This window comes from Streptomyces sp. NPDC088817 (genome assembly GCF_044750345.1).
Taxonomy (GTDB): domain Bacteria; phylum Actinomycetota; class Actinomycetes; order Streptomycetales; family Streptomycetaceae; genus Streptomyces.
Genome location: NZ_JBIVJN010000011.1, coordinates 170,510 through 228,180, shown reverse-complemented (window position 1 = coordinate 228,180; position 57,671 = coordinate 170,510). Strand labels below are relative to the sequence as shown.

Annotated in this window: 33 protein-coding genes, 1 tRNA gene and 3 pseudogenes (2 of these 37 running past the window's edge); 19 read left to right on the top strand and 18 right to left on the bottom strand. The window is 72.2% G+C overall.

Translation table 11 applies throughout. The annotated features are described in order from the left end of the window. From ACIP4X_RS21775 to ACIP4X_RS21760, 4 genes are all read right to left on the bottom strand, one after another. On the bottom strand, nt 1-962 hold the 5' portion of the coding sequence (locus ACIP4X_RS21775; RefSeq protein ID WP_401350053.1) for an ABC transporter ATP-binding protein. Its footprint begins 91 nt before the window's first position; 962 of the gene's 1,053 nt are visible here — the first part of the coding sequence; the start codon lies at nt 960-962; the stop codon falls past the left edge of the window. Beyond that, nucleotides 959-2,818 carry a dipeptide/oligopeptide/nickel ABC transporter permease/ATP-binding protein gene (locus tag ACIP4X_RS21770; RefSeq protein WP_401350050.1) on the bottom strand — a complete coding sequence of 620 codons (1,860 nt, stop codon included), beginning with the start codon at nt 2,816-2,818 and terminating at the stop codon, nt 959-961. Before ACIP4X_RS21770 ends, ACIP4X_RS21775 begins: the two co-directional genes overlap by 4 nt. An 88-nt stretch (nt 2,819-2,906) precedes the next feature. Further along, complete coding sequence (locus ACIP4X_RS21765) at nt 2,907-3,893, bottom strand: ABC transporter permease (RefSeq protein ID WP_358730605.1); 987 nt, start codon at nt 3,891-3,893, stop codon at nt 2,907-2,909. Between the two features lie 55 nt (nt 3,894-3,948). Then, entirely contained in the window at nt 3,949-5,550 is a 1,602-nt protein-coding gene (locus ACIP4X_RS21760; RefSeq protein ID WP_401350044.1) for an ABC transporter substrate-binding protein, read from the bottom strand. A gap of 158 nt (nt 5,551-5,708) precedes the next feature. Between ACIP4X_RS21760 and ACIP4X_RS21755 the strand changes: the two genes are divergently transcribed. The 11 genes from ACIP4X_RS21755 (at nt 5,709) to ACIP4X_RS21705 (ending at nt 39,548) form a co-directional block, all read left to right on the top strand. Beyond that, nucleotides 5,709-7,418, top strand: a complete 1,710-nt coding sequence (locus ACIP4X_RS21755; protein WP_401350041.1) for a DUF885 domain-containing protein — start codon at nt 5,709-5,711, stop codon at nt 7,416-7,418. Between the two features lie 300 nt (nt 7,419-7,718). Beyond that, nucleotides 7,719-8,081, top strand: coding sequence for a DUF5132 domain-containing protein (locus ACIP4X_RS21750; RefSeq protein WP_401350038.1), 363 nt, complete (start codon nt 7,719-7,721; stop codon nt 8,079-8,081). A gap of 278 nt (nt 8,082-8,359) precedes the next feature. Beyond that, entirely contained in the window at nt 8,360-10,519 is a 2,160-nt protein-coding gene (locus tag ACIP4X_RS21745; RefSeq protein WP_358730598.1) for an ABC transporter ATP-binding protein, read from the top strand. 122 nt (nt 10,520-10,641) lie between these two features. Then, nucleotides 10,642-34,581, top strand: a complete 23,940-nt coding sequence (locus tag ACIP4X_RS21740; protein ID WP_401350036.1) for a non-ribosomal peptide synthase/polyketide synthase — start codon at nt 10,642-10,644, stop codon at nt 34,579-34,581. Between the two features lie 2 nt (nt 34,582-34,583). Continuing rightward, nucleotides 34,584-34,799 carry an MbtH family protein gene (locus ACIP4X_RS21735; protein ID WP_358730595.1) on the top strand — a complete coding sequence of 72 codons (216 nt, stop codon included), beginning with the start codon at nt 34,584-34,586 and terminating at the stop codon, nt 34,797-34,799. A 6-nt stretch (nt 34,800-34,805) separates the two neighbouring features. Continuing rightward, nucleotides 34,806-36,041 (top strand): cytochrome P450, encoded by a 1,236-nt coding sequence (locus ACIP4X_RS21730; protein WP_358730593.1) that lies wholly within the window; start codon nt 34,806-34,808, stop codon nt 36,039-36,041. A gap of 34 nt (nt 36,042-36,075) precedes the next feature. Beyond that, complete coding sequence (locus ACIP4X_RS21725; protein ID WP_358730591.1) at nt 36,076-36,819, top strand: SRPBCC domain-containing protein; 744 nt, start codon at nt 36,076-36,078, stop codon at nt 36,817-36,819. After that, nucleotides 36,795-37,022: a hypothetical protein gene (locus ACIP4X_RS21720; protein ID WP_358730589.1), complete on the top strand. Its 228-nt coding sequence runs from the start codon at nt 36,795-36,797 to the stop codon at nt 37,020-37,022. The genes ACIP4X_RS21725 and ACIP4X_RS21720 overlap by 25 nt, the downstream gene beginning before the upstream one ends. After that, entirely contained in the window at nt 37,019-37,771 is a 753-nt protein-coding gene (locus ACIP4X_RS21715) for an alpha/beta fold hydrolase (RefSeq protein WP_391454658.1), read from the top strand. Before ACIP4X_RS21720 ends, ACIP4X_RS21715 begins: the two co-directional genes overlap by 4 nt. Nucleotides 37,772-37,966: 195 nt before the next feature. Further along, nucleotides 37,967-39,106, top strand: coding sequence for an alpha/beta fold hydrolase (locus ACIP4X_RS21710; protein ID WP_391454659.1), 1,140 nt, complete (start codon nt 37,967-37,969; stop codon nt 39,104-39,106). A gap of 211 nt (nt 39,107-39,317) precedes the next feature. After that, entirely contained in the window at nt 39,318-39,548 is a 231-nt protein-coding gene (locus tag ACIP4X_RS21705; protein WP_358730583.1) for a DUF5132 domain-containing protein, read from the top strand. A 99-nt stretch (nt 39,549-39,647) separates the two neighbouring features. On the opposite strand, the gene ACIP4X_RS21700 is transcribed toward ACIP4X_RS21705, so the two are convergent. Further along, nucleotides 39,648-40,364 carry a TetR/AcrR family transcriptional regulator gene (locus ACIP4X_RS21700; protein ID WP_358730581.1) on the bottom strand — a complete coding sequence of 239 codons (717 nt, stop codon included), beginning with the start codon at nt 40,362-40,364 and terminating at the stop codon, nt 39,648-39,650. 248 nt (nt 40,365-40,612) lie between these two features. Between ACIP4X_RS21700 and ACIP4X_RS21695 the strand changes: the two genes are divergently transcribed. Further along, entirely contained in the window at nt 40,613-41,287 is a 675-nt protein-coding gene (locus tag ACIP4X_RS21695) for a helix-turn-helix domain-containing protein (protein WP_391454660.1), read from the top strand. Here the strand turns inward: ACIP4X_RS21695 and ACIP4X_RS21690 are convergent. Together ACIP4X_RS21690 and ACIP4X_RS21685 are read right to left on the bottom strand one after the other, a co-directional pair. Beyond that, on the bottom strand, nt 41,205-42,524 hold the full coding sequence (locus ACIP4X_RS21690; protein ID WP_401350027.1) for a PP2C family protein-serine/threonine phosphatase: 1,320 nt from the start codon (nt 42,522-42,524) through the stop codon (nt 41,205-41,207). The genes ACIP4X_RS21695 and ACIP4X_RS21690 overlap by 83 nt on opposite strands. A gap of 358 nt (nt 42,525-42,882) precedes the next feature. After that, nucleotides 42,883-43,860, bottom strand: coding sequence for an L-threonylcarbamoyladenylate synthase (locus ACIP4X_RS21685; protein WP_358730576.1), 978 nt, complete (start codon nt 43,858-43,860; stop codon nt 42,883-42,885). Nucleotides 43,861-43,908: 48 nt separating this feature from the next. Between ACIP4X_RS21685 and ACIP4X_RS21680 the strand changes: the two genes are divergently transcribed. Continuing rightward, a complete protein-coding gene (locus ACIP4X_RS21680; RefSeq protein ID WP_391454662.1) occupies nt 43,909-44,256 on the top strand; it encodes an SDR family oxidoreductase in 348 nt (115 codons plus the stop codon). Nucleotides 44,257-44,330: 74 nt separating this feature from the next. Here the strand turns inward: ACIP4X_RS21680 and ACIP4X_RS21675 are convergent, their stop codons facing one another. From ACIP4X_RS21675 to ACIP4X_RS21660, 4 genes are all read right to left on the bottom strand, one after another. Further along, complete coding sequence (locus tag ACIP4X_RS21675; protein ID WP_391454663.1) at nt 44,331-44,690, bottom strand: hypothetical protein; 360 nt, start codon at nt 44,688-44,690, stop codon at nt 44,331-44,333. Between the two features lie 258 nt (nt 44,691-44,948). Continuing rightward, nucleotides 44,949-45,022, bottom strand: a tRNA-Pro gene (locus tag ACIP4X_RS21670). Between the two features lie 75 nt (nt 45,023-45,097). Further along, nucleotides 45,098-45,733, bottom strand: coding sequence for an SRPBCC family protein (locus ACIP4X_RS21665; RefSeq protein ID WP_358730571.1), 636 nt, complete (start codon nt 45,731-45,733; stop codon nt 45,098-45,100). Nucleotides 45,734-45,809: 76 nt separating this feature from the next. After that, a complete protein-coding gene (locus tag ACIP4X_RS21660; RefSeq protein ID WP_358730569.1) occupies nt 45,810-46,334 on the bottom strand; it encodes a MarR family transcriptional regulator in 525 nt (174 codons plus the stop codon). A 192-nt stretch (nt 46,335-46,526) separates the two neighbouring features. Between ACIP4X_RS21660 and ACIP4X_RS21655 the strand changes: the two genes are divergently transcribed. Then, the gene (locus tag ACIP4X_RS21655) at nt 46,527-46,964 is read left to right on the top strand and encodes an SH3 domain-containing protein (protein WP_391454664.1); all 438 of its coding nucleotides are present in this window, start codon (nt 46,527-46,529) and stop codon (nt 46,962-46,964) included. A 162-nt stretch (nt 46,965-47,126) separates the two neighbouring features. Further along, nucleotides 47,127-48,011 (top strand): DUF2690 domain-containing protein, encoded by an 885-nt coding sequence (locus ACIP4X_RS21650; protein WP_358730565.1) that lies wholly within the window; start codon nt 47,127-47,129, stop codon nt 48,009-48,011. A gap of 22 nt (nt 48,012-48,033) precedes the next feature. Here the strand turns inward: ACIP4X_RS21650 and ACIP4X_RS21645 are convergent. The 6 genes and pseudogenes from ACIP4X_RS21645 to ACIP4X_RS21620 all read right to left on the bottom strand — a co-directional run bounded on the left by ACIP4X_RS21645 (nt 48,034) and on the right by ACIP4X_RS21620 (nt 53,237). Continuing rightward, nucleotides 48,034-48,793: pseudogene (locus tag ACIP4X_RS21645) on the bottom strand (MFS transporter). Nucleotides 48,794-48,983: 190 nt separating this feature from the next. Then, nucleotides 48,984-49,934: a VOC family protein gene (locus ACIP4X_RS21640; protein ID WP_401350019.1), complete on the bottom strand. Its 951-nt coding sequence runs from the start codon at nt 49,932-49,934 to the stop codon at nt 48,984-48,986. Beyond that, a complete protein-coding gene (locus ACIP4X_RS21635; RefSeq protein ID WP_401350016.1) occupies nt 49,915-51,036 on the bottom strand; it encodes a 4-oxalomesaconate tautomerase in 1,122 nt (373 codons plus the stop codon). Before ACIP4X_RS21635 ends, ACIP4X_RS21640 begins: the two co-directional genes overlap by 20 nt. Continuing rightward, nucleotides 51,033-51,743 carry a 4-carboxy-4-hydroxy-2-oxoadipate aldolase/oxaloacetate decarboxylase gene (locus ACIP4X_RS21630; RefSeq protein WP_401350013.1) on the bottom strand — a complete coding sequence of 237 codons (711 nt, stop codon included), beginning with the start codon at nt 51,741-51,743 and terminating at the stop codon, nt 51,033-51,035. Before ACIP4X_RS21630 ends, ACIP4X_RS21635 begins: the two co-directional genes overlap by 4 nt. Beyond that, nucleotides 51,740-52,527: pseudogene (locus ACIP4X_RS21625) on the bottom strand (PIG-L deacetylase family protein). Before ACIP4X_RS21625 ends, ACIP4X_RS21630 begins: the two are co-directional and overlap by 4 nt. Nucleotides 52,528-52,586: 59 nt before the next feature. Continuing rightward, a complete protein-coding gene (locus ACIP4X_RS21620; protein ID WP_358730556.1) occupies nt 52,587-53,237 on the bottom strand; it encodes a GntR family transcriptional regulator in 651 nt (216 codons plus the stop codon). A gap of 221 nt (nt 53,238-53,458) precedes the next feature. Here ACIP4X_RS21620 and ACIP4X_RS21615 point away from each other — a divergent pair, with 221 nt between their 5' ends. Continuing rightward, a complete protein-coding gene (locus ACIP4X_RS21615; RefSeq protein WP_100570100.1) occupies nt 53,459-53,803 on the top strand; it encodes a cupin domain-containing protein in 345 nt (114 codons plus the stop codon). Between the two features lie 15 nt (nt 53,804-53,818). Here ACIP4X_RS21615 and ACIP4X_RS21610 read toward each other — a convergent pair whose 3' ends face one another. Then, the gene (locus ACIP4X_RS21610; RefSeq protein ID WP_358730554.1) at nt 53,819-54,853 is read right to left on the bottom strand and encodes a LacI family DNA-binding transcriptional regulator; all 1,035 of its coding nucleotides are present in this window, start codon (nt 54,851-54,853) and stop codon (nt 53,819-53,821) included. A 135-nt stretch (nt 54,854-54,988) separates the two neighbouring features. Here ACIP4X_RS21610 and ACIP4X_RS21605 point away from each other — a divergent pair, with 135 nt between their 5' ends. From ACIP4X_RS21605 to ACIP4X_RS21595, 3 genes and pseudogenes are all read left to right on the top strand, one after another. Beyond that, nucleotides 54,989-56,155, top strand: coding sequence for a phytanoyl-CoA dioxygenase family protein (locus tag ACIP4X_RS21605; RefSeq protein ID WP_391454669.1), 1,167 nt, complete (start codon nt 54,989-54,991; stop codon nt 56,153-56,155). Between the two features lie 8 nt (nt 56,156-56,163). Then, nucleotides 56,164-57,000 (top strand): annotated as a pseudogene (locus tag ACIP4X_RS21600) (SDR family oxidoreductase). 110 nt (nt 57,001-57,110) lie between these two features. Beyond that, nucleotides 57,111-57,671, top strand: the 5' portion of a protein-coding gene (locus ACIP4X_RS21595; RefSeq protein WP_391454670.1) for a Gfo/Idh/MocA family oxidoreductase. The gene runs 444 nt beyond the window's last position; the window shows 561 of its 1,005 coding nt (coding positions 1-561); its start codon is at nt 57,111-57,113; its stop codon lies off the right edge, out of view.

Here is a 57,671-nt window from a genome sequence, read left to right as displayed (position 1 = left end):
GCCGACGGGAAGTGGCACGCCGCGCGGTGGGGCCGGCCGGCCGCGTCCGGCTGCGGATCCCGCGTCACGCAGATGTCGCGTCCGGGACGCCGGCTCGGCCCGTCCGGGCAGCGGGGATGGAAGCGGCAGCCGGAAGGCGGCGCCGCGGGGTCGGGTACCTCACCGGCGAGGAGCGGCTCGGCCGGCCGGTCTGCGCCCCGCAGGTCCGGCACGGAGGCCAGCAGCGTCCGGGTGTAGGGATGCCGGGGGCTGCGGAGCAGGTCCTCGGTCGGGGCGACCTCGACGACCCGGCCGAGGTACATCACCGCGACGACGTCCGACACGGAGCGGACGGCGGCGAGGTCATGGCTGATGAACAGCATCGCGAAGCCCATGCGCCGCTGCAGATCGCGGAGCATGGTGAGGATCGCCGCGCGGACCGACACGTCGAGGGCGGAGGTGACCTCGTCGGCGATCAGGACGGCCGGATCGACGGCGAGCGCGCGAGCGACGGCCACGCGCTGGCGCTGCCCGCCCGAGAGCTGCGCCGGCACACGGTCGGCGCACGGGATGTCGAGACCGACCAGTTCGAGCAGTGCCGCGATGCGCTGTTCACGGTCGCGGCGGCCGAGACGGACGAAGGCGTCGACCGCCTCGGACAGCGTCTGGCGGACCGTCATACGTGGATCGAGTGCGGTGTCCGGGTCCTGGAACACCAGTTGCACCCGCTGCCCCAGCCGGCGCCGAGCGGCCAGGCCGCGCCCGCTGAACTGCCGCCCGCCGACGGTGATCTGCCCGGAGCAGGAGTCGGCCAGCCCGACGACGGCACGGGCCAGACTCGACTTCCCCGAGCCGGACTCGCCGACCAGGCCGACCGTCGTGCCGTCGGGAACCTCCAGTGACACGCCGTCCACCGCGGTGACGGCACCGAATGCCCCTTGGTGGCGAACAGTGACGTCGCGCAACGCCAGTCCCGCACTCACTTCTCCGCCTCCTCTGTCTCCCGCTGTCCGCCGGACAGTGCCTGGGGCAACGGATGCCAGCAGGCGACCTCGTGGCCGGGACCGAGCGGGGACAGCACGGGACGCTCCTCGGCGCACCGGTCCTGCCGGTGTGCGCAGCGGTCGTAGAACGGGCAACCGGTCGTGTCGCCGTAGGGATCGGGTGGGCTTCCCTCGATCGTGCGCAGGGGGCGGCCGCGGTCCGTGGTCATGTCCGGGACGGATTCGACGAGCGCCCGCGTGTAGGGGTGCCGTGTTCCGGTCGCCAGTGCCCGGGCCGGAAGGCTCTCGACGATGGTTCCCCCGTACATGACCAGGACCCGGTCGCAGGTGGTGGCCACCAGGGCGATGTCGTGGCTGATGAAGAGGATCGTGGTGCCGTTGTCGTGCCGGAGGCGGCGGAGCAGGTCCACGATCTGCCGCTGCACGGTGACGTCGAGGGCTGTTGTCGGCTCATCCGCGATGATGAGGTCGGGCCGCGTCATCGAGGCGGTCGCGATCGCCACTCGCTGGCGCTGCCCGCCGGAGAGCTGGAAGGGCCGGGACCGCAGGAACCGGCGCCCGGCGGGGAGAGCGACCCGCTGAAGCTGGGTCAGGGCCTGCTCGACGGCCTCGGCGCGAGGCGTGTCGCGGTGTGCGCGCACGGCCTCCGTCATCTGCGTTCCGACGCGGAGCGACGGGTTGAAGGCCGAGGCCGGGTTCTGGAAGATCACCGCCATTCCCGTCGCGAGCTGTCTGCGCCGTTCCTCGCGCGTCAGTGACGTGGCGTCCGCGCCGAGGAAGCGGTGGGTCCGCCAGGTGGACTCGGCACCGTCCGGCAGCAGGTCGGCGACGGCGAGCGCGGTGAGTGACTTGCCGGAGCCGGACTCGCCGACCAGCCCGACGATCTCGCCGCGCCGCAGGTCGAGGGTGACACCGCGGACGGGCCGGACCACCCCGGCCGCGGTGGGAATGGCGACGCGCAGATCCTCCACCTCCAGCACATGGTCGGCGGATGCCGGGCGATCGGCGCGGGCCGGGCGTACCGTCGGCTCCGCCGTCCGCCGTGGGCCTGTGCGCCGCGCGGCGGCTTTGGCCAGCATCTCGCCGAGCAGTTGGAAGGCGACGCCGGCGTAGACGATGGCGATACCGGGTGCCACGGCGGGCAGGGGTTCGGAGTAGATACGGTCCAGCCCCTGGCTGAGCAGGAGCCCCCAGTCGTACGAGGGCGGCTGGACGCCCAGTCCGAGGAAGCTCAGTCCCGACAGGGCCACGAGTGTCGAGCCCGCCGCGACCGTCGTGTTGAGCATCAGCGGCTCGGCGATGTGGGGCAGGACGTGGCGCAGGAGGAGCCGGTGGCGGCGCAGGCCCAGCACGCGCGCCGCCGCCATGAAGTCGGTGTCGGCGACCTTGGCGGCGAGGGTCTGGGCGATCCGGGCGAAGCCCGGCGCGTAGGCGACCGCGAGGGCGAACACGGCGCCGGCCGCTCCCGCGCCGAACAGGACCGCGAAGAACATCGCGACGAGGAGCCCGGGGAAGGCCAGCAGGAGGTTGATCAGGGCCCCCAGCGTCCGGCGGGTGCGCGCGCCCACGACGGCGGTGAGCGCGCCGAGCGTGATCCCGGCCGTCGCCCCGAGCAGTGTCGCCGTCAGTGCGAGCAGCAGGGAGAGCCCCGTCGCCACGAGCAGCCGGGCGAGCAGGTCGCGTCCGAGATGGTCCGTGCCGAGAAGGTGGGCCGCGGTGGGCGGCTCAAGCACCGCCGACGGGTTCGGGCGGTCGGCCGCCCGCCCCCAGAGCGCGGGCCCGACCAGGGCCACAACGGCGAGCGATCCGAGCATCGCCAGGGCGATCACGCCCATGGGGGCAGTCCAGCCCGACCGGGCCGGTCGGGACCGGCGCCCGGCGGTGGCGCGCGGCGCGGGCAGGGAAGATGAGGGTGCCATGGGATCACGTCTTCCGGATGACCGATCGGGGGTCGAGCAGCGCGAGGGCCAGATCGACCAGGAAGTTCACCGCGAGTACGGCCGCGCCGAGCACGAGCACCGTCGCCTCCACGACCGCGTAGTCCTGCGCCGCCACGGACTGCGCCATCGCCGACCCGATGCCGGGCCAGGCGAACACCTTCTCGACCAGCACGGTGCCGGCGATCAGGGCGGGCAGCAGGTTCCCGGCGATCGTCAGCGAGGCGGTCAGCGTGTTCGGGGCCACGTGGCGCAGATGGAGCGTGACGGCGGGCAGCCGTTTCGCGCGGGCGGCGCGCAGATAGTCCTCGTCGAGGACCTTGAGCGTCTCCACCCGCACGATACGCAGGAGGACCGCGGTCGGGGCGAGCGCCAGCGCGAGCACGGGCAGCACATAGGACCGGGGACCGAGGTCGCCGGCGACCGGGAAGAGCCGCAGGCCGACTGCCAGCCCGGCGGTCAGGCCGGCCGCGAGGACGAAGTCCGGGATCCCCGCCGCGACGGATGTGGCGGTGGTGAACGCCAGTTCCGTCCGGGGCCGCCGCCCGCCTCGGGTCCACACGGCGGCGATCAGACCGCCGGGGAGAGCGACGACGAGTACACAGGCGAACGCCAGGACGGCGAGCAGCAGCGTCGCGGGAAGACGTGCCGCGACCAGGTCGGACACCGGCTCGCCGGTCACCAGCGACACCCCGAGGTCCCCGTGCGCCAGGTGGCGCAGGTACTGCCGGTACTGCGTCAGCAGGTCATGGTCCAGGCCGAGTTCGTGCCTCTTCGCCGCCACGAGGTTTGGCGCCGCGTCCACGCCCAGTGCGGCCCGGACGGGGTCTCCCGGGATCAGCCGGATCATCGCGAAGGCAGCGGTGACGACCAGGAGGAGCGAGACGATCAGCCGGACCGCACGCCGGCAGCAGAACACCACCCACGGGTGGTACCGGGCCAGGGCACCGAGCCGTGCGGACAGGGTCGCCATGGGGGGAACCTCCTCGACTCGGGGACGGTGCGGCCACATCGGACGTTCGCCGCGGCTATTGGTGCAGGCGGATGCTGGTCGGGACGATCCGGCCGCCGGGCGCGACGGCGAAGGTCGTCCGGTGTCCGTAGACCGTGCTCGTGCCGTCCGCGACGGGCAGCGCGTCGGCGGAGCGGAACAGTGCCGCGGCGGCCCGGTTCCAGTCCGCGCAACTGGCCGCGCCCGGCGCGCGCATCGCGAGGGTGACGGCGGCGTCGTACTCCGGGTTGGCGACATGCGCGAAGTTCAGCCCCCGCGACGGCGGCGGGCCGGAGAAGTACGGGACGAGCTGCACGGGCAGCTGCGGCCCCGGCGAGCTGCCGACCACGACGTCGAAGTCCCCGCTCTGGTACATGGCCTGCACCACCGCGTTGCGGCTCTCGGTGACGAGCTCGACATCCGCGCCGAGCTCCCGCCAGGTCACGGCCATCAGTTCCGCGACCGAGGGAAGCGTGGAGCCGAAGTCGCCGCTGCTGAGCAGTCGCAGACGCAGCGGCCTGCCGTTCCTGACCAGCTCGCCCCGTGCGCCCTTCGTCCAACCCGCGGCGCGTAGGGCCCGTACGGCGCTGCGCGAGGGGAGGTTCGCGGCGGCCACGTCGGCGTGGCAGACGGAGTCCGACGCGGTCAGGTGGCTCGCGGGCCTTCCGTCACCGCCGATCGCCACGTTGGCGAGGCCCTTGCGGTCCAGGGCGCCGACAAGCGCCCGCCGCAGCACCGGATCGCTCAAGGGGCGGCCGGAGTGTTCGTTGAAGAAGCTCAGTCCCACCACGGTCGGCACCTCGGCGGTGGCCAGGCCGTGCCCGGTCAGCCGCGCGCGGTCGGGTCCGGTCACGGTGGCGATGTTCACACCGCCCGTGAGCAGCAGATTGGCCGCGGTGGACTCCTGGGGAACCACCGACACCACGATCCTCGCGGGCTGGCCCGGTGTCGTGTTGGTCGTACCGCCCGGCCCCCAGGCATACCCCTCGCGCAGCGTGAAGACGTACGGGCCGCCCGAGGTATATCCGCTCAGCACGTACGGCCCGGTGCCTTGCGTCCTCCGGTCGAGTACGCCGGGCCCCGCAAGGCCGGCGGGGCAGACGACGGGCAGCAGGCCGATCGTCCGCACGATGAAGCTGTACGGCGACGTCATCCGCACCGACACGCTCCTCGCGGCGTTGTCCGCCGACACGGTGAAGGGCACTCCGGGCAGCGCCGCCTGGGCGCCGACGAGCCGGTTCCGGGGGTCGCTCGCGTATCGCAGCGACCGTGCCACGTCGGAGGCCGTGAGGGCCGTGCCGTCGGAGCAGGTCACGCCCCGGCGCAGGACGAAGCTCGCCGAAGTGGCCCCGGCCTGCCACTTCTCGGCCAGCCCGGACACCACCTGGCCGTCCGGTGCCACGTTGACCAGTGAGTCGTAGGCATACGGGGCCAGGGCGGTACCGAACTGCGAGTAGGGGTCGAAGCTCGGGGTCTCGGAGGCGGTGGCGATCGTGACCGTGCCTCGCTCGACGACGGGAGTGCGTGTCGACGACACGTCGCCGTTGCCGGTGCAACCCGCCAGCACGGCTGACGCGACGGCAGCCGACGCCACCGCGGCCGACCGGACCCCGGGAGACGAGACGGTTCGGCGGTGCATGGTGGGCATCGTGCCATCGCGATCGACGGCGCCGGACCGGCGTTCCCGGGCCGCCTGCGCATAAGGCGGACCTTTTCCCCCGTACGGGTGAGGCCGCCGCCACGCGGCGCGTCCGCCGATGACGCTGACAGTCCGTCAGCTCGGCGCACACTGGCGCCATGACGACTCACATTCCGGACTCCGCGGACGGCCCGGCGACCGAGGAGGTCGACCGTCTCGCCACCTCCTACTGGGACTTCCTGCTGTCGCGCGAGCCGTCGCTGCGGACGAGACGCGGGCTGCCCGTCGAGTCGCTGCCGGGGGTGTCGGCGGCGGAGGCCGACGAGCGCGCCGGATTCGCGGCAGGGGTACTGGACCGGCTGCGCACGCCGAAGCCCACGGAGCCGGCCGGCCCCGCCGCCGACAGCGCGGGCTTCCTGCAGGCTCTGGCCGAACAGGAAGCGCGGGCGGGGCGGTTCTACTGGCTCACGCCCACCGTCACGCCGTACCAGCTCTTCCGCCTCCAGCAGTACGGTGACACGGTCTTCCGCCCGTTCCTCTTCGAGTCCCGGGCCGACGCGGACCGCTACGTGTCCCTCGTACGGGACCTCGCCCGCCATGTCGCGACGATCGGCGACAAGGCCGCCGGGCAAGCGGCACGCGGCTTCTTCGTCCCGGCCCCGGCCCTGCCCGGGGTCCGCACGACCCTCACCCGGCTGCGGGCGTCGGCGGCACGGTATGCCGAGGCGGACGCCGAGCGGCTCACCCGGCTCGACGCGGCGAGCCGGGGTCGCCTGCGCGACGAGGTGGAACGGCTCGTGGCCACCGAACTCGAACCGGCCTTCGACCGGCTTCTCGCCGTCATGACCGACTCGGACTATCTGCGGAGCGCGCCGCAGTCCGTCGGGTGGGCCCAGTACCCGGGCGGCGAAGAGGCGTACCGCGCCTTCGTCGGCGCCCACACCTCCGGCGAGACACCGCCCGAGCGTCTCCACGAACTCGGCCGGGAGCACTGCCGCGAACTGACGGAACGGATGCGGGAGGCGCGCAGCGCACTCGGCTTCACGGGAACGGAGGCGGAGTTCCACGAGCGGCTCGCGACCGAGCCTCGCCTGTACGCGGCGACCCCGAAGGAGGTGGAGGCCCGCTACCGCGGGCACCTCGACCGCCTCACGCCGTCGCTGCCGGACTGGTTCGCGGTCCTGCCGCGCGCCCCCTACGGCGTGGCCCGCCTCGACCCGGCGCTGGAGGCGTCGATGACCTTCGGCTACTACGACCCGCCCACCGCCGCGCGGCCGGTGGGGTATTACCGGTACAACGCCTCGGACCTGGCGCACCGTTCACTGCTCGGCGCGGCCGCCCTGATCTACCACGAACTGGCGCCGGGCCACCACTTCCACCTGGCCCGCCAGTCCGAGAACGCCTCCCTGCCCGACCTGCGACGCGAACTGGTCGCCTTCAGCGGGTTCGAGGAGGGCTGGGCGGAGTACGCGGCAGGACTCGGCTGGGAGATGGGCCTGTACGACGACCCCTGGGACGCGTACGGACGCCTGGCTCATGAACGGTTCACCGCGCAGCGCCTCGTCGTCGACACCGGGCTCAACCTCGGGACGATGACGATGGAGCAGGCGCGCGCCTTCATGCGCGCCCACGCGGCCGCCGAGTCCGACGGGCAGATCGCGACGGAGCTGCTGCGCTACGCGACCGATCTCCCGGGACAGGCGCTGTCGTACCGGGCGGGCTACGCGGAGTTCAGGGATCTGCGGACGGCGTGCGAGGGCCGCGCGGGCGCGGAGTTCGACGTGCGCGCCTTCCACGAGGCCGTTCTGGGCGGCGGCGCGCTGCCGTTCCCCGTCCTGCGCCGCCGGGTCGTGCGAGAGCTGGGCTGACGTCCGGTTCGTTCCGGCCGCCGCATGGCTTGAACAGGCCGTTCCGGAATAGTGGTTCCGCTCGAATGGGTGAAGAGCGGCAGTGGAATTTGGATCTACCTGCTCGGGCTCGGATACGCTCTGCGCGATGGGATGCCGGTTCCGCGATATGGAACACATGCGCACGGTGCATGAATTCCGGGCACGGCACAGGTACCGAAAATCCCACAGGGCCGGATGGTGTTTTCATCAGATTTCCTGTTCACCTCCCGCCGCTTCCTCAATCTTCGTTCTCCCAGCAGAAGAGAAGGACGTCTTCCCATGCCGCCTGTAGTGCCTCCTTTCCTTATCGGCCTGCTCACCGCCGCCCTCGTCAAAAGGCTGGGCAAACCACTCGTGCGGGGGGTCGTCAAAACGTCGGTGGGACTGGGCGTGGAGGTCAAGAGGGCCGTCCATGAAGCCAGCGAGGGAATCCAGGATCTCGCGGCCGAGGCGACCGCCGAAATGCTCGCCGCCCAGATGTCGCACGGAACCGAGCACCACACGCACGCCGGCGCCCCGGAGGGCGACACCGTGAGCCGGCCCGGGCCGAGCATCGCGCCCGCGGAACAGACCAGCAACGCGGGAAACAAGTCCGGCGGCAAGGCCCGCGGCACCGGTCCGGCCGCTGCCAAGCTGAACTGAACCCGCGGCTCACATTCGTCGAGCCGTCGAGTCGTCGAGCCGTCGAGTCGTCGAGTCGTCGAGTCGTCCAAATTCCCCGCAAGGGCTACGCCCGCCCGTTCCGGGACGCGCCCTCCGAAAACAGGTGACTGTTCTACATGACATCTTTGGTGGGCGCAGCAGCCGCACGTCGGCCCGATCTCCCGAACGTACGCGCACGGTCTGTCGTTCCGGGCCGCCAGCGTTGGGACGTCCCCGCGGTACTCAGGCGGCCCAAGGTCGCGGAAATCCTGGAGGGCGTGCTCCGGCGCACGCCGGGAGTGAGGACGGCCCGGGCCAATCCGGTGACCGGCGGGGTGCTCGTCCTTCATGACTCCACCCTCACCGCCACGGATATCGGGGGCCTGCTGAGAAAGGCCGTCGCCGCCGTGTCGAAAGGCGCCGCCGTTGCCGTCCCGCTTTCCTCGGACGTGGCAAAGCCCGGCGAGGCGCCGTCGGCGACGGGAGGCCGGGCCGGCCCGCTGCGTCCCGCCCTGACCGTCGCCGGCGGCATGGTCGGCATCCTCGCTCTCGGCCGCGGGAGGATGCGCAAGGCCGCACTGGCGCTCGGCGCCGTGACGGCGGCCACGGTGGTCGTCGTACGGCGGGCCTGGCAGAAGGGTCTGGCCGACCAGGGCGAGTCACGGCCGCACGAGCCGTCGGAGCACACGGTGCTGCGCATCGTCGGGCCGCACAAGGGAAAGCTGTGCGTGGCCTCGTCCTTGTCCGCGCTCTGCCAGGGCACCGAGATGGCGCTCGGCGCCTTCCTGGGCTGGATCGCCCTGGTACTCATCAAGGGAGAGTGCGCCCCGCTCGTCAGCCTCGGAGTGACCGGCGCCTCCGCACAGTTGTGGTTCCTGGCCTGCGGGGCCGCCGTGGCCTGCGCGGCCGCGGCGGCCCTGTCGTACGCCGCCACCCTGGAGTGGCGCAAGCTCGGTCAGGCCGTTCAGCACGACTGGCGCAACGCGACGTACGCCCATGTGCAGAAGCTGGAACTGCGGCACCTGGAAGGCGAGCGGACCAGCCGGATCGCCGGGGTGCTCACCGAGGACATCAGCCAGCTGGGCAACTTCTTCGCCACCTCGGCCAACGATGTGGTGCAGCTCGCCACCAGCTTCCTCGTCCTGGTGCCCGCCTTCCTCCTGCTGGCGCCGCAGATCGCCTGGGTCGCGTTCCTGCCGATGCCGTTGGTGGCCTGGCTGTCGTTCCACTACCAGGACCGGGTCGCCGCCGACTACGCCGTCTCCAGTGAGGACAAGGCCCGGCTGCACAGCCAGCTGGTCAACACCCTGGAGGCCGGCGCCACCGTCAAGAGCTTCTGCGCCGAGGAGTACGAGGCCGAGCGCATCGACCGGCTCGGCGAGAGCTGCCGGGAGAGCGACCACCGCACCGACCGGAGCACGGCCCGGCACGCCGAGACCATCCGCGTCTGCACCACCGCCTCCATGGCGGGCACGATGCTGCTCGGCGGCCGCTCGGTACTCAACGGCTCCCTCCCCTTCGAGGTGTTCAGCCCGCTCATCGGCCTGCCCCAGCAGGTTCTGCTGCGCCTGACCAGGCTCAGCGGCATCGTCGACCAGTACCAGCGCACCCTGGCGGCCCACGACCGGGTCCAGCGCCTGCGGAGCCTCCCCGTCGAACCCGACGGCCACGACCTGACGCTCGACGACAGGGATGTCGAGGGCGCGATCGCCCTGGAGAACGTCAGCTTCTCCTACCCCGGCCGGCCGCCGGCCCTGGACAACCTGTCCCTGTCCATCGCCCCCGGCCAGGTCACCGGCATCGTGGGTTCCACCGGCGCGGGCAAGACGACGATCGCCAAGCTGCTCATGCGCTTCCAGGACGCGGAGTCCGGCTGTGTCCTGCTCGACGGGCAGGACATCCGCCGGCTGCCACGGCACGAACTGCGCGAGCAGGTCGGGTTCGTGGCGCAGGACCCCTTCCTGTTCGACGGAACCATCGCCGAGAACATCCGGTACGGCAGCTTCGAGGCCGGCGACGCCGACGTGGTGCGCGCGGCCCGCATGGCGGAGGCGCACGGTTTCATCGAGGCGCTGCCGGACGGATACGACACGCTGATCGGGGAGCGGGGCGCCGCCCTCTCCGGCGGCCAGAAACAGCGCATCGCACTGGCACGGGCGATGCTGAAGGACGCACCCGTCGTCATCCTCGACGAGGCCACCTCGGCCGTCGACAACGAGACCGAGGCGGCCATCCAGCGAACCCTGCGGGGTTTCGCGAAGGACCGGACCCTGGTGATCATCGCGCACCGCCTCTCCACCATCCGGCACGCCGACCGGATCTACGTCATGGACAAGGGCGGAGTCATCGCGGAGCAGGGCACCCACGACGACCTGCTCGCGCGTGACGGGCTCTACGCCTCCCTGTGGAACCTTCAGGCCGGCGAGAAGGTCGCATAACGCTCCCGCCGATCAGCCGAGGTCACCGGCGCCCGTCCGCGGGCGCCCCCCTGACCGCTTGGTCGGCCGGCAGTGACGCCGGCGGCATCAGCCATCTCCGAAACACCTCTGGAGGTACCCCCATGTCCCGTCGCGACGGTGCCGCCCTCCCGCTCACAGCGGCGCAGCGCGAGCTCTGGCTCGCCGAACAGGCATCGACCGGGGTGATCCCCGCCTACCGGATCGGCGAGTTCCTGGAGATCCACGGACCGGTCGACGGCGCCCTCTTCGAGACCGCCCTGCGCCAGGTCGTCGACGAGATCGACGCCCTGCACGTCCGGTTCGTGGACGAGGCGGGCAGCCCGACGCAGATCCTGCGCGCGACGACGGACTGGCGGATGCCCCACCTCGACCTCAGCAAGGAGACCTCCCCCCGCGCGGAGGCGCTCGCCTGGGTCGCGGCCGACCGCGCCCGCCCGCTGGACCTCACGCGTGATCCCCTGTTCAGCCACGCCCTGTTCAAGCTCGCGCCCGACCGCTTCCTCTGGTACCAGGGCTACCACCACCTCGTGATGGACGGGTACGGCTACTCGCTCGTCGCGCGGCGCCTCGCCGAGACGTACACACTCCTGGTCGACGGCCGGAGCGCGACACCCACCGCGTTCGCCTCGCTGGACGACCTGGTGGCGAGCGACACCGCCTACCGCCTCTCCGAGAAGTTCGCCGAGGACCGCGCGTACTGGCTGGAGCGGCTCGCGGACCGCCCGGAGGCCGTGCGGTTGTCGACGCGCGCCGCAGGCGGCTGTTCCGCGGCCGTGCGCAGGACCGAACTGGACACCGCAGCGGTCGGGGAGGCACTGCTCAGTGCGGCCGGCAAGGCCGGCACCCGTTGGTCCCGCGTGCTCATCGCCGCGACCGCCCTCTATACGCACCGGCTCACCGGCGCGCGGGACATCGTCCTCGGGCTCGCCGTGACCGGCCGCCCGCCCGCCGACCCCACGCTCGCGGCGACACCGGGCACGGTGTCCAATGTCGTACCGCTGCGCCTCACGGTGCGCCCGGGCATGCGCTGGTCGGAACTGGTGGACCTGACCGCGCGGGAGGTCCGCGCCGCACGGGAGCACCAGCGCTACCGTGCCGAGGACGTGCACCGCGAGCTCGCCCTGCCCGGCAGTATCAGCACGGCCTTCTCCCCGGTCGTCAACATCATGTCCTTCCCCTACGACATCACGTTCGCCGGACACCGCGTCACGGCCCACAACGTCGCCGAGGGGACCACCAGCGACCTGGCGCTCTGGGGCGTGGACCGACGGGACGGCTCGGGACCGCGAATCAAGCTCCACGCCGCCGCCGACGCCCACGACGAGGCCGAGTTCGCTCGCCACGGGGAGCGCCTGGGCAGGCTGCTGGAGCGGATCGCGCACGGTGACCCCGAGCAGAGCGTCGGCGCGATCGACCTGCTGTCGCGCCGGGAACGTCACCAGGCACTGGCCGACGGCGACGGCACGCATGCCGAAGTACCGCGCACCGGTCCGGCCGAGCTCTTCGAGGAGCAGGTGAAGGACGCGCCGGACGCGGTGGCCGTGGTGGCCTCCGACGCCACCTTGACCTACGCCGAACTGGACGCCCGGGCAAACCGGCTGGCCCATCTGCTGATCGCCCGCGGCGCGGCACCCGAGCGGCTGGTGGCGCTGGCCCTGCCACGCTCCGCGGAGCTGGTGGTGGCGATCCTCGCCGTGCTCAAGTCCGGTGCCGCCTGCCTGCCCCTCGACCCCGAGTACCCGGCGGCCCGTATCGTCGCCACGCTCGACGACGCCCGGCCCGCGCTGCTGATCACCGACACCGGCACGGCCGCGAGACTCACCGGCGCACCTGCCGTCGGACGGGTGGTCCTGGACCACCCGGACACCGCCGAGACGGTGGACACCTACCCGCACACCCGCCCGGCGGTCCCGGTCGAACCGCAGCACCCGGCCTACGTCGTCTACACGTCCGGTTCCACCGGACGGCCCAAGGGTGTTGTGGCCACCTGTGCGGGCCTGGTCAACCTCGTCCACCACCAGCGGTGGACCCTGTTCACCGCCACGCCCGGGCGGCGGATGCGGGTGGCGCTGACCACGTCGGTGTCGTTCGACGCGGCCTGGGACCAGTTGTCGTGCCTCTTCGCCGGCCATGAGCTGCATGTCGTGGACCAGCGGACATGGGCCGACCCCGACGCCTTCGCCGACCACCTCGTCCGCCACCGCCTGGATCTGGTCAACGCCACACCGTCGTACTGGCGGATCCTGCTCTCCCACGGCCTGCTCGACGCCGGCCGATGGCGTCCCGCCGTGGTCATCGCCGGTGGTGAGGCCGTACCGGAGCGACTCTGGGACGATCTGGGCTCGGTCGACGGCGTGGCCGCCTTCAACTTCTACGGCCCGACCGAATGCACGGTCGACGCGGTCACCGCGCGGATCGGCTCCTCCCCCGCCCCCGTCATCGGCCGCCCCATCGGCAACACCCGGGCGTATGTGCTCGACAGCGGCCTCCAGCCCGTTCCGCCCGGCACCCCGGGCGAGTTGTACATCGGTGGGGCCGGAGTGGCGCGTGGCTATCTCCACCGGCCCGGGCTGACCTCCGAACGGTTCGTCGCCGACCCCTTCGGCCCTGCCGGGGCACGGATGTACCGCACCGGGGACATCGTGCGGTGGAACCAGGACGGTGAGCTCGAGTTCACCGGTCGCGCCGACAACCAGGTCAAGGTCAGAGGCTTCCGCATCGAACCGGGCGAGATCGAGGCCGCGCTCACCGGGCACCCCGATGTGGCGCAGGCGGCCGTCGTGGTCGCGCGGGACCGGTCCGGCGAGCCGTCCTTGGCCGCCTATGTCGTGCCCGGCGCCGAAGGTGTCCAGGTGGACCGGGTGCGCACGTTTCTGCGGGAGCGGCTGCCCGACCACATGGTTCCGGCGGCCTTCGCGGTACTGGACCGGCTTCCGCTGACCGCGGGCGGCAAGCTCGACCGCCGGGCCCTGCCCGCCCCGCACGCCCCGGCGGCCGAGCCCGGCAGGAGGCCCCGCACGCTCCGGGAGCAACTGCTCTGCGAACTCTTCGCCGAGGTGCTGGGAGTGCCCGCCGTCGGCGTCGACGACAGCTTCTTCGACCTCGGCGGGCACTCCCTGCTCGCCATGCGGCTGATCGCCCGTGTCCGCTCCGTCCTCGACGCCGAGCTCGGCCTCGGCGACCTGTTCGACGCGCCCACCGTCGCCCGGCTGACCGCCGCACTCGACAGCGCGGGTCGGCGGCGGCCCCCGCTGACCGCCGGCAGCCGGCCCGACGTGCTGCCGCTGTCGTTCGCGCAGCACCGCCTGTGGTTCCTGCACCGGATGGAGGGGGCCGGAGCCACCTACAACATCCCGCTGGCGCTGCGGATGTCCGGATCCCTGGACCGGGGCGCCCTGGAAGCCGCCCTCGCGGACGTCGTGGCACGCCACGAGAGCCTGCGCACGGTCTTCCCGGACACTCACGGCGTCCCCTACCAGCGCGTCCTGGACCCCGGGCAGATGCCGCTGCGGCCACCGGTCACCGACATCACGAGTGCCGAGTTGCCGAACCGGCTGGCCGACGCGGCACGGTACGCCTTCGACCTCGCGGCCGAGCCTCCGGTACGGGCGGAGCTCTTCGTACTGGGCCCGCGGGAGCACGTGCTGCTCGTCGTGGTCCACCACATCGCAGGCGACGGCTGGTCGATGGGGGCGCTCGCGCGTGACCTGACCACCGCCTACACCGCCCGGCTCCGCGGCGAGGCACCGGACTGGGCACCGCTGCCGGTGAGTTACGCCGACTACTGCCTGTGGCAGCGTGAACTGCTCGGCGACGAGTCGGACCCCGACAGCCTCGGCGCCCGGCAGCTCGCCCACTGGAAGGAGAACCTGGCCGGCCTGCCGGACCGGACCGAGCTGCCCGTCGACCGGCCCAGGCCCGCGTCGATGTCGTACCGCGGCGCCCAGATGGAGTTGCGCATGGACGCGGAACTCCACGCCGGCCTGCGGGAGTTGGCGCGCGCCAGCACGACCAGCACCTTCATGGTGCTCCAGGCCGGTCTGGCCGCCCTGCTCGGCAGGCTCGGCGCCGGTACGGACATCGCCATCGGCACCCCCGTCGCAGGCCGCACCGACGAGGCCGCGGACGACCTGGTCGGCCTCTTCGTCAACACCCTGGTGCTGCGTACGGACCTGTCCGGCGACCCGTCCTTCACCGAACTGCTCGCCCGGGTCCGGAAGAACGCCCTGACCGCCTACGCCCACCAGGACCTGCCCTTCGAGCACACGGTGGAGGCGGTCAACCCGGCCCGTTCCCTGGCGCACCATCCGCTGTTCCAGATCATGCTGGCGCTGCAGAACACGCCCGAGGACGTCTACGACCTGCCGGGGCTGCACGTCGAGAGCGAACTGGTGCACACCGGCACCGCCAAGTACGACCTCACCGTCAACCTGTCCGAGCGGCACACCGCCGACGGCGCTCCGGACGGCCTCGCCGGATTCGTGGAGTACAGCACCGACCTGTTCGACGCGGCCACCGTGGAGGCCGTCGTCGAACGCTGGGTGAGGCTGCTGCGGGCCGCGATCGCCGACCCGGACCGGCCCATCGCCCGCATCGACGTGCTGGCACCGGAGGAACGCCGAAGGCTGCTCCCCGCGCCGGACACCGCAGCGGACACCCTCGCACCGACCACCATCACCGCGCTCTACGAGGAGCAGGCCCGGGCCACCCCGGACGCGGTCGCCGTGGTGTCCGGCGAGACCTCGCTCACCTACCGCGAACTGAACGCACGAGCCAACCGTCTCGCGCATCTGCTGATCGCCCGGGGCGCCGGGCCCGAGCAGTCGGTGGCGCTGGCCCTGCCGCGCTCGGCGGAGCTGGTGGTGGCGGTCCTCGCGGTCCTCAAGGCGGGCGCGGCCTACGTCCCGGTGGACCCGGAGTACCCGGCCGCCAGGATCACCTTCATGCTGCGTGACGCACAGCCCGCCCTCCTGCTCACCACCGGCCCGACCGCCACCAGGCTGACCGGCTGCGACGAACCGGCCCAGCGACTCCTGCTCGACGACCCGGCCGTCCTCGCGGGCCTCGACGCGGCCCTGGACACCGATCCCCGCGCCGCTGTCGCACCGGACCACCCCGCGTACGTCATCTACACCTCCGGCTCCACCGGCCGGCCCAAGGGCGCTGTCATCCCTCACCGGAACGTGGTGCGCCTGTTCGCCGCCACCCGGCACTGGTTCGGTTTCGGCGCCGACGACGTGTGGACGCTCTTCCACTCCTACGCCTTCGACTTCTCCGTGTGGGAACTGTGGGGCCCGCTGCTGCACGGTGGACGGCTCGTCGTCGTACCGCACGACGTGAGCCGCTCCCCGGACCGCTTCCTGCGGCTGCTCGCCGACGAACGCGTCACCGTGCTCAACCAGACACCGTCCGCGTTCCACCAGCTGATGCGGGCCGACCAGGAAGACCCGCGGACCGGCGCCGCGCTTGCCCTGCGCACCGTGATCCTCGGCGGCGAGGCGCTCGAACCGGCCCGGCTCGCCGACTGGTACCGGCGCCACCGGGACGACGCCCCGGTTCTCGTGAACATGTACGGCATCACCGAGACGACCGTGCACGTCACCTACGCCGCGCTCGACCGGCACAGCGCCGTGCCCGGCGCCGCCGGCGACATCGGCACCGCCATCCCGGACCTGCGCACCTATGTGCTCGACGCCCACCTGCAACCGGTGCCGCCCGGCGTGCCGGGTGAACTCCATGTGGCCGGTCCCGGTCTCGCCCGCGGCTACCTGAACCGGCCGGGGCTCACCGCCGGGCGCTTCGTGGCCGACCCGTACGGTCCGCCGGGGGCCCGGATGTACCGCACCGGTGACGTGGTCCGCTGGACCTCCGGCGGCACGCTGGAGTTCGTCGGGCGCGCCGACGACCAGGTCAAGGTGCGTGGGTTCCGCATCGAACTCGGTGAGATCGAGGCCGCGCTGGCCGACCACCCCGATGTCGCCCAGGTGGCCGTCCTCGCCCGCCAGGACCGCGCCGACGACACCCGGCTGGTCGCCTACCTCGTGCCCGCGTCCGGCGCAGCCCCGCAGCCGGCCGCGCTCCGTACGCACCTGCGGGAGCGGCTGCCGGAGTACATGGTCCCCGCTGCGTTCGTGACGCTGGACGCGCTGCCGCTGACCACCAACGGCAAGCTCGACCGCAGGGCGCTGCCGGAGCCGGAGTCCGGCCCCACGGGCGGCGGCGGCCGGACTCCGCGCACGCCGCAGGAGCAGATCCTGTGCGAGCTGTTCGCCGAGGTCCTCGGTGCGGCCGAGGCGGGGGTGGACGACAGCTTCTTCGACCTGGGCGGCCACTCCCTGCTCGCCACCCGGCTGGTGGCCCGGGTCCGCGCCACCCTCGGGGTCGAGCTGGAGCTGCGCACCCTGTTCGGGACGCCGACCCCCGCGGGCATCGCGGCGAGCCTCGCCGAGGCCGGGGAGGCACGGCCGGCGCTGACCCCGCATGAGCGCCCCGAGCGGATCCCGCTCTCCTTCGCCCAGCGACGCCTGTGGTTCCTGCACCAGTTGGAGGGCGCCACCGGCAACTACAACATCCCCATGGCCTGGCGCCTGACGGGCCCCCTCGACCGGATCGCCCTGGAGGCCGCCCTGGCGGACGTGGTGGCCCGGCACGAGAGCCTGCGCACGGTGTACCCGCAGCTCGACGGCGCGCCCCACCAGAAGGTGGTAAGCCCGGCGGACGCCCGTGTGAGGCTGGTTCCGGTCTCCACCACCGAGGAGGAGCTGGATCGCGTCCTCGCCGAGGCGCTGACCCACTCGTTCGATCTCGCCGCCGAACCGCCCCTTCACGCCGAGCTCTTCACCCTGCGGCCGGACGAGCACGTGCTGCTGCTCGTCGTCCACCACATCGCCGGTGACGGCTGGTCCCTCGGCCCCCTGGCGCGCGACCTGACCGCCGCGTACGCGGCCCGCTGCCGGGGCGGGCAGCCGCAGTGGGGGCCGCTGCCGGTGCAGTACGCCGACTACACCCTGTGGCAGCATCGGCTGCTCGGGGACCACACCGACCCGGACAGCCTCTTCGCCCGCCAGGCAGCGTACTGGACGAAGAACCTGGCCGGGCTGCCCGAACAGATCCAGCTCCCCACCGACCGGCCCCGCCCCGCGGTCGCGTCCCATCGCGGCGGCTTCGTGACCGTCGAACTGAGCGCCGAACTCCACCGGAACCTGCGCAGACTGGCACGCGACCACGACACGAGCCTGTACATGGTGCTGCAGGCCGGGCTCGCGGCGCTGCTGAACCGGCTGGGCGCGGGGACCGACATCCCGGTCGGCAGCTTGGTCGCGGGACGGACCGACCAGGCGCTGGACGAGCTGATCGGGTACTTCGTCAACACCCTGGTGTTCCGCACCGACACCAGCGGCGACCCGAGCTTCGCTCGCCTGCTGGGCCGCGTCCGCGAGGTGGCGCTCGGCGCCTACACCCACCAGGACGTGCCGTTCGAGTACCTGGTGGAGGTCCTCAACCCGTCCCGGTCGCTCGCGCACCATCCGCTGTTCCAGGTCATGCTGGTGCTGCAGAACGCCCCCAGGGCCGACCTCGCCCTGGCGGGTCTGGACGTCGACGGCGTTCGGCTGACGACGACCACCTCCAAGCTCGACCTGGTCTTCTCGATGTCCGAGCGCCACGGTGAGGACGGGTCACCCGAGGGCATCGACGGGTTCATCGAGTACGCCGGAGACCTGTACGACCCGCGGACCGTGCGGACCATGACCGAGCGGTGGGTACGGCTGCTGGAGGCAGCGACCGCGGACCCCGAGCGGCTGATCAGCGCGTACGACATCCTCAGCGCCGAAGAACGCCGGGAGTTGGCGGCCGCCGACGGCGCCACCGCGAAGGCGCCCGCGGCGGCGCTGCCCGCCCTGTTCGAGGCACAGGTCGACGCCCGCCCCCACGCGGTCGCCGTGGCGTGCGGCGACACCGCGCTGACGTACGCCGAGCTCAATACCCGTGCGAACCGGCTCGCTCATGCGCTGACGGGCCGCGGTGTGGGTCCCGAGGACATCGTGGCGCTCGCGCTGCCGCGCTCCGTCGACCTGGTCGTCGGCGTGCTCGCCGTGCTCAAGGCCGGCGCCGCCTATCTGCCGCTGGACCCGGACTACCCGGACGCCCGGCTGGAGTTCATGGTCGGCGACGCCCGGCCCAAGTTGCTGATCACCAGCAGCGCACTCGACGCCCGACCGCCCGGCGCGCAGGAGCCCGCCCGCCTGGTGCTGGACTCCCCCGAGGCGGCCGCCCTGCTGGAGGCCCTGCCGGACACCGACCCCCGGACCGCCGTCACCCCGGACAACCCCGCCTACGTGATCTACACCTCGGGTTCGACCGGCCGTCCCAAGGGCGTCGTGGTCGGCCACGCGGGCGTCGTCGCGCTGGTCGCGGCGCAGGTGGAGCGGTTCGCCATCGACACGCGCAGCCGCGTCTTGCAGTTCGCGTCGCCCAGCTTCGACGCGTCGGTGTCGGAGCTCTTCACCTCGCTGCTGACCGGCGCCACGCTGGTACTTCCTGTCGGATCCCCGCTCTCGGCCCTGACCGATCCCACCGCCGCGGTGACGCATGTGACGCTGGTGCCCTCGGTACTCGCCGCCGTGCCGGAGGGCGCGCTGTCGGTGTCGACGCTGATCGTCGGGGGTGAGGCGTGTCCGGCGGAGCTGGTCGAGCGGTGGGCGCCCGGCCGCCGGATGATCAACGTGTACGGGCCGACCGAGACCACGGTGGTCTCGACGATGAGCGAGCCGCTGGTCCCCTGCGGTCAGGCGCCGTCGATCGGCCGCCCCATCCCCCACACGCAGGTGTACGTACTCGACGAACACCTGCGACCGGTTCCGCCGGGTGTTCCCGGCGAACTGTACGTGGCCGGAGCCGGACTGGCCCGCGGCTACCTCAACCGCCCAGGACTCACCGCCGAACGGTTCGTCGCCGACCCCTGCGGCCCGGCGGGCAGCCGCATGTACCGCACCGGCGACCTCGTACGCCGACGCGCCGACGGCGACCTCGAATACATCGGCCGTGTCGACCAGCAGGTCAAGATCCGCGGCTTCCGCATCGAACTGGGTGAGATCGAGGCCGCGTTGGCCGCCCATCCGGAGATCGGCCAGGTCGCCGTCCTCGCCCGTCAGGACCGGGCGGACGACACCCGGCTCGTCGCCTACCTGGTGCCGGCGAAGGACCGAACGCCACAGCCCGAGGAGCTTCGGGCCCATCTGCGGGACCGGCTCCCGGAGTACATGTTCCCGGCCGCGTTCGTGACCCTGGACGCGTTGCCGCTGACCGGCAGCGGCAAGCTCGACCGCGCCGCGCTGCCGAAGCCCGAGGTCACCACCGTCCCGGGCGGCCGGGCCGCCCGGACTCCCCAGGAGCAGGTCCTCGCCGAGCTGTTCGCCGAGGTGCTGGGCGTACCGCGGGTGACGGTCGACGACGACTTCTTCGACCTGGGCGGCCACTCCCTGCTCGCGACGCGCCTGGTCGCCCGGGTGCGCGCGGCGCTGGGCGTGGAACTGGAGCTGCGCGCCCTGTTCGAGACCCCCACGGTGGCGGGTCTGTCGGCGGTTCTCGGCGAGGCCGGGCAGGCGCGCCGGGCGCTGCTCCCCCGGCAGCGCCCCGCGCGGGTTCCGCTCTCCTCCGCGCAACGGCGCCTGTGGTTCCTGCACCAGCTGGAGGGCGCCGGCCCCGCCCACCACATCCCGCTGGGCTGGCGGCTCACCGGGGACCTCGACAGCGCCGCCCTGCGGGCGGCCCTCACCGACGTCGTCGCCCGGCACGAGACCCTGCGGACGGTGTTCCCGGAACACGACGGCGTTCCGTACCAGCAGGTCCTGGACATCGCGCGGGCCCGCCCCGAGCTGCCGGTCGTCGCGGCCACCGAGGCCGAACTGCCGGAGCTGCTCGGTCAGGCCGTGCGACGCGGTTTCGATCTCGTCACCGAACCACCGGTGCGCGCCGAGCTGTTCGCGCTCGGTCCGGATGAGCACGTCCTGCTGATCGTGGTCCACCACATCGCAGGTGACGGCTGGTCGCTGGGCCCCCTGGCCACCGACCTGTCCACGGCGTACACGGCACGGCTGAACGGTACGGAGCCGAAGTGGGCACCGCTGCCGGTGAGTTACGCCGACTACACGCTGTGGCAGGAGGAGCTGCTGGGCGAGCGGCACGACGCGGGCAGCGTGTCCGCCCGCCAGACCGCCTACTGGACGACGACGCTGTCCGGGCTGCCGGAGCAGATCCCGCTGCCCACCGACCGTCCCCGCCCCGCCACCACCTCGTACGACGGCCGCCATCTGGCGGTGGAGCTCGACGCGGAGCTTCACCGGGGGCTCACCGCGCTGGCCCGGGAGCGCGGCGTCAGCACGTACATGGTGCTTCAGGCCGGACTCGCCGCGCTCCTGACCCGGATGGGCGCGGGCACCGACATCCCCGTCGGCAGCCTCATCGCCGGCCGCACCGACCAGGCGCTGGACGACCTCGTCGGCTTCTTCGTCAACACGCTCGTCCTGCGCACCGACACCTCGGGCGATCCGACCTTCACCGAACTGCTCGGCCGGGTGAGGGAACAGGCCCTGGGCGCCTACGCGCACCAGGACCTGCCGTTCGAGCACCTGGTGCAGGCCCTGAACCCGGCCCGCTCATTCTCCCGCCAGCCGCTGTTCCAGGTGATGCTGGCACTGCAGAACGTGCCGCGCAGCACGTTCGACCTGCCCGGCGTACACGCGGAGATCCATCTCGTGCACACCCCGACCGCCATGTTCGACCTCGGCTTCCACCTGGTGGAACGCGGCGACAACGGCGCGCCCGGGGGGATCCACGGATACGTCGAGTTCGGCACCGATCTCTTCGACCAGGAGACGGTCGAGACGCTGTTCGCCCGCTGGGTGCGGCTGCTGCGCGCGGCGGTCGCTCACCCCGACCGGCCGATCGGCTCGTTCGACGTCCTCGCGGCCGACGAACGCGCTGCCCTGCTGGTCGGACGCAACGCGACCACCGTCGAGTTCCCCGGGACCAGCCTGCCCGCCCTGTTCGCGGCCCAGGTGCGGGCCACTCCCGACACGCCTGCCGTGATCTGCGGCGAGACCACGCTCACGTACGCGGAGCTCGACGCCCGCGCCAACCGGCTCGCCCATGCGCTGATCCAGCGGGGAGCCGGACCGGAGCGGATCGTCGCGCTGCGGCTTCCGCGGTCGGCCGGATTCGTGGTCGCCGTGCTGGCGGTGCTGAAGACCGGTGCCGCCTACCTTCCGATCGACCCGGAGTACCCGGAGTCCCGGGTCGCGTTCATGCTGGACGACGCGCGCCCGGCCCTGGTCCTGGACGACCCGCGGGATGTCGAGGCGGAATCCGGGCACCCGGACACCGATCCCGCGGCCGCGGTCGATCCGCGTCACCCGGCGTACGTCATCTACACCTCGGGTTCCACCGGCCTCCCCAAGGCCGTCGTCATGCCCTCCGGCGCCCTGGTGAACCTCCTCCAGTGGCACCACCGCGCCATCGGTGGCCGCCCCGGCACGCGGGTCGCCCAGTTCACCGCGGTCAGCTTCGACGTCTCCGCGCAGGAGATGCTCTCCGCGCTGTTGTTCGGCAAGACCCTGGTGGTTCCCTCCGACGAACAGCGCCGCAGCGCCGAGCTGCTGGCACAGTGGCTCGACGAGCACGAGGTGGAGGAGCTCTACGCGCCCAACCTGGTGCTCGAAGCGCTCGCCGAGGCGGCCGCCGAGCAGGGGCGTGACCTGCCGAGCCTGCGGGTGATCGCGCAAGCCGGTGAGGCGATGCGGCTGGGCACGCAGGTCCGGGACCTCAGCACCCACCGCGCCGACCGGGCCCTGCACAACCACTACGGCCCCGCCGAGACCCATGTGGTCACCGCCTACCCGCTCCCCGCCGACCTCACCGAGTGCCCGCTGCCGGTCCCCATCGGCCGTCCCGTCGCCAACTCCCAGGTGTACGTGCTCGACGCCGCGCTGCGGCCGGTGCCGCCAGGAGTCGCGGGTGAGCTGTACCTGGCCGGCGCCCAACTGGCCCGCGGCTACCTGGGCCGTCCGGGCCTGACGGCAAGCCGGTTCGTGGCGAACCCGTACGGTCCGGCCGGCTCGCGGATGTACCGCACCGGTGACCTCGTCCGATGGCGGGCCGACGGCGAGCTGGAGTTCCTCGGCCGGGTGGACCACCAGGTCAAGGTGCGCGGGTTCCGCATCGAACCCGGCGAGATCGAGTCCCAGTTGGCCGCCCATCCCTCGGTCGCGCAGGCCGCGGTGGTGGCCCGGGAGGACCGGCTGGTGGCCTACGTGGTCACCGGTGCCGCGGAGGCGGACGGCATCCGTGCGTACCTGCGGGAACGGCTTCCGGACTACATGGTGCCGTCGGCGATCGTCGCCCTGGACGCCCTTCCGCTGACCCCCAACGGCAAGCTGGACCGCGCCGCGCTGCCCGCACCGGGCGGCGACATCCCGGGCGCCCGGGCACCGCGCACCCCGCAGGAGCAGATCCTCTGCGAGCTCTTCGCCGAAGTACTGGGTGTACCCCGGGCCGGCGTGGACGACGACTTCTTCGACCTGGGCGGCCACTCCCTGCTGGCCACTCGGCTGGTCTCCCGGATTCGCGTCACTCTCGGTGTGGAGCTGGAGCTCAGGACGCTCTTCGAAACCCCGACACCGGCCGGCCTCGCCGCCGGACTGCACGGCGCCGCCACCGCCAGGACATCCCTGGTGAAGCGGGAGCGCCCCGAGCCCACGCCGCTGTCGTTCGCCCAGCGCCGCCTGTGGTTCCTCCACCAGATGGAGGGGCCCAGCGCCACGTACCACATGCCGCTGGCGCTGCGGCTCACCGGTGACCTCGACCGCCGCGCGCTGGAGGCCGCGCTGACGGACGTGGCGACTCGCCACGAACCCCTGCGCACGGTGTTCCCGCACCGCGACGGCGTGCCGTACCAGCGGACCCTCGACGCCGCCGAGGCCGGGATCCCGCTGTCCGTCACCGAAGCCGCCGAGGCGGAGCTGCCGAACCTGCTGCGCGCCCGGGCAGCCCGCGGCTTCGACCTGGCCGCCGAACCGCCCGTCAGGGCCGAGCTCTTCGCACTGGCACCCGATGAGCACGTCCTGCTGGTCGTTCTGCACCACATCGCCGGTGACGGCTGGTCGCTGGGACCGCTGTCCCGCGACCTGGCGACGGCCTACACCGCCCGGTGCCGCGGTGAGGCGCCCGCATGGCCGCCGTTGCCGGTGAGCTACGCCGACTACACCCTGTGGCAGCACGACATCCTCGGCGACGAGCGCGACACCGACAGCGCCTTCGCCCAGCAAGTCTCCTATTGGCAGGAACAGTTGGCGGAGCTGCCGAACCAGGTCGGGATCCCCGCCGACCGCCCACGTCCGGCGACCGCCTCCCACCGCGGTGACCTGGTCACCTTCGAGCTGGACGCCGCGCTCCACACCGGCCTTGGAGACCTGGCCCGGCGCTGCGGGGCAAGCCTGTTCATGGTGCTGCAGGCCGGACTCGCCGCCCTGTACACCCGGCTCGGCGCGGGCACCGACATCTCCGTCGGCAGCCCCGTCGCGGGCCGCACCGACGAGGCCCTGGACGATCTGGTCGGGTTCTTCGTCAACACGCTCGTCCTGCGCACCGACACCTCGGGCAACCCCACCTTCACCGAACTGCTGGGCCGGGTAAGGGAGTCGGCGCTGGAGGCGTTCGCCCACCAGGACGTGCCCTTCGAGCACCTGGTGGAGGTGGTCAACCCCACGCGGTCGCTCTCCCACCACCCGCTGTTCCAGACCATGCTGGGCGTGCAGAACGCGCCCATGGGCGACTTCACTCTCCCCGGCCTCACGGTGACCGGGGTACCCGTGGCGACCAGCACCTCCCGGGTCGACCTGACCTTCAGCCTCGCCGAACGCCGAGGGACGGACGGCGCGCCGGGCGGGCTGGACGCGCTCCTGGAGTACGCCACCGACCTGTTCGACCGTGCCACGGTGGAGACGCTGTTCGCTCGTTGGACGAGGCTGCTGGAGGCCGTGGTCGCCGATCCGGAGCGGCCGATCGGCGCGATCGACGTGCTGTCCCCGGAGGAGCGGCAGCGCATCCTGGTCGACGACAACGACACCGCAGTCCCCGTCTCGGGGAACCCCCTGCCGGCGGCCTTCGAGGCGCAGGTGCGGGCGACACCGGACGCGGTCGCCCTGGTGGCCGGCGAAACATCGCTCACCTACGACGAGTTGAACGCCCGAGCGAACCGGTTCGCGCACGAACTGATCGGGCGAGGTGTGGGCCCGGAGCAGGTCGTGGCCCTGCTACTGCCACGCTCCGTGGAGCTGGTGGTGGCGGCCCTCGGCGTGATGAAGGCCGGAGCCGCATACCTGCCGGTCGATCCCGAATATCCGCGCTCACGGATCGACTTCATGCTGGAGGACGCGCAACCCGCACTGGTCGTGGACGACCCCGCCCTGATCTCCGGTGCTTCCGGCTTCCCTGACACCGACCCCCTCGTCGCGCTGGACCCGCGCCGCCCCGCCTACGTGATCTACACCTCCGGTTCGACCGGCCGCCCCAAGGGTGTCGTGGTCAGCCACGCGGGTGTCAGCAGCCTCGTCGCGGCACAGGTGGAACGCCTCGGGCTCGGCGGGGGAAGCCGGGTGCTCCAGGTCTCCTCGCCCAGTTTCGACGCCTCGTTCTGGGATCTGTGCAGTGCTCTGCTGACCGGCGCGGCCCTGGTACTGGCGCCTTCCGAGGAGCCCCTGAAGGCGCTCGCGGACCGGGACCTCGGCGTCACCCATGTCACTCTGCCGCCCTCGGCCCTGGCCGCCTTCGGCGCGGCCGACCTGACGCCGTCGACGCTGGTCGTGGCGGGTGAGGCGTGCTCTCCGGAGCTGGTCGAGCGGTGGGCACCCGGCCGCCGCATGATCAACGCCTACGGACCGACCGAGACCACGGTCTGCGCGACGATGAGCGAACCACTGGCCCCCAGCGGCCAGACACCGTCCATCGGCCGTCCCATCGCCAACACCCGGGTGCACGTGCTCGACGAACGCCTCCAGCCGGTCCCCCCAGGCGTCCCCGGCGAACTCTACGTGGCCGGCACCGGACTGGCCCGCGGCTACCTCAACCGCCCAGCACTCACCGCCGAACGATTCGTCGCCGACCCCTACGGCCCTGCGGGCAGCCGCATGTACCGCACCGGCGACCTCGTACGCCGACGCACCGACGGCGACCTCGAATACATCGGTCGCGCCGACCAACAGGTCAAGATCCGCGGCTTCCGCATCGAACCCGGCGAGATCGAGGCCGTGCTGACCGGCCACCCGCAGGTCGAGCGGTCCGCGGTCATCGCTCGCCGGGACCGGCTGGTGGCCTACGTCGTGTCCGCGACCGAGGAACCCGAGCGGTTGCGTGCCTACCTGCGCGAGCGGCTCCCGGACTACATGGTGCCGTCGGCGGTCGTCACGCTCGACGCCTTGCCGCTGACACCCAACGGCAAGCTCGACCACGCCGCCCTCCCCGAGCCGCAGTTCGGCGGAGCGGGATCCGGGCGCGCGCCCCGCACACCGCGGGAGCAGATCCTGTGCGAACTCTTCGCCGAAGTGCTGGGGGTGTCCGACGTCGGCGTGGACGACGGCTTCTTCGACCTGGGCGGCCACTCCTTGCTGGCCACCCGGCTGGCCGCCCGTGTCCGCACGGTCCTCGGTGCCGAACTCGGCCTGCGCACCCTGTTCGAGGCGCCGACGGTGGCAGGGCTCGCCGCGGCGCTCGACGGCGCCGGGCAGGCGCGTCCCGCGCTGACCACCGGCGAGCGCCCCGAGCGGATCCCGCTCTCCTTCGCGCAGCGCCGCCTGTGGTTCCTGGACCGCATGGAGGGCGCGAGCGCCACGTACAACATCCCGCTGGCCTTGCGGCTCACGGGCGACCTCGACCAGCAGGCGCTGCGCGACGCGCTGGCCGATGTGACGGTCCGTCACGAGAGCCTGCGGACGGTGTTCGCCGAGAGCGACGGTGTGCCGTACCAGCGGGTGCTGGACGTCGACGAGGCCCGGCCGCGGGTACGGCTGACCGTGACCAGTCGCGGTGCCCTGCCAGAGCAGCTCGCGGACGCCGCCCAGCAGCCGTTCGACCTGGCGGGCGAACCTCCCCTGCGCGCCGAGCTGTTCGAACTGGCGCCGGACGAGCACGTGCTGCTGGTCGTGATCCACCACATCGCCGGTGACGGCTGGTCGACCGGTCCGCTCTCCCGGGACCTCGCGACGGCCTACAAGGCCCGCCGCGAAGGGGGCAAGCCGGACTGGTCACCGCTGCCGGCGCAGTACGCGGACTACACCCTGTGGCAGCGGGACCTGCTCGGTGACCCCGGCGACGAGAAGAGCGTCTTCGCCCGCCAGTTGACGTACTGGACCGGACAACTGGCAAACCTGCCCGAGCAGATCGCGCTGCCGACTGACCGGCCGCGCCCGGCTGTCGCCTCGTACCAAGGAGGACTCCTCCTGGTCGAGATGGGCCCCGCTCTGCACGCCGGGCTGGCCGGCCTGGCCCGCCGTTCCGGCGCCAGCATGTTCATGGTCCTCCAGGCCGCGCTGGCGGCGCTGCTCGGTCGGCTCGGCGCGGGCACCGACATCGCCGTCGGCAGCCCCATCGCGGGGCGCACCGACGAAGCACTGGACGATCTCGTCGGGTTCTTCGTCAACACCCTCGTGATGCGCACCGACCTGTCCGGTGACCCTTCGTTCACAGAAGTACTGAGCCGGGTACGCGAGTCGGCGCTGGAGGCGTTCGCCCACCAGGACGTGCCCTTCGAGCACCTGGTGGAGGTGGTCAACCCCACGCGTTCGCTCTCCCACCACCCGCTCTTCCAGGTCATGTTCGCGCTGCAGAACGCGCCCATGGGCGACTTCGACCTGCCGGATCTGCGGGTTTCGCACGTGGCGGCGCCGACCGGCACCGCGAAGTTCGACCTCGGCATCAGCCTCTTCGAGCGCTCCGGCGACGGCGGCGCCCCCATCGGCATCTCCGGGGCGGTCGAGTACGCCACCGACCTGTTCGACCATGCCACGGTGGAGACGCTGTTCACTCGTTGGACGCGGCTCCTGGAGGCCGTGGTCGCCGATCCCGAGCGACCCATCGGCGCGATCGACGTGCTGTCCCCCGAGGAACGACAGCGCATCCTGGTCGACGACAACGACACCGCACTCCCCGTCAACGGTGACCCGCTGCCCGCGGCCTTCGAGGCACAAGTGCGGGCGACACCGGACGCAGTGGCCCTGGTGGCCGGCGAAACATCGCTCACCTACGACGAGTTGAACGCCCGAGCGAACCGGTTCGCGCACGAACTGATCGGGCGAGGTGCGGGCCCGGAGCAGGTCGTGGCCCTGGTACTGCCACGCTCCGTGGAGCTGGTGGTGGCGACCCTCGGCGTGATGAAGGCCGGAGCCGCATACCTGCCCGTCGATCCCGAATATCCGCGCTCACGGGTCGACTTCATGCTGGAGGACGCGCAACCCGCACTGGTCGTGGACGACCCCGCCGTGGTCACCGCCGACGGCAGTCCCGACACCGACCCGGCCGTGAAGCTGGACCCGCGCCACCCCGCCTACGTGATCTACACCTCGGGCTCGACCGGCCGCCCCAAGGGTGTCGTGGTCAGCCACGCGGGTGTCAGCAGCCTCGTCGCGGCACAGGTGGAGCGGTTCGCCATCGACACGCGCAGCCGTGTGCTGCAGTTCGCGTCGCCCAGTTTCGACGCGTCGGTGTCGGAGCTCTTCACCGCGCTGCTGACCGGCGCCACGCTGGTGCTGCCGCCCGCCGGATCGCCGCTCTCCGCCCTGACCGACCCCGCCACCGCGGTGACCCATGTGACGTTGGTGCCCTCGGTGCTCGCCGCCCTGCCGGAGGACCTGCTGTCGGTGTCGACGCTGGTCGTGGCGGGTGAGGCGTGCTCTCCGGAGCTGGTCGAGCGGTGGGCACCCGGCCGCCGCATGATCAACGCCTACGGACCGACCGAGACCACGGTCTGCGCGACGATGAGCGAACCACTGACCCCCAGCGGCCAGACACCGTCCATCGGCCGTCCCATCGCCAACACCCGGGTGCACGTGCTCGACGAACGCCTCCAGCCGGTCCCCCCAGGCGTCCCCGGCGAACTCTACGTGGCCGGCACCGGACTGGCCCGCGGCTACCTCAACCGCCCAGCACTCACCGCCGAACGGTTCATCGCCGACCCCCACGGCCCCGCGGGCAGCCGCATGTACCGCACCGGCGACCTCGTACGCCGACGCACCGACGGCGACCTCGAATACATCGGTCGCGCCGACCAACAGGTCAAGATCCGCGGCTTCCGCATCGAACCCGGCGAGGTGGAGACGGTGCTCGCCGCCCACCCCGATGTCGCCCGGGCAGCCGTGGTCGTCCGCCAGGACCGCGCCGAGGACAAGCAGCTGGTCGCCTACGTGGTGGCCCGCCAGGGCACTGAGTCCGTCCGTGACCACGGCGTCGAACAGGACCATGTGGGCGAGTGGCGGGAGATCTACGACGCGCTTCCCGTCACCGTGGACGACGTCCCGTTCGGGCAGAACTTCACTGGCTGGAACAGCAGTTATGACGCCGAGCCGATCCCCGTCGAGCAGATGCGGGAGTGGCGTGACGCGACCGTGGAGCGGATCCGGGCCCTGCGCCCGCGCCGGGTGCTGGAGGTCGGTGCCGGCATCGGCCTGCTGCTCTCACAACTCGCCCCGGAATGTGAGACGTACTGGGCCACGGACTTCTCCGCCACGGCCGTCGACGCGCTCGCCCACCATGTGAAGCGCTCACCCGGACTGGCGGAAAAGGTCGTACTGCGGACGCAGCCCGCGCACGACACCGAAGGGCTGCCGGCCGGCACCTTCGACACGATCGTGCTCAACTCCGTCGTCCAGTACTTCCCGACCGCCGAGTATCTGTCCGAGGTCGTCGACCGGCTGATGGGACTCCTGGCTCCCGGCGGAACCCTGTTCGTCGGCGACGTCCGCAATCTGCGGCTGCTGCGGTCGCTGACCACCGCCGTGCAGTTGCACAGGGCGGACCCGGACACGGATCTCGCCGCGGTGCGCGGCGCGGTGGAGCGGGGAGTGCGGGTCGAGAAGGAACTCCTGGTCGATCCCGACTACTTCACCGCCCTGCACGACCGCGTCGACGCCCTGGGCTCCGTCACCGTCCAGCTCAAACGCGGCCACCACCACAACGAGCTGACCCGGTACCGCTACGACGTCACCCTGCACAAGCAGCCCGTCACCCCGCTCCCGCTCGAAGAGAGGACCGAAGTGGCCTGGGACGGCCTGGAGACCCTGCGCGGTCTCCTCGCCGAGCAGGACCCGGCCGTGCTGCGGGTCAGCGACGTGCCGAACGGCCGTGTCGCCCGGGAGGCCGCGATCGCGCGAGCCGTGCAGGCCGGCGACACCCCGCTGCCCGAGCTGCTGGCACGCCTCCACGCCGTGGACGGCGACGACGGCCCGGACCCGGAGGAGTTCCACGTGCTCGGCGCCGAGTACGGCCGCTGGGTCGGTGTGACCTGGTCCGGCTCGGCGGACGACGCGGTGGACGTGGTCTTCGCCGACCTGTCACGGCTGGCGTCGGGCGTACCGGACGGGCTGTACCGGCCCGCCGGGCGTGGTACGCCGTCGACGCCGCCGACCAACGATCCGGCCGGGGTCCGCGCCACCGGTGCCCTCATGGCCGAGGTGCGGGACTGGGTGCGGGACCGGCTGCCCGACCACCTCGTGCCCTCAGCGTTCGTCGCGCTGGGCGCGCTGCCCCTGACCGCGGGCGGAAAGCTGGACCGCGCCGCGCTGCCCGCGCCCGACCTCGGCTCCACGGCCTCCACCAGGGCTCCCCGCACCCCGCAGGAGCAGCTCCTCGCGGAGCTCTTCGCGGACGTGCTCGGTCTGCCACGGGTCGGGGTCGACGACAACTTCTTCGACCTGGGCGGACACTCGCTCCTCGCCACCCGTCTGATCTCCCGCGTCAGGGCCGTCCTCGGCGTCGAACTCGACGTACGGGTCCTGTTCGAGACGCCGAGCGTGGCCGGTCTCGCGCAGCGGCTTGACGAGGCCGGACGGACGGCCAGGCCCGCGCTGACCAGCCGCCCGCGCCCCGAACGGGTGCCGCTGTCCCACGCGCAGCGCCGCCTGTGGTTCCTGCACGAGATGGACGGGCCGAGCGGCACGTACAACATGCCGCTCGCGCTGCGGCTGACGGGCACGCTCGACCGGCGGGCGCTGCGGGAGTCGCTGGCGGACGTGGTGGCCCGGCACGAGAGCCTGCGTACCGTCTTCCGCGCCGAGGGCGGGGTCCCCCACCAGCACGTGCTCACCCCGTCGGAGGCCCGTCCGGGACTGCCGGTGACCGACACCGACGAGGCCGGGCTGCCCGGACGGCTGGCACAGGCGGCCGGGCGCGGATTCGGCCTCGACGTCGAACCACCGCTGCGGGCGGAGCTGTTCGCGCTCGCGCCCGAAGAGCACGTTCTCCTGGTCGTGGTGCATCACATCGCGAGCGACGGCTGGTCCATGGGTCCCCTCTCACGGGACCTGGCCACGGCCTACGCGGCACGGTGCCGGGGCGAGGAGCCCGCATGGTCGCCGCTGCCCGTGCAGTACGCCGACTACACGGTGTGGCAGCGGGAACTGCTCGGGGAGGCATCCGACGCCGGCAGCCGCTTCGCCACGCAACTCGACTACTGGACCGAGGCGTTGGCGGACCTGCCCGAGCAGATCACGCTGCCGGCCGACCGGCCGCGCCCCGCGAACGCCTCGCACCGCGGCGGTCAGCTGCCGGTGCGGATGGACGCCGAACTCCACGAGGGGTTGCGGGAGCTGGCCACGGCGCACGGCGCGAGCGTGTTCATGGTGCTGCAGGCGGGCCTGGCCGCCCTTCTCAGCAGGCTCGGCGCGGGGAACGACGTCCCGTTGGGGAGCCCGATCGCGGGCCGCACCGACCCGGCCCTCGACGACCTCGTCGGCTTCTTCGTCAACACCCTCGTGCTGCGTACGGACACCTCCGGCGATCCGGGCTTCGGTGAACTCCTGGGCCGCGTCCGGCAGACCGCTCTGGCGGCCTACGCCCACCAGGACGTGCCGTTCGAGTATCTGGTCGAGGTCCTCAACCCGGCCCGTTCCCTCGCCCATCACCCGCTGTTCCAGGTCATGCTGGCCCTGCAGAACGCCCCCGCGGCCGACTTCGCCCTGCCCGGTCTGGACGTAGGACACGTGGCGGCGCCGACCGGTACGGCCCGAGTGGACCTCACGTTCAGCCTGGCCGAGCAGCACGGTGCCGACGGCAGCCCGGCGGGGATTCTGGGAGCGGTGGAGTACGCCACCGACCTGTTCGACCCGGAGACCGTCGAGGCGCTCTTCGCCCGCTGGGCCCGGTTGCTGCGGGCCGTCGTCGCCGACCCGCGGCAGCCGATCAGCGGGATCGACATGGTGTCCGACGAAGAACGCGGGCAGTTGCTCACCGAGGGCAGCGCTGTGGAGCTGCCCGAGGCCGGGCTGCCCGAGCTGTTCGCCGCCCGGGTACGCGCGACCCCGGACGCGGTGGCCGTCGTCTGCGGGTCCACCACACTCACGTACGCGGAACTCGACGCCCGGGCCAACCGCCTGGCCCGTGCCCTGATCGGGCAGGGAGTGCGGCCGGAGACGGCGGTGGCGGTACTCCTCGAGCGCTCCCCGGAACTGGTCGTGGCGATCCTGGCGATCGTCAAGGCGGGCGGCGCCTATGTCCCGCTCGACCCCCGCTTCCCGTCCTCGCGCGTCGACCTGATCGTGCGGGAGACCGGTGCCGCGCTGGTCCTCACCGAGGAGGTGCTCACCGCGCTCACCCAGGCCGAGACACGCACCACTGATCCTCAAGTCCTCTGCGATTCCGAGCAGTTGGCCTATGTGATGTACACCTCCGGTTCGACCGGGCAGCCCAAGGGCATCGGCGTCACCCATCACGACGTCGCGGGTCTGGCCCTCGCCCCCTGCTGGAGCGGCGGCGCCCACGAGCGGGTGCTGCTGCTTTCCCCGACCGCCTTCGACGCCTCCACGTACGAGTTCTGGGTCCCCCTGCTCGGCGGTGGCCGGCTCGTCGTGGCCCCGCCCGGGCAGCTGGACACCCAGGCGCTGCGGCAGGTGGTCGCGGACAACGAGGTGACCGGTCTCTGGCTGACGGCAGGGTTCTTCCGTCTCGTGGCGGAGGAACAGCCGGACGCCTTCGCCGGTGTCCGCGAGGTGTGGACCGGCGGTGACGTGGTGTCGGCCGCGGCGGTCGCCAGGGTGATGGAGGCCTGTCCCGGCATCCGCGTGGTCAATGGCTACGGTCCCACCGAGACCACGACCTTCGCCGCCCACCACCGCATGACCGCACCGCCGGACACCACGCGGGGCGTGCCGATCGGGCAGCCGATGGCGAACATGCGCCTTCATGTGCTCGACACCGGACTGCGCCTGGTCCCGCCGGGTGTCGTCGGCGAGTTGTACATCGCCGGGACCGGCCTCGCCCGCGGCTACCTCGCCCGCCCGGGCATGACCGCCGAGCGCTTCGTGGCCGACCCGTACGGCCCGGCGGGCAGCCGCATGTACCGTACGGGGGACCTGGTGCGGCGGCGGCCCGACGGCACGCTGGAGTTCGCGGGGCGCGCCGACGACCAGGTGAAACTGCGCGGTTTCCGGATCGAGCCCGGCGAGATCGAGGCCGTGCTCGCCGGTTGTCCCGGGGTCGCGCAGACCGCCGTCGTCGTCCGCGAGGACCGGCCCGGAGACAAGCGGCTCGTCGCCTACGTCGTACCCGTGCCCGGCTCGGCGCCCGATCCGGCGGACCTGTCCGAACGGTTGCGGCGCGCCCTTCCCGAGTACATGGTCCCGTCGGCGTTCACTCCCCTCGGTTCGCTGCCGCTGACCCGGAACGGCAAGCTCGACCGCGCCGCGCTGCCCGCCCCCGAGTACAGCGCGTCCGGGCCGGGACGCGGCCCGCGCAACCCCCGGGAGCAGCTGCTGTGCGGCCTGTTCGCCGAGGTGCTGGGCCGCGAACGGGTCGGCATCGACGAGAGCTTCTTCGAGCTGGGAGGACACTCGCTGCTCGCCGCCCGTCTGGTCTCACGGATCCGGGAGACCATGGGGATCGGGCTGGGGCTGCGCGCCCTGTTCGAGGCGCCCACCGTCGCCGGCCTGTCGGAACGCCTGGCGACGGGCGGCCCGGAGGACGCCTTCGACGTGGTCCTGCCGCTGCGCACCACCGGGGACCGCACCCCTCTGTTCTGCATCCATCCGGGCGGCGGCATCAGCTGGTGCTACAGCGGCCTGCTCACCCACCTGGGGCCCGAGCACCCGGTCTACGCCATCCAGGCCCGCAGCCTCGGCCGGCCCGAACCGCGGCCCACCTCCTACCAGGAGATGGCGGCCGACTACGCCGACCAGATCCGCGGGATTCAGCCGGAGGGCCCCTACATGCTGCTCGGCTGGTCCGCGGGCGGCCTCATCGCCCACGCGATCGCAGCGGAGCTGCAGGGCCGGGGCGAGCGCACCTCGCTGCTGGCGATCCTCGACGCCTACCCGGTCAAGGACGTCACCTTCGACGAGGCACCCGTGCCCAGCGAACGGGACGTGCTGGTCGGCATGGCCGACTGCGACCCGGACGAGCTGGGTGACGCGCCGCTGACCCACGCCGACGTCATGGAGATCCTCCGGCGCCGCGGCAGCGCACTGGCCAACCTGGAGGAGCGCCACATCGAAGCCGTCGTCGCCATCATGATCAACAACGCGACGCTCGCCCTCGCCCACGAGCCGGACGTCTTCGACGGCGACCTGCTGCTGTTCAACTCCACCATCGACCGGGAGAACGACTCGGCGAACGCCGGCATCTGGCAGCCCTATGTCACGGGGCGCATCGACTCCCACGACATCACCACCCGCCACGACCGCATGACACAGCCCGGGTCCCTGGCCCAGATCGGCCCGATCCTCGCGGCGAAGATCGCGGACATCACCGGGACCGCACCGAACCCGACGACCTGTCAGGAGCAGTGACCATGACCAACCCGTTCGAGGACACCGACGGCCGCTACATCGTTCTCGTCAACGACGAGAACCAGCACTCCCTGTGGCCGTCCTTCGCCGACATCCCCGCCGGCTGGGCCGTCACCCACCCGGAGGACACCCGCGAAGGGTGCCTCGCCTACATCGAGGAGCACTGGACCGACATGCGGCCCAAGAGCCTCGTTGACGCGATGGACGGTCAGGAGTAGCCCGTCATGACGACCACCGCCGATCATCCCCCGGCCGGTCCGCGGACCGGCCCGGAGGAGATCACCACCGCGATGGCCTCGGCGGAGTTCCGCCGCGACCCGTACCCGCTCTACGCCCGGATGCGCCGGGAATCCCCGGTGCACCGCGGCGCGCAGGGCATCTGGTACCTCACCCGGTACGCGGACGTCGAGCGGGCCCTGGGCGACCTGCGGCTCTCCAACGACCGCGACCGGATGACCCGTGCCCTGGGTGCCCGTGACGGCAGTCTGCGGGACATCAGCCGGCTCACCGCGCGGCTCGGGCGCGTGATGAGCAACACCGATCCGCCGGAACACGCCCGGCTGCGCAAGCTGGTCAACAGGGCATTCACCGTCCGGCGTGTCGAGGCGCTGCGGGACCGCGTCCAGGCGGTCGTCGACCAGCTCGTCGACACGGCGCTGGCGGCGGGGCCGGCGATGGACGTGATCGCCGCACTCGCCTCGCGGCTGCCGCACTCCGTGGTCTGCGAGCTGTTCGGGATCCCGGACGGCGAGCGCGAACGTGTCAAGGAGTGGTTCCGCGCACTGGGCCGGATGACGGAGGACATCGACAAAGCCGTCGAGGTGGTGGACCAGTTCGAGGAGTACCTGATGTGGCTCGTCGGCCGGCGGCGGGAGGCCCCCGGGGACGACCTGATCAGCGGGCTCGTCGCCACCCAGGCGCGCGACGACCACCTCACCGATACCGAGCTCCTGTCCACCTGCTTCATGCTCATCACGGCGGGCGACGAGACCACCACCCACCTCATCGGCAACGGCACCCTCGCCCTTCTCCGCCATCCCGACCAGTTGGCCAGGCTGCGCGCGGATCCCACGCTGATCCGGCCGGCGGTCGACGAGCTGGTGCGCTACGACTCGCCGACACAGGCGATCGTGCGGGTCGTGGCCGAGGACGTGGAGTTCGCCGGGCACACCCTGGCCGCCGGGGACCTGGTGTATCCGGTCCTCGCCGCCGCCAACCGCGACCCCGAACGCTTCGAGGACCCGGACCGGCTCGACCTCACCCGCCCCGGCAACCGGCACCTGGGATTCGGCAACGGACCCCACTTCTGCCTCGGGGCGCCGCTGGCCCGCCTGGAGACCGAGCTGGCCCTCGGCACACTCGTCCGCCGGCTGCCGAACCTGCGCCTGGACACCGACCGGTTGGAGTGGCGCCCCAACCCGTTGCAGCGGCGCCTGGTCGCGCTGCCCGTCGCCTACTGAACATCCACGAACCACCGATCGAGGAGTCACCGCCATGACCCGGGAATTCCGGGTGCGCCGGGAACAGGACCTTCCGGCCACGCCCCAACAGATCTGGAATGCGGTCGCCACCGGAGCGGGCAACCTCGGCTGGCTCTATCCCATGGAGGTCGAGCCGCGCGTCGGCGGCGCCGTCACCCGCGGCCACGCCACCGTTGTCGAATGGGAGCCGCCGCACCGCTTCGCCTGCCGTTCCGAGGACGGCAAGGGCTTCTCCAACACGCTCAGCTACGCCATGGAAGCCCGGGACGACGGCGTCTCCCACCTGTCCATGGGGATCCACTGGGTGCACGAAGGAACCGTCGACGACGGCTGGGACACCCGCGCCGACGCCGCCGAGAAACACGTCGACTTCTACCAGCACAGCCTCGCCGAGTACCTGCGCCACTTCGAAGGGCGACGCGCCACCTACGTCAAGGCCGGCCGGCCCTCACCGCCGGCGCACTCCGACGTGTTCATCTCACTGCTGCGGCAGGCCGGCCTCACCCCCGGCGCCTCCGTCGGCGACACGGTGCGCTTCCTCGTGCCGGACGCCCTCGGCGGGCCGCGGGACGCCGTCGTGGACTACCTCAGCGGCGACTTCCTCGGCCTGCGCACCGACGACGGGCTCTACCGCTTCTTCAACGGGCAGACCTGGAACTGGCCGGTCTGGCTCGGCCACCACCTGTTCGCCGACCCCGTCGACGAGAAGCGGGCGACGCGGGAGTGGACGACATGGCTGGAGAAGGCGGCACCCTGATGGAGGCAGGCCAGATGTCCGAGGGAACACTGCTGTATTCCGCCGAGCTCATCCAGGAGGGCGGCAGCTACAAACTCGTCGTGACCGACCGTCTGCGCCACACCGTGCAGACCGCGTACGTCCCCAGGAGGGCGGTGGAGCAGCTGCCCACCTTCCTCTCCAAGCTCAACCCCAAGCAGATCAACGGGCTCCGGCAGTCATGACGGCCCACGACGACAAGAGATGGTTCCGTGTCCACCGGAGCGCGGAGGAGCCCAGGCTCCGACTGGTGTGCTTCCCGCACGCCGGCGGCACCGCACAGCTGTTCCACAACTGGCCGGCCCGGCTGCCGCGGGACGTCGAGGTGCTCGCCGTGCGGTACCCCGGCCGCCAGGACCGGCTCGCCGAGCCGTGCGTCGAGGACATGGCCACCCTGGCCGACGCGATCGAGGACGCCCTGCTCCCCCGGCTCGACCTGCCGTTGGCGCTGTTCGGGCACAGCATGGGATCCTGCGTCGCCTACGAGGTGGCCCAGCGGCTGGAGGCCCGCGGCATCGTCCCCCGGCGCCTGCTGGTCTCCGCGCGCGCCGCTCCCCACCGCGCCGGACACACCGCGCTGCACCTCGCCGACGACGACGCCCTCGTCGCCCGCGTGCGACAGCTCGGAGACCTGCACTCGGAGGCGTACGAGATCCCCGAGCTGCGTGAGCTGCTGCTGCCCGCCCTCCGCGCGGACTACCGGCTCATCGAGGGCTATCGGCCCCAACATCCCACCCCGGTCAAGGCACCGATCACCGCGTACGTCGGCCGGGACGACCGGAGTTGCGTACTCGACCGGGTGCTGGCCTGGTCCGAACTCGCCGCCCCGGGCTCCTTCGAGCTGCGCTCGTTCCCCGGCGACCACTTCTACCTCGTACCTCACGAAGCCGACGTGGTCGCGGACGTCGCCGGATATTTGTCCCCCGCGGCATGACGGTCCGTCGGGTGCGGAGTGCTCCGACAGGGGGAGGTGAGGCAACGCGCGCCGCCCTTGCGGCGGTGACCGGAGGCGGGGGCCGATGCCGCGGCACATGGCGCCCGCGGGGTTCCCAGGGGACGATGCCTGTGCCGGGCGCCGAGACGTACGGCTTCGGCGGCAGCGGCCACGGGGATCGGGACGGAGGGAACGATGCGACCGGACACACGCGCCATCGACGCGGCACTCCGGCTGCTCAGCCGGGACTGGGCGGGACTGGTCATCGCTCTGCCGCCGGCTGCTGTCGGCGCGTGGTGCGTCACTCTGGGCGGCGGGTGGAGGGTTCTCGGCGGAGTGCTCTGCGCCGCGGCCCTGGCGCTCGCTCTCGGGTCTCTTCGCCACCTTCTGCATGTGGCACGCGTACGGGTGAGGCATCCGCCACCCGGGCTGATGGTCGACGTAGGCGGTCACCGCATGCACATCCTCGCCGAGGGGGACAGGGGAACGCGTCCGACGGTGGTCTGGATGCCGGGCGGCCATGTCGGCGGGTACGCCCTGTACCCGCTGCACGCGTTGGCGCGGGAGCGGATGCGTTCGGTCCTGGTGGACCGGCCCGGCTCCGGCTGGAGCGACCCGGGCCCCTTCCCCCGCACGACGGCCGCCGAAGCCGTGGAACTGCTCACCGCGCTGGAGCGGAGCGGTGAGCAGGGGCCCTACGTCCTGGTGGGGCACTCCTTCGGGGGACTGCTCATGGCCAACGCCGCCAGGCGCCGCCCGGACCTCGTGGCCGGTCTGGTGCTGCTCGATCCGACCCCGCCCGACGCCATCGCCTTCGGCCCGCCGATCCCGGCCCTGCGGCATGCCCCGGGACAGCAGATCGGCATCGCGGTGCGCCGCCTCTTCGGCCTGCACACCCTCGCCGACAGGAACGGAGGAATCTCCTCCGAAGGTCCGGCGGAGGTCCTCTCCGCGGTCGAGACCAGGACCAGAGCGGCCTGCGCCGCCGCGTCCATCCTGCGAGAGCTGTCGCCGGACGGCATGACCAGAGACGGCTGGCACACGGTCGTGCACGACGGCGAGCTCGGTTCACTGCCGCTCCTCCTCGTGGCGCCGGGCGACCTGACCGGCGGCGACGAGATCTTCGACAAGGACGACGCGCGGGAGAACGCCCGGTTGCGGCACTTCTTCCTCACCGTCAGGGAACGGTTCCTCACGGCTTCCAGCCAGGCCCGGAGGGTCTACACCCCGGCGGGAACCGGTCACGATTTCCCGAACCAGGTGCCCGAGTTCGTCGTGCGGGTGGTGAGTTCGTTCCTGGACGAATGCGCGCCGGACGCGCCGCGCTCACCGTGAGCCGTCGCGGAACCGCGGTGGACCCCGGAGCACCTCCGCCCAATCGAATGAAAGGCGTCGGCGCCCTCGGGCGCCTCGGCCGAGGGCCGACTACGGTGTCTTTCGGTGGGGGTGGAATTCCTGCCCACTTCCTGCCCCACGCTGCCGGCCCGACGGGCCCGGCACGTGTGGCGGCGGGAGCCGTGCTGTGTACACAAGAGAGGGTTCACGCATGCCCCCTGTAGTACCCCCCTTCCTCATCGGCCTGATCGCGGGACCTCTGCTCGACAGAGTCGGCAAGCCGCTCCTGCGGGGCATCATCAAGACGTCGGTCGCTCTGACCCTGGAAGTCAAGCGTGCGGCCATCGAGGCGGGCGAGGAGATCCAGGAACTCACCGCCGAGGTGGCCGCCGGGCGCCTCGCGGCCCGTTCGCCCCGGACGCAGGGCGCCACAGCGGACTGAAGCATGGTCAGGGCCGGTTTCGGAGGTATCCGGAACCGGCCCTGACCTGTGACTGTCTCGTGCACCCGTGGGCGGGACGGCAGTCACGGGTGCATGGCGTCAGTCGGTATCGAGGCCGTCGATCAGGCGGTTGAGGAAACGGGCGAAGGTGGCGTCGGGGGTGAGGGGACGTCCGGGGGCGGAAAGGGCTTCGGCGAGTTCCGGATGGCGGCCGTCGGCGGCGACAGCGGCGAGGTAGCGGCCCTCGGCCGCGGCCCGGTCCGGTGATCGTGAGACCGCGGCCTGCGCGATCTCATGGGCGACGTGCCCGGCCACGAACGCGGTGATCTGGGCGAAGACCTCCAGCTTCGCCGCACCGTCCAGCCCGGTGGGCCGCAGGACGGCGAGCACGTGTTCCAGGATGGCCAGCGTGTTGGGGCCCGGAACGCGGCGGGTGGACAAGGCGGCAGGCAGCCAGGGGTGGCGCAGCATGTGGGCGCGCTGCAGTCGGGCCACGGTCTTCAGATCGGCACGCCAGTCGCCGCTGGGCGGGTTCGTGACCGTGAGTTCGCCGCTGACGTGGTCGACCATCAGTTCCAGCAGCGTCTCCTTGTCGGGGGCGTAGCTGTAGAGCGACATGACGCCCGCTCCGACCTCGGCGGCCACCCGTCGCATGGTGACCGCGTCGAGTCCTTCCGCGTCCGCGAGAGTGACGGCCGCCGCGGTGATCGCCTCCCGGCTGAAGGAGGGCCTGCGGCCCCTGCGGGGCTCGGTGGGACGCAGCCAGAGTTGTTCGGGATCGACGCTCTCGGCACGCGTGTTTCCGTCACCGGACACGGCCTCGCGCTCCTTCCCCTGATTGTTGCGGCGACTCCTGCCAAGGTCATCCAAGCATCCTCTATTCTCGTACATCGTACGGGAATAGAGGAGGGGAACGATGCCATCACGCACGCCCGACGCCGTGGCCGGACCGGCCTGGGTGCCACCCGCCGGAAAAACCGCCGCTTTCCTCCCGGATGATGAGGGCGACCTGGCGAGGTCTGCCGGCGAAACGGCATGAGGCCGGGTGGGAGCCGGGACTCCTGGTGCCTGCCGCCGACGGCAGCCCGTTGATCACCGACCACTACTTTCCGCGTGCCCAGGGCGACTTCCCCACCCTCCTGGTCCGCTCGCCCTATGGCCGAGGCCTGCCGTGGTCACCCGAGTACGGCCTTCTCTTCGCCGAACAGGGCTTCCACGTGATCCTGCAGAGCTGCCGCGGCACCGGAGGTTCGGGCGGCAGGTTCGATCTGTGGCGCAACGAGGCCGCCGACGGCCGGGCCACGGTCCTGCGGACCTGGTACCAGGACCACGCGCCGCGCGGCTCCGGCGGCTGGGCCGCGGCGCTCGCCGACCCCGCCGTCGGAGCCGCGCTCCAGCACATGCACGCCGAGCCCGCGACGGCCTGGACCGTCGAGCGGCTGAGCCGGCGGGCCGGTCTGTCCCGGGCCGCGTTCTCCCGGCGCTTCACCGAACTCGTCGGGCGCCCGCCGATGACGTACCTGAGCTGGTGGCGGATGACCACGGCCGGACGGATCCTCCGCAGCGACGCCGACGCGCCGCTCCAGACCGTCGCCGAGCGCGTGGGGTACCGCTCCGAGTTCGCCTTCAATCGAGCCTTCAAGCGCGAGTTCGGCATCAGCCCGGGCGCCTACCGGCGACAGGGCGCCGGCTCACAGAACCGCCGCCCCACTCCTCGGCCGGGCGTTGGCCGGGAGTGATCAGGAGACCCAAGGGGCTGATGGTCCGGTTCACCCGGTTCACCCGGTTCGTCGGGCCGGCGCGTCCTCCTTTTCGGCCGGTGGCGGCAGCCTCGGCCGGGATCTGCTGGAGAGCCTGGGCGAAGACACCGCTCAACGCGTAGCGACGGAAGCAGGTGTAGATCATTTGCCATGGCGCGGTAGTACTCGGAGGCTCGTGCGGGGTGCCGCGTCTGTTGTGCCTTCCTGCCGGGCGTTCAAGGGCAATCATGGCGGCATCGTCCTCCAGCCGGCCGCCCGCGTGTGCGAGCAGATCGGTGCGCAAGTGCTCCAGGAGTTCCTCTGGATGCTGCCCTCTCCAGGCGGCGGCGCGATCGGCGAGGGGGTAGAAGTCGCCGCGGGAGTTGCGGGCTTCGACCACGCCGTCGGTGTACAGCAGGAGCAGGTCGCCCTGCCCGAAGTCGAACGTGTCGACACGGTGACTGGGCTTGTCCAGCTGCAAGCCGAGCGGGAGGCCGGCCTGGTGCGCGCACAGTGCGGTGGCCTGTCCCTGGTGCAGCCGCAGCGGCGGAGGGTGACCGCAGTGGACGATCTGGACCGAGGGGGCATGGTCGGGGATGTCGATGAGTATCGCGGTGACGAAGCATTCCTGCGCCAGGTCGTCCTCACCGGGTTCGGCCAGATTCCAGCACACACTCGCGTCCAGGTAGGCGGTGAGTTCCGCCAGTCCCGTCTGCCGGTGCGCGGACCCTCGGAAGGCGCTCAACAGGAGCGCGGCGTCGCTCACGGCGGTCAGGCCCTTGCCACGGACGTCCCCGATGAGCAGCCGGGTACCGTCGGCGGTGCGGGCGGCCGCGTACAGGTCGCCGCCGATGTGCATCTCCCGCTCAGCCGCCAGGTACACCGCAGCCACGCGCAGGGGCCCCATCCGTGGGGGCAGCGGGCGCAGAACCAGGTTCTGGGCGATCTCGGAGACCTGACGCACCCGCGTCAGCTCCCGTACCTTCCGCTCTCGCGTCCCGGACAGAAGCGCGGCGAACGCCGTGGCCGCCACCACGGCGAAGAGCTGCGTCACGCGCTCCGCCGAGTGCAGGTCCTTGAGAAGGACGGCGAAAATCACCTGGTCCGCCAGGGCCAGCACCCCCGTCAGTGCGGTCAGCTTCGGCCCCAAGGTCACCGCAGCCAGCACCGGCGCGACGATCAGCAGCGGTCCGACGTGCGGGTGGCCGGGAGTGGCCAGGTTGACGGTGGTGATCACGACGATCAACGCAAGCGGAACGACAACGAGGCCACGCGTCTCGTACCACCGCCGACGGCGACCCGCAGGGCTTTTTCGGGAGGGCATACTCTCGTGTACCCGCTATCGCGGACCGGAGCTGATCATCGCCCCGCGTCGGCCGGCCCGCGTACCTCACTGAGCCTGGCAGCGACACCGGGCTCAAGCAGATGGGACGGATCACCGGGAACGAAGGACATCGTGGCCCACCTGCTTACGCAGGCCCGGGACGAAGGGGACGGCGAGTGCCCGGTCGGCCGGACCGGCGGGCGCTCAGCAGAGTCCGTCACGGAATCCGCCCGCCTGTCCGGGAGCAATAAGGAGACGGCATCGGTGCTGGTCACACGGTGGTTCGGGGTCCTGCGGCGCGGCGGAGCCGGTTGGCGATCGCCAGTCCCAGCCCCTCCTCCGCAGGCAAGGAGGCGACGATGAGGTCGCACCCCTGCTGGTCAAGCTCGCGCAGGAACCCGTACAGCCCGCGCGCGTAGGCGGCCATCGAACCGGGGACCGTCACCACGGCGTGCGCCTTCACCGGGGCGTCGGCGAAGGAGGCAGGAAGAAAAACGCCCACCTGCTGCCCCAGCTCTTGCGCGAGCTCCGCTTCGGCGACGACCTTCTCCGGCTCGACGAGGACGACCCGCGCTCGCGGCGCGTAATGGGACGGATGCTGGCCCGGCACCCGGACACGGCTCGTCGCGGGGACGGCGAGCGAGCGCCCCAGCACCGCTTCGAGGTCCTCGCGCGTCACCCCGCCGGGCCGAAGGATGCTCGGGGCATCGCCCGTGGCGTCGACGATGGTCGACTCGACACCGACCTCACAAGGACCGCCGTCCAGCACGAAGTCGACCGCCTCACCGAGCTCCGCACGGACGTGATCGGCCGTTGTGGGGCTGACCGAGCCGAAGCGATTGGCGGACGGAGCCGTGACACCGCCGCCGCAGGCCGCGAGCAGCGCGAGTGCGACGGGGTGGTCGGGCACGCGCACAGCCACCGTCTCCAGGCCACCCGTCGCTTCGAGGGGCACCCGGCGACCACGCCGCAGGACCAACGTGAGCGGCCCCGGCCAGAGGCGTTCGGCCAGTAGGCGCGCCGTCGCGGGCACGTCCTCGACCCAGTCGTCCAGATACTCGGCGCCGCCGATGTGGACGATCAGCGGATGGGAGGACGGGCGCCCCTTGACCTGGAAGGTGCGCGCGACCGCGGTGGGATCCTCGGCGTTGGCGCCCAGACCGTAGACGGTCTCGGTCGGGAAGGCCACCAGGCCCCCGGCACGGAGCACACCGGCCGCCTTCTCGATGTCACTGTTTGTTGCCGACACGCTCGCAATCCTAATTCCCTTGGAGCGGATCCGGCCGGACGGATCGCGTTGGCCAGACTGTTCGATGGGGAGCGCGACACCTTTTCGCAATCCAGGCCACTGACGACTTGTGAGAGAGCGCCGTCGCACGGAATCATCGGCCTGACCCGCTCCGCCGCCGTCGAATACGCCCAGCGTGGCATTCGGGTCAATGCGATCGCACCTGGCCCGATCGACGCCCCCTCAGCACAGGGCCTCTCTCCGGAGATCCGACGGCTCATCGCCGACAAGACCGCGCTGAAGCGAACCGGCACGGTGGAAGAGGTCGCCGCTGTTGCCGCTTTCCTCCTGTCGGATGAGGCGTCCTTCGTCACCGGATCCGTCTATGAAGTCAATGGCGGCCAGACTCAGCTGTGACCCTCGTACCCCGCTCCGGGGTGTGGCGTGCGGCGTTGGGCACCCGGCAAGGGCCGAAGGAGAGGACCTGGGCCTCAGCCGACCCGGTCGAGGACAGACGCCGGCGCGGCGCGCAGCTGTTCGTCCTCGCGGATCATCGCGTGGTCGGACCCGGAGACGACCAGGCGGCGGTCCCCGGTGGCGAGCGCGGCCAGCCGGTCGTGCTGCTCCGGCGTCAGGGCGGCGGCGCCGAGCGCCCGCAGAGCGTCGCAGGCGCCCTTGAGGTCGGCGCGGGTCTCGGCCGAGTGCAGCGCCGCCTCGGCGGGCCGGGCGCGGTCGAGACCGGCCGGATCGGCGACGGCGAGCAGCCCGAGGACGGCCGAGGGCGCTTGGGCCGGGTCGTCGAGAAGAGTGTGGAGCCGGGCGGTCAGCGGGCGCCCGGCCGGGCCGGGCACGGCGATCTCGCGGGCGGCGCGGGCGGCCGTCCAGTGGTTCGCCGACGCAGGAGTCCACGTCCACGTCCTGCGGCGGATCGCCGGTCATGGCTCGTTGACCACTTCAGTGCGCTGCGCGCGCCGCGCTCCCTGTTGAGCCCGAGCGTCATGACCCGCTGACGCCGGTCAAGCACGCCGGTTCTCAACTGGTCCCCAAGAATGACCAGGGGCCGGTTTCGGATGGCTCCGAAATCGGCCCTGATCTGCGACTGTTTCCAGTCGGGACGACAGGATTTGAACCTGCGACCCCTTGACCCCCAGTCAAGTGCGCTACCAAGCTGCGCCACGTCCCGGTGCGTTCGTGCGGTGGTTCGTCCGAACGTGCAGGTGAACCCTACCTTACGCGGGCGGGTGCGGCCGACTTCCGGCTATTCCTTCGCGCCCGTGTAGAAGGCGGTCGTGCGGCCGGCGGCCGTGCGGGCTCGTGTCGGGTCCTCGCCGCTCGCGACGTTGGCCTCGTACCACCCCTCGCTGCTCGCGGCGATGAACCGGCGGCCGTCCTCCGAGCCCATCCAGGTCATGGCCTCGCCGGAGTCGACCTGCGCGCCGCTCGACAGGTGGAGGGTCAGGCCGATGAGCATCATGTCCCAGCCGACCCCGACCGCGCCGGGCCCGTACTCGTCCCATTTGGCGTCGTCGATGCGGAACAGGTGGTCCAGCTCGAAGCGTGTGCCGCCGCCCTCCCGCGCGGTCAGGCGCAGCTCGATCCAGCTCGTCTCGTCGCCGTACTCCCAGGTCGCCGCGAAGGTCTCGGGCGGGTCGCAGCGCTCGATCGTGCCGCCGGCGTTGCCCTGGAGCTGGTAGCGGCCGCCCAGGCGGAGTTCACCCGTGACGGGGAGGAACCAGTGCGGGATGCGTTCGGGGTTGGTGCAGGCGTCCCAGACGTCCTCGACCGGGGCGTCGTAGTCCTGGTTCACGGTGACCACACGGGCCTCGGCCGCCTTGAAGGCACGGCGGCCGACCCGGCGGTGTACGGCGTCGATCTGCTGGGTCACGTCGATCATGGGGTGCTCCTCGGGGTGGTCGGCATCGCGCGGCCGGCGTTCACGCGTCCCGTCGGCCGACTCGGTGGCCAGTGCGTCAGCGGGTGCGGCGGGACGCCTCCGCGGTCTCCTGTTCATTGTCGACGTGCTGGGCGTAGACGAGGAAGTCGTCGACCATGCGGTGGAAGAGTGTCGCGAGCCGGCGCAGGTCCTCCGGGGACCAGTCGGCCAGGGCCACCTCCATGCCGCGGGCTCCGGCCTCCCGTACGCGGGAGATGGCGTCCCTGCCGAGGTCGGTGAGCTGGATGCGCTGGGCGCGGCGGTCGTCGGGGTCGGGGATCCGGGTCACATGGCCGGACCGCTCCAGTTGCTGCACCGTGCGCGTGACGTGGGAAGCCTCCACGCCCAGCCGGTTGGCCAGCTCCCCCGGCCGCTGCGGCTCGCAGTCGGCGATCTGCCGCAGCAGGGCGACCGCCGCCCGGTCCAGCGGCACACCCGCCAGACTCATCAGCCTCTCGTGCTGCCGGGCCCGTGTACCCAGATAGGTGATGCGCATCAGGGCGCGCTCGATCTCGGCCACTTCGGGCGAGACGGGTCCGGTGGGCAACGATGGAGTGACCATACGGGCAACTTTACCATATCATTGCCTTACTCAAGCAACTTGCTGCGTGCCGACCGAGCCGTGCCCGTGTCCCCCGGGACGTCCCCGCCGTCCCAGGGACACGGGGACCGCATCGCGAGGCTGCGGCACGGAAACGCTGGGCGGCATGTGGTCACGACGTGTGATCACAGGAACGACAGCCCGGAGGTTTCCATGATCCGACGGACCCTCGCCAGCGGTGTGCTGGCCGCGGTCGCGGCGCTCGCGCTCGTGCCCACGGCGGCCGACGCCGCTCCGGCCGGCCTCGGCTCGCGCCCGGCCGTGTCGGCGGCCGCCTCGCACCTGCTCCCCCCGCTGCTGCCCGAGCCCGCCCAGCCGGCGGGTCACGTCAACCGGTGGGCGACGCACCATCGTTCGATTCACTCCCTCGGACGCGTGGCCACGCACCGTCGGGCGCTGAACGTCCGCTCCGGCCCCGGCACCCGGTACCGGGTGGTCGGCGCCCGGCACGCACACCGTCTGGTGGCGCTGAAGTGCCGGACGCTCGGGTCCTGGGTGGACGGCACTCGGCAGTGGTACCGCCTGGCGCACGTGCGGGGTTACGTCTCCGCGCGCTACGTCCGGGCCCGGAACACCCTGCCCTGGTGCTGACGCACCGTCACGCACGGACGAGGTGACCGGCCGGCCCGTCCGGGGGCGGCACGCTCCCGGACGGGCCGTCGGCTCCAGGTGTGTCGGCGGCCTCACCCCGGGAAACCATCCCGACAACCGGGGCGAAACGCCCAAAGTGGGAACGTAGTCGGGAGCATCAGCATGCGGCAACCCCAAGGAACGGCGGCGTCAGCCGGGCAGTTGACGACAGCCCTGCGCGAGCTGCGGGACCGTACGGGTCTGAGCCTGGCGGCCCTGGCCGCGCGCACTCCGTACAGCAAGTCCGCCTGGCACCGCTATCTCACCGGGGCCAAGTACCCGCCCCGCTCGGCCGTGGAGGCGCTGGCACGGCTCTCGGGCGCCGATCCCGCCGCGGCGCTGGCCCTGTGGGACGCCGCGGACGCGACCCCGGCCCCGGCCCTTTCCACGGCCGCCGGGCCCGGGCCGGAGTCCGGCACGGGGTACGAATCCGAGTCCACGTCCCCACACCACTCCCGATCCGAGCCCCAGCCCCGGTCCGAGCCCCAGCCCCGATGGGCGCCCCAGCCGCAGTCCGAGTCCCGGCCGGCATGGGCAGGTCGGCTGCCGCTGCTGTCGGTTCTCGTCCTGCCGGCCGCGGTCACCGCGGTGGCCGCGGCGCTCCTCACGTCCTCCCCCGGCAGACCGGCGGGCGCCCGGGTCGTGATGGCGGCGCCACGGTGTCACGGCGCCTCCTGCCAGGGCGAGTTGCCCGAGGCCTCGGCCTGCGCCGGGGACGCGCGGACCCAGAGCGCCGTGGCCGGCGCGTCGTACACCGTGCGGTTGCGGTACTCGCCCTCCTGCCGCACCGTCTGGTCCCAGGTGCGGGTACGGGGCGCGGTCGCCCGGGAGATCTCCGTACGGGTGGGCGGGAACGTCCTGTCGGCCGCCTACGCCGCGGGCGACACCAGTGGCGACACGAGCCCCATGCTCGGCGTCTCCTCGCCACGGGGTGTGGAGGCCTGCGCCGAGGTCGAGGGGAAGCTGGCCTGCACCGGCCTGGACCCCGACGCGCCGGACCACCCGTGACGGCCCCCTGCCCCACGCGATGTCAGCTCGCGGCCAGGAGGTCCTGGGGTGAGCCGCTCGGCGCGGGGCGCTTCGGAGCGCGCAGGGCCGCGATGCCGATGAAGACCATGGAGGAGACGCCGGCCAGGGCGAAGGCGGTGAAGCCCCAGGAGCCGTGGTCGGCGGCCAGCAACTGGCCGCCCAGCCAGGGGCCGAAGACGGCGCCGAAGCGGCCCATGCCGGAGGTCCAGCCGACGGCGGTGGCACGGTTGCCGGGGCTGGAGCGGAGGGAGACCGTGAGCAGGGTCTGGGTCCACTCCCCGCTGCGGAAGAGCCCGGCCAGGGCGGCCCAGCGGTCGGTGCCCTCCTTGCGGGCGGGCGCCGCGGCCGCCCCGGGCGTAGTCGGTGACCATGCTGATCGCGGTGGGCAGCAGACCGCCGAGGCCGACGCCCGCGATGGTCCGGCCCAGGCCGAACACCGTGACGCTGCCGGCGACCGCGCACAGGCCGGAGGCCAGGGAGAACAGCGCGACACAGCAGACCATGAGCTTCTTGCGGCCGATCCGGTCGGCGACCGTGCCCGCGGTCAGCGCCCCGACGAGCATGCCGAAGGTGGCGTAGCTGCCGAGGTCGCCGGCCTGGCCGGGGGTGATCCCGAGGGCCTTCTGCTCCAGCATGTGCGGGAGCACCGAGCCGTAGACGAACATGTCGAGGCCGTCGAAGAGCACGGCCAGCCAGCACAGGCCGACGACCAGCGCGGCCAGTCTGCTGCCGCGCCCGGACAGGGCAGTGGAGGAGGACATCGTTGTTACCTCTCGTACGTGGGTGCGCCAGACGCTAAGGAGCCCGGGAAAAGTAGTCAACGTTTTTGTCAACAATCTCTGCGACAATCTGGCCACGGCTGCGCGGCCGGTGTCCTCCTGACGCGCGCCGGAACCGAGCGCGGGGCCGCGCACCATCGTGTGCGGCCCCGCGTTCGCCCCTTCCGCGGCCTCAGTCGACCGTCGGGGTCCCATGGGTGTGGAAGGACTCGATGGTCCGCAGGCCCCAGGCCTGGCCCTTGGCCCGCTCGGCCTCGGTCCAGGTGATCAGCGGCCAGTCGGGCGCCAGCACCAGCCGGGTGAGCGGGTTGCACAACTCGACGCGGTTGCCGCCCGGTTCGTAGACGTAGAGGAAGAACGTCTGCTGGATGGCGTGCTTGTGCGGGCCGGTCTCGATGAACACGCCGCTGTCGACGGCGAGATCGGCGGCGCGCAGGATGTCCTCGCGGGTGTCGGTGGCGAAGGCGATGTGGTGCAGCCGGCCGCTCGAACCCGTCCAGTCCTCGGTGTAGACGACGTCGTAGGACTTGTCGGTGAAGGTGAGCCAGCGGGCCGCGATCCTGCCGGAGTCCAGGCGTATCTGCTCGGTGGGCCTGGCGCCCAGCAACCGCTCCTGGAACTCGGCGTTGGCGAGCACGTCGGCGGCGAGGAAGTTGACGTGGTCCAGGCGGCGCACGCCCACGCCCCGGTTGGGTTTGGCCTGGGGCTGGTTCTTCAGCGCGGGTTTCAGCTCGTCGGGGGCCCGGTGGTGCTCGCTCTCCCAGTACAGCGCGTGCTCGTGCCCGTCCGGGTCGGTGGTGAGGTACAGCTTGCCGAGTCCGGGCTCGTCCTCCGTCCAGCGGCCGGGGCGGCCCGCCTCCTCGAGGGCCCTCACCCGGCGCTGGAGGGCCTCGTTGCTCGACGTCCGCAGGGCGAGCCGGCCCAGGCCCGGCCGGTCGCGGGCGGTGAGCACCAGGCTGTGGTGCTCGTAGTCGTCGAAGGTGCGCAGGTAGACGGTGTCGCCGTGCTGCTCGTTGACGGTGAGGCCGAGGTAGTCGGTGAAGAAGGCGACGCTGGCGTCCAGGTCCGGGGTGAACAGCTGGGCGTGGCCGATATGGGCGATGTCACGAAGGGGCGGAGCCATCGTTGCCTCCAGAGGGTCGGTCGGGGGTGGGGGCAGCCGGGCGGGGGAAGACCGTGCCGTCGAAGATCCTGCGCGCGGTGCGCACCACGGCGGCGCTGCGGGCAACGGGAGGGGCGCCACCGGCGCCGGGTACGACGTCGGTGGCGATCTCCAGGAATCCGGTGGGGTGTTCGATGCGTGTACGGTGGCCCGCCGCAGGTGGGCGTGCGATGCCCTCGGCCACACTGCCGGGGAGGGCGAGCCCGGCCGCCACGCTCGCGGCGCCGAGGACGCCGATGGAGGTGTGGCAGCGCACCGGGATGAAGGTCCGGGTGGTGACGGCGCCGCCGTTCCGGGGCGGCGCCAGCAGGCTCAGTTTGGGCACGGTGGCGGAGCCGACGTCGCCGAGGCCCATCAGCGGGCCGGCCGCCAGCCTGATCTCCCGCAGCCGGTCGGCCAGTTCGCCGTTCTCCTCCAGTTCCCCCGGGTCCTCGTAGCCGGTGACCTCCAGCGCGGTGGCGGGGATCAGCACGGTCGGCATGCCGTTGTCCACGCACGTCACCCCGGTACCGGCGATCGTGTCCCGGACCTGTCCGGTGGGCAGCAGCGGGCGGTCGGCGGCCGGGAACTCGATCAGTACGGGGGCGGCGGTGCCGGGCACCCCGGAGATCGCGGCGCCGCCGGTGTAGTCGACGCGTCCGCCGGGGGTGGGGAAGGTGGCGACCGCCGACTCCCCCGTGTTGCGCATCCGGATCCGTACCGAGGTCTCGCCGTCCCCCGCGGGCACGAGCCCGCGTTCGACGGCGAACGGCCCGACTCCGGCCAGGATGTTGCCGCAGTTCTGACGGTTGGTCACCTCTACCCGGTCCACGGCGACTTGGAGGAACAGGTAGTCCACGTCCGTCTCCGGTCCTGCGGAGGCGGAGACCACGGCGACCTTGCTGGTGAGCGGGTGGCCGCCGCCGAGGCCGTCGATCTGGCGCGGGTCGGGGCTGCCCATGATCCGCAGCAGCAGGTCGTCGCGGGCGGCGGGGTCGGCGGGCAGGTCCTCGGCCAGGAAGTACGCGCCCTTGGAGGTGCCGCCGCGCAGGAGCGCGCAGCGGACCCCGTCGGCCGCGGTCACTTCGCGGCTCCGTCCCGCACGTGGTCGTCGTACGCCTGCCAGGTCACGCCGAGCTTCGCGAGGGTGTCGCGCAACCCGTAGCGGTCCAGGCCTAGTTGGCCGTCCTGGAAGGCGGCCCGGGAGGCGGCCTCCTTGGCCTCCCGCGCCTCGGAGGCCACGACGGCACGCCGGGCCTGCTCGCGCGGTACGACCACCACGCCGTCGTCGTCGGCGAGGATGACGTCGCCGGGCCGGATCACCTGGCCGCCGATCGCCACGGGTACGTTGACCGAGCCGCCGGTCGCCTTCACGGTGCCCTGCGCGGACACGGCGGCGGCCCAGGCCGGGAAGCCCATCCCGCGCAGCTCGGCGACGTCCCTGACGCCCGCGTCGATGACCAGGCCGCGCACCCCGCGCCGCGTCAGCGCGGTGGCGAACAGCTCGCCGAACATGCCGTCGGTGGACGGCGAGGTGGTGGTGACGACGAGGATGTCGCCCTTGCCGCATTGCTCGACGGCGGCGTGGATCATGAGGTTGTCGCCGGGCCAGGACAGCACGGTCACGGCGGTTCCGGCGACCCGTACGCCCTCCTGGACCGGGCGCAGGCGCCCCGGGAGCAGGCCGGTGCGGCCCATGGCCTCGTGGACGGTGGCCACGCCGTACCCGGCGAGCGCCCGTACGTCCTCGGCGTCGGCCTTCGGCGGGTTGGTGACGATCACGCCGCTCATGCCAGCTCCTTCGTGACCTGCGGGTAGGGGCGCATGTAGGCCTCGGCCATGGTCTGTGCGGGAGGCCCAGGTTGGGTCCGGCGTTGCGCTTGAGCTGGACGCCGCGGCGGACGGCGAGGTCGGTGTAGTAGTCCCACAGGTGCCGCTGGGCGGCCAGGCACTCCATCGCCTTGCGCTTGGTCTCCCACACCTCGGTGATGTCCAGGAGCACTTCGGGCCGGAAGCCGCTCATCTCGGGCTGGTGCGGCTCGAAGTAGAAGACGGGCGGGGCGCCGATGATCTCGCCGGGAGCGGGATAGCCGATGGCCTGGGCGAGTACGCGGGCCTCCAGCGCCATCCGGTTGGCGGCCGGATGGTCGCCGTTGTACGGGTCCTCGACCGGGTGGGTGAGGATGACGTCGGGTTGGGTCTCGCGGCAGACGGCGACGAGCCGGTCGGTCAACTCGGCGGTGGGCACGAGGGGATAGTCGCCGGCGTCGAAGAAGCGGACCTCGGCGCCGAGGGTGGCGGCGGCCTGCTCGGCCTCCGCGCGCCGTATCTCCTTGATCTCCTCCAGGTTCCGGCCCTCGCGCCAGGCCTTGGCCGACTCGCCGCGCTCGCCGAAGGTCAGGCACGCGATGGTGACCTTCTCACCGCGTGCGGCGGCCAGGGCGATCGCTCCGCCCGCCCGCCACACGAAGTCCCCGGCGTGCGCGGTGACGACGAGTGTCGACCGTGGGGATGGGGTTCCCCCCTGCCCGGACGAGGCCGAGGGCTTGGGGGCCTGCGCACCCGCGTGCGTCATTGCTCATATCTCCTTGGTGGACAGGTGCGCCCACCACCCCGCGGCGGCCGTGCGGCGTATCAGTCGCGCAACGCGTCGATCACGCTGGTGAGGTGGGCGCGGACGGCCGTCTCGGCCGCCTGCGGATCCCTGGCCCCGATCGCCTCGATCATGGCCAGGTGCTCGCTCAGGGACTGCTGCGGACGTCCTGGCCGCAGCGCCAACTGGAAGCGGTGTCGCACCAGTTGGGCATTGAGTCGTTCCAGCAGTTCCAGCGCCGTGCGCTGGCCGGAGAACTCCCGGATCCGGGCGTGCAGTTCGTGGTTGAGGTCGGAGTACGTGACCGGCTCGCCCTCCTTCACGGCCTTCTCCATCGCCGTGCCGAGGTCGACGAGTTCGGACAACTGCTCGTCGCTCGCCGCGACGGCCGCCTTGGCCGCGCACAGCCCTTCGAGGACCATGCGGCACTCGGTGATCGCGACCGCTTCCTCCACGGTCACCACCCGCACCCGCGAGCCCCGGTTGCGGATCCGCTCGACCAGGCCCTGGGCCTCCAGATCGATCAGCGCCGCGCGGATGCTGGCCCGTGTCACACCGAACTGCTCGGCGAGCTCGTTCTCCACCAGCCGCTGGGCCGGTGCCATCTCGCCGTGCAGAATCGCCTGCCGCAGCCGCGCGAGCGCATGCTGTTTGGCCTGCTCTCCGCTGCTCGGACCGGCTTGGTTCGGCATTGCGCCCTCCCTGAGTGAGTGCCTATCGAACCTAAATCTAGCGAGACAAGATTGTCAACAATTTTGTTGGTCATATCGCCGTGCGAGGGCCGGCCCGCGTGTCCCGGCCGCGCGTGCCGGGCCAGGCCGCCGCCGGAAGCGACGAAGTGTCCCCCGACCAGGGCCGATCCCCTACACCCTGTCGGCCTTCCGGCGCCGTCCACCCCGGCTAGGGTCGCGGCATGACGCACAGTTTCGTTCTGCATGTCCCCGACGCCGACCTCGTGCCCGAGCCGCTCGAACCGGAGCAGATCGTCTCCGGGACGCCCGAGGTGACCGGCAAGGTGGTCTGGGAGTCGGCGGACGGCCGGCAGGTCCGCGGGATCTGGCAGATCACGCCCGGGGTCGTCACCGACACCGAGGCGGACGAGCTGTTCGTGGTGATCAGCGGCTCGGCGACCATCGAGGTCGAGGGCGGTCCGACCCTGCGCGTCGGCCCGGGCGACCTGGCGGTGCTGCGCGAGGGCGACCGCACGACGTGGACGGTGCACGAGACGCTGCGGAAGGCCTACGCGATCAACCTGTGAGGCCTGCCGGGGAGTTCAGCCGGCCGTCGGGTGCGGCGGCATGTTGTACGGGGTCACCACCTGGATCGCCGACGGAAGCGTCGGTCCGGCGGGCGGCAGGGCGCCGTGGGCCCGCATCACCAGGTGGCAGGCCTCCCGCAGGTCCTGGCGCAGATCGTGGTGGAGCACGGCGGACAGGCGGTGCTCGCGCAGCAGGCGGGTGTTGTCCTGGTCGAGGTCGTGGGCGATGAACACCGCGCACTCGCGGCCGAGGTCGGCGAAGGCCCGCAGGGTGGCGATGTTGCCGCCGCCGATCGAGTAGACGGCGCGGATCTCCGGGTCGCGCTCCAGGGCGGCCCGCACGAGGTCGTACTGCGTCGCGTCCAGGCCCTGTCCCTCGGCGATCTCCACCAGGACCCGCCGGGGGTGACGGGCGCGCATGGCGCCGCGGAAGCCCATCTCGCGTTCCTCCTCGTTGCGGAAGAAACCGCTGCTGAGGCTGGTGAGCACATTGCCGGGCCGGTCGCCGAGCCACTGGCCCATCAGGTACGCGGCCGTCGCGCCCGCCGCCCGGTTGTCGCTGCCCACGTAGCCGAGCCGGGCGCTGGCGGGCAGGTCGGTGACCAGGGTGACCACCGGGATGCCCGCCGCCACCAGCCGGCCGACCGCCGCGGTGACCTCGGGGACGTCCGGGGCCTTGAGGATCACGCCCTGCGAGCCGCGCCGCGCGATCCGGTCGAGGACGGCGACCTGCTCCCGCACCGGACCGGTCTCGCGGAAGTGGAAGCGGGAACGCACCACGGCCGGGTGGAGGGACGGCAGTTCGGCCTCCAGGGCGGCCCGCACGGCGGTGCTGAACCGCTCGGGCGCCTGCATCACGATGTCGAGCATGAAGGTGCGGCCCACCAGGCGGACCTGGGTGCGCTGCCGGTCGAGGTCGGCGATGGCCCGGCGCACCTCCCCCGCGGTGCTCTCCCGCACCCCGCCGCGGCCGTTGAGCACCCGGTCGACGGTGGCCTCGCTCAGCCCGGCCTGACGTGCTATCTCGCGGATCGGGAAGGGGTGTCCCATGCGCAGGCTCCTCGGGAAGGTCCTTGAGGGGTTTTTGATGGCTCGCCGCTGGTTGTTCGAGGCGTTTGTCATGACAAGAATGACAGGGCGCGACGGCCCTCGTGACCGAGTCGGCCGACAACCGAAAGGACGACGATGTCCGCCACTTCCGTACACCGCCGTGCCTGGCTGTCCGAACAGGACTGCGACCTCGGCCGGTTCCGCGCGCTCGTCGAGCGCGCGACCGACCCCGCCGGCTATCCGCACGCCTCGGCGGTGGACCGGGGCGTCCTCGTCTACGACGCCGACCGGCTGCGCGGGGCCCGGGACCGGCTCGCCCTGCGGGTCGAGCTGGTCCGCGCCCTGGACGAGGGCCCCGGCATCGTGGTGTTCCGGGGCGCCTTCCCCGACACCGCCGTGGTCGACCGGGCCGGCGCCGTCTTCCGCGCCCTGATCGCCGAGCAGCGCGCCTCGGGCGCGGGCGGCGGGGACCACTTCGCCAGGCCGGGCGCCAACGACCGGGTGTGGAACGCCCTGGAGAAGGCGGCGCTGCACGACCCGGAGACGTTCGCCGACTACTACGCCAACGACGTCCTGGCGCTGGTCTCCGAGGCCTGGCTGGGCCCCGGCTACCAGGTCACCTCGCAGATCAACGTGGTCAACCCGGGCGGCGCGGCCCAGACCGTGCACCGCGACTACCACCTGGGATTCCTGGCCAACGATGTCGCCGCCGCCTACCCGGCGCACGTCCACCGGCTCTCCCCGGCGCTGACCCTCCAGGGCGCGGTCGCGCACTGCGACATGCCCGTGGAGTCCGGTCCGACGATGTACCTGCCGTACTCGCAGCGGTACGAGCCGGGATACCTCGCCTGGCGACTGCCCGCGTTCCAGGCGTACTTCGAGGACCACCACGTGCAACTGCCGCTGTCCAAGGGGGACGCCGTCTTCTTCAACCCCGCGCTCTTCCACGCCGCCGGGACCAACCGGTCGGCGGACATCCGGCGCATGGCCAACCTGCTCCAGGTCTCCTCCGCGTTCGGGCGCGCGATGGAGACCGTCGACCGGGAGGCCGTCGCGGGCGCCGTCTTCCCCGTGCTGCTCAAGCGCAAGGCGGAGGGCGCCGACGCCGCGTGGCTGGACCGCGTCGTCGCCGCGAGCGCCGAGGGCTACCCGTTCCCCACCAACCTCGACAGCGATCCGCCCCTCGACGGTCTGGCCCCGCCCTCGCAGGCGGACCTCGTACGGCGGGCGGTGCGCGAGGAGTGGACACCGGACGCGCTGCGTACGGAACTGAGGGCCGCCGCCGAGCGGCGTGAGAGCTGAGGACGGTCATGGGACTTCTCGACGGATCCGCGGACGGCCTGCTCCACGGCAGGGTCGTCCTCGTCAACGGCGGCAGCCAGGGCGTGGGGGCCGCGATCGCGCGGGCCGCCGTCCGCGAGGGCGCCGTCGTCGCCGTGACCGGGCGGCGGGCCGGGCCGGGCAGAGGCCCTGGTGGCGGAGCTGACGGCCGCCGGGGGCACGGCGATGTACGTCCGGGCCGACCTGGCCGACGCCGAACAGGCCAAGGGGTCGGTGGCACGGGTGGTCTCCGCGTACGGGCGGATCGACTGCCTGGTGAACTCCGCGGGGCTGACCTCGCGCGGGACGCTCCTCGACACCACGCCCGAGTTGTTCGACGCGCACATCGCGGTGAACCTCAAGGGACCGTTCTTCGCGATGCAGGCTGCGGCGGCCGACATGGTGGCGCGCGGGGCGCCCGGCACGGTCGTCAACATCATCACGTCCTCGGCGCACGGCGGGCAGCCGTTCCTGGCGCCGTACGTCGCCGCCAAGGCCGGTCTGGTAGGCCTGACCCTCCCCACGCTCGCCTTCGCTCCCGCGGGGGCGCCCCCATCGCCGCACACGCCCACCGCCACGACCGGGTGCGGATCAACGGCCTGAACATCGGCTGGACCGCGACCGAGGGCGAGGACGCCCCCCAGCGCGCCTTCCACGGCGCCGGCGACGACTGGCGCGAGCGGGCCACGGAGCGGCTGCCGATGGGCAGGCTCGGGCAGCCGGACGAGATCGCCGACTTCGTGGTCCTGCTGCTGTCCGAGCGGTCCGGGGTGGTCACCGGTTCGGTGATCGACTGGGACCAGAACATGCTCGGCGGACTGGACTGAGCTGGACTGGACTCGACCGGACCGAACCGAACCGACGTACTGCCGCACCACCGCGCACCACCCACGCACCACCCACGCACCACCCACGCACCAAAGGAGCATCAGCCCCCATGCGCATCGGAATCCTCGGCCTCGGCCGGATCGGCGCCTTCCACGCCGAGACCCTCTCCGGACTCGACGCGGTCGAGTCGCTCGTCGTCGCCGACCCGTTCACGGACGCCGCGAAGGCCGCCGCCGAGCGGTTCGGGGCCGAGGTGGCCGACTCGCCCGAGGCGGTGCTCGCCGCCGGGGTGGACGGTGTTGTCGTGGCCGCGGCGACCGACGCCCACCCGGCGCTGATCCTCGCCGCCGTCGACGCCGGGATCCCCGTCTTCTGCGAGAAGCCGGTGGCCCGCACCATGGCGGAGGGCGTCGAGGTCCTCAAGGCCGTCCAGGACGGCGACGTGCCCGTGCAGATCGGCTACAACCGCCGCTTCGACGCCGGTTTCGCCGCGGCCCGCGCCGCCGTGCGGGGCGGCGAGCTCGGCAGGCTGCACACCGTACGCTCGACCACCCTCGACCCGGCGCCGCCGCCGGCCGCGTACATCGCCGCCTCCGGCGGGATCTTCCGGGACTGCTCGGTGCACGACTTCGACATCATCCGCTGGGTGACCGGGCGGGAGGTGACCGAG

What these genes read in the sequence shown, in the direction of transcription:
- ACIP4X_RS21740 (WP_401350036.1), top strand. Translation starts at nt 10,642, where the DNA reads ATGTCCCGTCGCGACGGTGCCGCCCTCCCGCTCACAGCGGCGCAGCGC.
- ACIP4X_RS21755 (WP_401350041.1), top strand. Translation starts at nt 5,709, where the DNA reads ATGACGACTCACATTCCGGACTCCGCGGACGGCCCGGCGACCGAGGAG.
- ACIP4X_RS21735 (WP_358730595.1), top strand. Translation starts at nt 34,584, where the DNA reads ATGACCAACCCGTTCGAGGACACCGACGGCCGCTACATCGTTCTCGTC.
- ACIP4X_RS21615 (WP_100570100.1), top strand. Translation starts at nt 53,459, where the DNA reads ATGACGCACAGTTTCGTTCTGCATGTCCCCGACGCCGACCTCGTGCCC.
- ACIP4X_RS21660 (WP_358730569.1), bottom strand. Translation starts at nt 46,334, where the DNA reads ATGGTCACTCCATCGTTGCCCACCGGACCCGTCTCGCCCGAAGTGGCC.
- ACIP4X_RS21750 (WP_401350038.1), top strand. Translation starts at nt 7,719, where the DNA reads ATGCCGCCTGTAGTGCCTCCTTTCCTTATCGGCCTGCTCACCGCCGCC.
- ACIP4X_RS21605 (WP_391454669.1), top strand. Translation starts at nt 54,989, where the DNA reads ATGTCCGCCACTTCCGTACACCGCCGTGCCTGGCTGTCCGAACAGGAC.
- ACIP4X_RS21710 (WP_391454659.1), top strand. Translation starts at nt 37,967, where the DNA reads ATGCGACCGGACACACGCGCCATCGACGCGGCACTCCGGCTGCTCAGC.
- ACIP4X_RS21665 (WP_358730571.1), bottom strand. Translation starts at nt 45,733, where the DNA reads ATGATCGACGTGACCCAGCAGATCGACGCCGTACACCGCCGGGTCGGC.
- ACIP4X_RS21725 (WP_358730591.1), top strand. Translation starts at nt 36,076, where the DNA reads ATGACCCGGGAATTCCGGGTGCGCCGGGAACAGGACCTTCCGGCCACG.
- ACIP4X_RS21620 (WP_358730556.1), bottom strand. Translation starts at nt 53,237, where the DNA reads ATGCCGAACCAAGCCGGTCCGAGCAGCGGAGAGCAGGCCAAACAGCAT.
- ACIP4X_RS21720 (WP_358730589.1), top strand. Translation starts at nt 36,795, where the DNA reads ATGGCTGGAGAAGGCGGCACCCTGATGGAGGCAGGCCAGATGTCCGAG.
- ACIP4X_RS21730 (WP_358730593.1), top strand. Translation starts at nt 34,806, where the DNA reads ATGACGACCACCGCCGATCATCCCCCGGCCGGTCCGCGGACCGGCCCG.
- ACIP4X_RS21650 (WP_358730565.1), top strand. Translation starts at nt 47,127, where the DNA reads ATGCGGCAACCCCAAGGAACGGCGGCGTCAGCCGGGCAGTTGACGACA.
- ACIP4X_RS21765 (WP_358730605.1), bottom strand. Translation starts at nt 3,893, where the DNA reads ATGGCGACCCTGTCCGCACGGCTCGGTGCCCTGGCCCGGTACCACCCG.
- ACIP4X_RS21610 (WP_358730554.1), bottom strand. Translation starts at nt 54,853, where the DNA reads ATGGGACACCCCTTCCCGATCCGCGAGATAGCACGTCAGGCCGGGCTG.
- ACIP4X_RS21630 (WP_401350013.1), bottom strand. Translation starts at nt 51,743, where the DNA reads ATGAGCGGCGTGATCGTCACCAACCCGCCGAAGGCCGACGCCGAGGAC.
- ACIP4X_RS21770 (WP_401350050.1), bottom strand. Translation starts at nt 2,818, where the DNA reads ATGGGCGTGATCGCCCTGGCGATGCTCGGATCGCTCGCCGTTGTGGCC.
- ACIP4X_RS21640 (WP_401350019.1), bottom strand. Translation starts at nt 49,934, where the DNA reads ATGGCTCCGCCCCTTCGTGACATCGCCCATATCGGCCACGCCCAGCTG.
- ACIP4X_RS21760 (WP_401350044.1), bottom strand. Translation starts at nt 5,550, where the DNA reads ATGCACCGCCGAACCGTCTCGTCTCCCGGGGTCCGGTCGGCCGCGGTG.
- ACIP4X_RS21655 (WP_391454664.1), top strand. Translation starts at nt 46,527, where the DNA reads ATGATCCGACGGACCCTCGCCAGCGGTGTGCTGGCCGCGGTCGCGGCG.
- ACIP4X_RS21705 (WP_358730583.1), top strand. Translation starts at nt 39,318, where the DNA reads ATGCCCCCTGTAGTACCCCCCTTCCTCATCGGCCTGATCGCGGGACCT.
- ACIP4X_RS21715 (WP_391454658.1), top strand. Translation starts at nt 37,019, where the DNA reads ATGACGGCCCACGACGACAAGAGATGGTTCCGTGTCCACCGGAGCGCG.